Origin of the sequence: Candidatus Pristimantibacillus lignocellulolyticus (assembly GCA_023639215.1) — a bacterium.
Taxonomy (GTDB): Bacteria; Bacillota; Bacilli; order Paenibacillales; family Paenibacillaceae; genus Pristimantibacillus; species Pristimantibacillus lignocellulolyticus.
Window position 1 is genome coordinate 4,121,102 of the sequence record CP097899.1, and the last position, 57,671, is coordinate 4,178,772.

Annotated in this window: 54 protein-coding genes and 2 pseudogenes (2 of these 56 running past the window's edge); 9 read left to right on the top strand and 47 right to left on the bottom strand. The window is 37.8% G+C overall.

Annotation, left to right across the window (positions count from 1 at the left end):
• Together NAG76_17605 and NAG76_17610 are read left to right on the top strand one after the other, a co-directional pair.
• Window positions 1-66, top strand: the 3' end of a protein-coding gene (locus NAG76_17605) for a PepSY domain-containing protein (protein URN93629.1). Its footprint begins 1,350 nt before the window's first position; only the last 66 of its 1,416 coding nucleotides appear in the window; the start codon falls outside the window, past its left edge; the stop codon is at window positions 64-66.
• Window positions 67-79: 13 nt separating this feature from the next.
• Window positions 80-568, top strand: a complete 489-nt coding sequence (locus NAG76_17610; GenBank protein URN93630.1) for a FixH family protein — start codon at window positions 80-82, stop codon at window positions 566-568.
• Between the two features lie 61 nt (window positions 569-629).
• Here the strand turns inward: NAG76_17610 and NAG76_17615 are convergent, their stop codons facing one another.
• On the bottom strand, window positions 630-1,382 hold the full coding sequence (locus tag NAG76_17615) for an SDR family oxidoreductase (GenBank protein URN93631.1): 753 nt from the start codon (window positions 1,380-1,382) through the stop codon (window positions 630-632).
• A gap of 160 nt (window positions 1,383-1,542) precedes the next feature.
• Here NAG76_17615 and NAG76_17620 point away from each other — a divergent pair, with 160 nt between their 5' ends.
• A complete protein-coding gene (locus tag NAG76_17620) occupies window positions 1,543-2,082 on the top strand; it encodes a TetR/AcrR family transcriptional regulator (protein ID URN93632.1) in 540 nt (179 codons plus the stop codon).
• Between the two features lie 160 nt (window positions 2,083-2,242).
• On the opposite strand, the gene NAG76_17625 is transcribed toward NAG76_17620, so the two are convergent.
• From NAG76_17625 to NAG76_17660, 8 genes are all read right to left on the bottom strand, one after another.
• Complete coding sequence (locus tag NAG76_17625) at window positions 2,243-7,756, bottom strand: amino acid adenylation domain-containing protein (GenBank protein URN93633.1); 5,514 nt, start codon at window positions 7,754-7,756, stop codon at window positions 2,243-2,245.
• 4 nt (window positions 7,757-7,760) lie between these two features.
• Window positions 7,761-9,002, bottom strand: a complete 1,242-nt coding sequence (locus NAG76_17630; protein URN96871.1) for a glycosyltransferase family 4 protein — start codon at window positions 9,000-9,002, stop codon at window positions 7,761-7,763.
• A 71-nt stretch (window positions 9,003-9,073) separates the two neighbouring features.
• Window positions 9,074-10,909, bottom strand: coding sequence for a non-ribosomal peptide synthetase (locus NAG76_17635; protein URN93634.1), 1,836 nt, complete (start codon window positions 10,907-10,909; stop codon window positions 9,074-9,076).
• A gap of 791 nt (window positions 10,910-11,700) precedes the next feature.
• Window positions 11,701-12,693 carry an LCP family protein gene (locus NAG76_17640; protein ID URN93635.1) on the bottom strand — a complete coding sequence of 331 codons (993 nt, stop codon included), beginning with the start codon at window positions 12,691-12,693 and terminating at the stop codon, window positions 11,701-11,703.
• A 58-nt stretch (window positions 12,694-12,751) separates the two neighbouring features.
• Entirely contained in the window at window positions 12,752-13,705 is a 954-nt protein-coding gene (locus tag NAG76_17645; protein URN93636.1) for a D-alanyl-D-alanine carboxypeptidase family protein, read from the bottom strand.
• Between the two features lie 273 nt (window positions 13,706-13,978).
• Complete coding sequence (locus tag NAG76_17650) at window positions 13,979-14,668, bottom strand: pseudouridine synthase (protein URN93637.1); 690 nt, start codon at window positions 14,666-14,668, stop codon at window positions 13,979-13,981.
• Between the two features lie 32 nt (window positions 14,669-14,700).
• Window positions 14,701-15,936: an MFS transporter gene (locus NAG76_17655; protein URN93638.1), complete on the bottom strand. Its 1,236-nt coding sequence runs from the start codon at window positions 15,934-15,936 to the stop codon at window positions 14,701-14,703.
• 332 nt (window positions 15,937-16,268) lie between these two features.
• The gene (locus NAG76_17660; GenBank protein URN93639.1) at window positions 16,269-16,634 is read right to left on the bottom strand and encodes a hypothetical protein; all 366 of its coding nucleotides are present in this window, start codon (window positions 16,632-16,634) and stop codon (window positions 16,269-16,271) included.
• Between the two features lie 277 nt (window positions 16,635-16,911).
• Here NAG76_17660 and NAG76_17665 point away from each other — a divergent pair, with 277 nt between their 5' ends.
• Entirely contained in the window at window positions 16,912-17,307 is a 396-nt protein-coding gene (locus tag NAG76_17665) for an extradiol dioxygenase (protein ID URN93640.1), read from the top strand.
• 105 nt (window positions 17,308-17,412) lie between these two features.
• Here the strand turns inward: NAG76_17665 and NAG76_17670 are convergent, their stop codons facing one another.
• From NAG76_17670 to NAG76_17735, 14 genes and pseudogenes are all read right to left on the bottom strand, one after another.
• Window positions 17,413-18,534, bottom strand: a complete 1,122-nt coding sequence (locus NAG76_17670; protein ID URN93641.1) for a DUF2515 domain-containing protein — start codon at window positions 18,532-18,534, stop codon at window positions 17,413-17,415.
• 259 nt (window positions 18,535-18,793) lie between these two features.
• The gene (fabI, locus tag NAG76_17675; GenBank protein ID URN96872.1) at window positions 18,794-19,567 is read right to left on the bottom strand and encodes an enoyl-ACP reductase FabI; all 774 of its coding nucleotides are present in this window, start codon (window positions 19,565-19,567) and stop codon (window positions 18,794-18,796) included.
• Between the two features lie 50 nt (window positions 19,568-19,617).
• Window positions 19,618-20,064: a GNAT family N-acetyltransferase gene (locus tag NAG76_17680; GenBank protein URN93642.1), complete on the bottom strand. Its 447-nt coding sequence runs from the start codon at window positions 20,062-20,064 to the stop codon at window positions 19,618-19,620.
• 107 nt (window positions 20,065-20,171) lie between these two features.
• Window positions 20,172-20,633, bottom strand: coding sequence for a GNAT family N-acetyltransferase (locus NAG76_17685; protein URN93643.1), 462 nt, complete (start codon window positions 20,631-20,633; stop codon window positions 20,172-20,174).
• A gap of 206 nt (window positions 20,634-20,839) precedes the next feature.
• Window positions 20,840-21,442 (bottom strand): sugar O-acetyltransferase, encoded by a 603-nt coding sequence (locus NAG76_17690; protein URN93644.1) that lies wholly within the window; start codon window positions 21,440-21,442, stop codon window positions 20,840-20,842.
• Window positions 21,443-21,457: 15 nt separating this feature from the next.
• Window positions 21,458-21,640, bottom strand: a pseudogene (lacA, locus tag NAG76_17695) (galactoside O-acetyltransferase).
• A 116-nt stretch (window positions 21,641-21,756) separates the two neighbouring features.
• Window positions 21,757-22,326 carry a dihydrofolate reductase family protein gene (locus NAG76_17700; protein ID URN93645.1) on the bottom strand — a complete coding sequence of 190 codons (570 nt, stop codon included), beginning with the start codon at window positions 22,324-22,326 and terminating at the stop codon, window positions 21,757-21,759.
• A 23-nt stretch (window positions 22,327-22,349) separates the two neighbouring features.
• Window positions 22,350-22,721 (bottom strand): DUF4180 domain-containing protein, encoded by a 372-nt coding sequence (locus NAG76_17705; protein URN93646.1) that lies wholly within the window; start codon window positions 22,719-22,721, stop codon window positions 22,350-22,352.
• 142 nt (window positions 22,722-22,863) lie between these two features.
• Entirely contained in the window at window positions 22,864-24,033 is a 1,170-nt protein-coding gene (locus tag NAG76_17710; GenBank protein ID URN93647.1) for a Ger(x)C family spore germination protein, read from the bottom strand.
• A gap of 5 nt (window positions 24,034-24,038) precedes the next feature.
• A complete protein-coding gene (locus NAG76_17715) occupies window positions 24,039-25,517 on the bottom strand; it encodes a spore germination protein (GenBank protein ID URN93648.1) in 1,479 nt (492 codons plus the stop codon).
• A complete protein-coding gene (locus tag NAG76_17720) occupies window positions 25,517-26,599 on the bottom strand; it encodes an endospore germination permease (GenBank protein ID URN93649.1) in 1,083 nt (360 codons plus the stop codon). The genes NAG76_17715 and NAG76_17720 overlap by 1 nt, the downstream gene beginning before the upstream one ends.
• A 185-nt stretch (window positions 26,600-26,784) precedes the next feature.
• Window positions 26,785-27,612 carry a polysaccharide deacetylase family protein gene (locus tag NAG76_17725; GenBank protein ID URN93650.1) on the bottom strand — a complete coding sequence of 276 codons (828 nt, stop codon included), beginning with the start codon at window positions 27,610-27,612 and terminating at the stop codon, window positions 26,785-26,787.
• Between the two features lie 252 nt (window positions 27,613-27,864).
• On the bottom strand, window positions 27,865-28,731 hold the full coding sequence (locus NAG76_17730) for a pentapeptide repeat-containing protein (GenBank protein URN93651.1): 867 nt from the start codon (window positions 28,729-28,731) through the stop codon (window positions 27,865-27,867).
• Between the two features lie 14 nt (window positions 28,732-28,745).
• Window positions 28,746-29,075 carry a PadR family transcriptional regulator gene (locus NAG76_17735; protein ID URN93652.1) on the bottom strand — a complete coding sequence of 110 codons (330 nt, stop codon included), beginning with the start codon at window positions 29,073-29,075 and terminating at the stop codon, window positions 28,746-28,748.
• A gap of 240 nt (window positions 29,076-29,315) precedes the next feature.
• Here NAG76_17735 and NAG76_17740 point away from each other — a divergent pair, with 240 nt between their 5' ends.
• Window positions 29,316-30,731 carry a catalase gene (locus tag NAG76_17740; protein URN93653.1) on the top strand — a complete coding sequence of 472 codons (1,416 nt, stop codon included), beginning with the start codon at window positions 29,316-29,318 and terminating at the stop codon, window positions 30,729-30,731.
• A gap of 52 nt (window positions 30,732-30,783) precedes the next feature.
• Here NAG76_17740 and NAG76_17745 read toward each other — a convergent pair whose 3' ends face one another.
• Window positions 30,784-32,094 carry an MFS transporter gene (locus NAG76_17745; GenBank protein URN93654.1) on the bottom strand — a complete coding sequence of 437 codons (1,311 nt, stop codon included), beginning with the start codon at window positions 32,092-32,094 and terminating at the stop codon, window positions 30,784-30,786.
• A gap of 123 nt (window positions 32,095-32,217) precedes the next feature.
• Window positions 32,218-33,054 (bottom strand): radical SAM protein, encoded by an 837-nt coding sequence (locus NAG76_17750; GenBank protein URN96873.1) that lies wholly within the window; start codon window positions 33,052-33,054, stop codon window positions 32,218-32,220.
• A 293-nt stretch (window positions 33,055-33,347) separates the two neighbouring features.
• On the opposite strand from NAG76_17750, the gene NAG76_17755 reads away from it, so the two are divergent.
• The gene (locus NAG76_17755; GenBank protein ID URN96874.1) at window positions 33,348-33,530 is read left to right on the top strand and encodes a winged helix-turn-helix transcriptional regulator; all 183 of its coding nucleotides are present in this window, start codon (window positions 33,348-33,350) and stop codon (window positions 33,528-33,530) included.
• 52 nt (window positions 33,531-33,582) lie between these two features.
• On the opposite strand, the gene NAG76_17760 is transcribed toward NAG76_17755, so the two are convergent.
• Window positions 33,583-35,175 carry an alkaline phosphatase family protein gene (locus tag NAG76_17760; GenBank protein URN93655.1) on the bottom strand — a complete coding sequence of 531 codons (1,593 nt, stop codon included), beginning with the start codon at window positions 35,173-35,175 and terminating at the stop codon, window positions 33,583-33,585.
• A 144-nt stretch (window positions 35,176-35,319) separates the two neighbouring features.
• Window positions 35,320-35,988: a hypothetical protein gene (locus NAG76_17765; GenBank protein URN93656.1), complete on the bottom strand. Its 669-nt coding sequence runs from the start codon at window positions 35,986-35,988 to the stop codon at window positions 35,320-35,322.
• Window positions 35,989-36,202: 214 nt separating this feature from the next.
• Between NAG76_17765 and NAG76_17770 the strand changes: the two genes are divergently transcribed.
• Window positions 36,203-36,796 (top strand): TetR/AcrR family transcriptional regulator, encoded by a 594-nt coding sequence (locus NAG76_17770; GenBank protein URN93657.1) that lies wholly within the window; start codon window positions 36,203-36,205, stop codon window positions 36,794-36,796.
• Window positions 36,797-36,883: 87 nt separating this feature from the next.
• On the opposite strand, the pseudogene NAG76_17775 reads toward NAG76_17770, so the two are convergent.
• The 5 genes and pseudogenes from NAG76_17775 to NAG76_17795 all read right to left on the bottom strand — a co-directional run bounded on the left by NAG76_17775 (window position 36,884) and on the right by NAG76_17795 (window position 42,911).
• Window positions 36,884-38,095: pseudogene (locus NAG76_17775) on the bottom strand (MFS transporter).
• 399 nt (window positions 38,096-38,494) lie between these two features.
• Entirely contained in the window at window positions 38,495-39,808 is a 1,314-nt protein-coding gene (locus NAG76_17780) for a Spo0B domain-containing protein (protein ID URN93658.1), read from the bottom strand.
• 181 nt (window positions 39,809-39,989) lie between these two features.
• Window positions 39,990-40,424 carry a hypothetical protein gene (locus NAG76_17785; GenBank protein URN93659.1) on the bottom strand — a complete coding sequence of 145 codons (435 nt, stop codon included), beginning with the start codon at window positions 40,422-40,424 and terminating at the stop codon, window positions 39,990-39,992.
• A 274-nt stretch (window positions 40,425-40,698) separates the two neighbouring features.
• A complete protein-coding gene (locus NAG76_17790; GenBank protein ID URN93660.1) occupies window positions 40,699-41,502 on the bottom strand; it encodes an alpha/beta hydrolase in 804 nt (267 codons plus the stop codon).
• Between the two features lie 224 nt (window positions 41,503-41,726).
• Window positions 41,727-42,911, bottom strand: coding sequence for a cation:proton antiporter (locus NAG76_17795; protein URN93661.1), 1,185 nt, complete (start codon window positions 42,909-42,911; stop codon window positions 41,727-41,729).
• 382 nt (window positions 42,912-43,293) lie between these two features.
• Here NAG76_17795 and NAG76_17800 point away from each other — a divergent pair, with 382 nt between their 5' ends.
• Window positions 43,294-43,650 (top strand): GIY-YIG nuclease family protein, encoded by a 357-nt coding sequence (locus NAG76_17800; protein URN93662.1) that lies wholly within the window; start codon window positions 43,294-43,296, stop codon window positions 43,648-43,650.
• Between the two features lie 168 nt (window positions 43,651-43,818).
• On the opposite strand, the gene NAG76_17805 is transcribed toward NAG76_17800, so the two are convergent.
• The 13 genes from NAG76_17805 to NAG76_17865 form a co-directional block, all read right to left on the bottom strand.
• A complete protein-coding gene (locus NAG76_17805; protein URN93663.1) occupies window positions 43,819-46,074 on the bottom strand; it encodes an excinuclease ABC subunit UvrA in 2,256 nt (751 codons plus the stop codon).
• Window positions 46,075-46,132: 58 nt separating this feature from the next.
• Entirely contained in the window at window positions 46,133-46,528 is a 396-nt protein-coding gene (locus NAG76_17810; protein URN93664.1) for an SRPBCC domain-containing protein, read from the bottom strand.
• Window positions 46,525-46,854 (bottom strand): metalloregulator ArsR/SmtB family transcription factor, encoded by a 330-nt coding sequence (locus NAG76_17815; protein ID URN93665.1) that lies wholly within the window; start codon window positions 46,852-46,854, stop codon window positions 46,525-46,527. The genes NAG76_17810 and NAG76_17815 overlap by 4 nt, the downstream gene beginning before the upstream one ends.
• 131 nt (window positions 46,855-46,985) lie before the next feature.
• On the bottom strand, window positions 46,986-47,774 hold the full coding sequence (locus NAG76_17820) for a HAMP domain-containing histidine kinase (protein ID URN93666.1): 789 nt from the start codon (window positions 47,772-47,774) through the stop codon (window positions 46,986-46,988).
• Window positions 47,775-47,860: 86 nt separating this feature from the next.
• The gene (locus NAG76_17825) at window positions 47,861-48,358 is read right to left on the bottom strand and encodes a rhodanese-like domain-containing protein (GenBank protein ID URN93667.1); all 498 of its coding nucleotides are present in this window, start codon (window positions 48,356-48,358) and stop codon (window positions 47,861-47,863) included.
• Window positions 48,359-48,557: 199 nt separating this feature from the next.
• Window positions 48,558-49,376 carry an ammonia-dependent NAD(+) synthetase gene (gene nadE, locus NAG76_17830; GenBank protein URN93668.1) on the bottom strand — a complete coding sequence of 273 codons (819 nt, stop codon included), beginning with the start codon at window positions 49,374-49,376 and terminating at the stop codon, window positions 48,558-48,560.
• Window positions 49,377-49,405: 29 nt separating this feature from the next.
• Complete coding sequence (gene nadD, locus NAG76_17835) at window positions 49,406-50,017, bottom strand: nicotinate (nicotinamide) nucleotide adenylyltransferase (GenBank protein ID URN93669.1); 612 nt, start codon at window positions 50,015-50,017, stop codon at window positions 49,406-49,408.
• A 1-nt stretch (window position 50,018) separates the two neighbouring features.
• Complete coding sequence (locus tag NAG76_17840; GenBank protein ID URN93670.1) at window positions 50,019-51,473, bottom strand: nicotinate phosphoribosyltransferase; 1,455 nt, start codon at window positions 51,471-51,473, stop codon at window positions 50,019-50,021.
• Window positions 51,474-51,503: 30 nt separating this feature from the next.
• On the bottom strand, window positions 51,504-52,052 hold the full coding sequence (locus NAG76_17845; GenBank protein URN93671.1) for a cysteine hydrolase: 549 nt from the start codon (window positions 52,050-52,052) through the stop codon (window positions 51,504-51,506).
• A gap of 124 nt (window positions 52,053-52,176) precedes the next feature.
• Window positions 52,177-52,959, bottom strand: coding sequence for an NUDIX hydrolase (locus NAG76_17850; protein ID URN93672.1), 783 nt, complete (start codon window positions 52,957-52,959; stop codon window positions 52,177-52,179).
• A gap of 138 nt (window positions 52,960-53,097) precedes the next feature.
• The gene (locus NAG76_17855) at window positions 53,098-53,556 is read right to left on the bottom strand and encodes a hypothetical protein (protein URN93673.1); all 459 of its coding nucleotides are present in this window, start codon (window positions 53,554-53,556) and stop codon (window positions 53,098-53,100) included.
• Window positions 53,557-53,618: 62 nt separating this feature from the next.
• Window positions 53,619-53,882, bottom strand: coding sequence for an aldo/keto reductase (locus NAG76_17860; GenBank protein ID URN93674.1), 264 nt, complete (start codon window positions 53,880-53,882; stop codon window positions 53,619-53,621).
• 140 nt (window positions 53,883-54,022) lie between these two features.
• A complete protein-coding gene (locus NAG76_17865) occupies window positions 54,023-54,550 on the bottom strand; it encodes a hypothetical protein (protein ID URN93675.1) in 528 nt (175 codons plus the stop codon).
• Window positions 54,551-54,855: 305 nt separating this feature from the next.
• On the opposite strand from NAG76_17865, the gene NAG76_17870 reads away from it, so the two are divergent.
• Window positions 54,856-56,286: a PLP-dependent aminotransferase family protein gene (locus tag NAG76_17870; GenBank protein URN93676.1), complete on the top strand. Its 1,431-nt coding sequence runs from the start codon at window positions 54,856-54,858 to the stop codon at window positions 56,284-56,286.
• A gap of 97 nt (window positions 56,287-56,383) precedes the next feature.
• Here the strand turns inward: NAG76_17870 and NAG76_17875 are convergent, their stop codons facing one another.
• Together NAG76_17875 and NAG76_17880 are read right to left on the bottom strand one after the other, a co-directional pair.
• Entirely contained in the window at window positions 56,384-57,118 is a 735-nt protein-coding gene (locus NAG76_17875; GenBank protein ID URN93677.1) for a YggS family pyridoxal phosphate-dependent enzyme, read from the bottom strand.
• 204 nt (window positions 57,119-57,322) lie between these two features.
• Window positions 57,323-57,671, bottom strand: partial view of a pyridoxamine 5'-phosphate oxidase family protein gene (locus NAG76_17880; protein ID URN93678.1) — the 3' portion only. 182 nt of this gene lie beyond the right edge of the window; the window shows 349 of its 531 coding nt (coding positions 183-531); its start codon lies beyond the right edge, outside the window; it ends in the stop codon at window positions 57,323-57,325.

Genomic DNA, 57,671 nt, shown 5'->3' on the forward strand with positions numbered 1-57,671 from the left:
GTTTTGTTACTTGACTTATTAATTATTCGTAGAATCAATCCGCTAAGGAATTGGTTTTCTTCGTAGAAAAGGTGAAATTATGAATCATTTGTTTAATCGTCGGTCATCCTTGTCAATGCTGCTTTTATTGGTTTTTATATTAAGTGCATGTACAGCTAATGTAGATAACACAGATGAGAATGGATTAATTCCTCATTTGACTGTTGATCTCCAATTACCTTCAGATATAGAACTGAATAAAGTTACGACTCTATCGGTAACCGTACAAAATAATAATCAACCGTTTGATCAGGCAGAAGAAGCATCATTCAAGATATGGCAGGAGGAATCACCCGATAAGGCTATTACACTGCAAGCTACTCAGCAGACATCTGGTGTTTATGAAGTCGATCACGAATTCACCTCCGAAGGTCTTTATGTTATACAGGTCCATGTATTATCTTCTGATATGGAAGTTATGCCTTCTAAAAGATTAGCGATTGGTTCAGAAGCTTTGGAGCAATTAGCCCAGCTTGAACAGCAACAAACTGATATTCCAGTAATCTCTGAAGGGCATAGCCATCACTAAAAACTAAAGTAATGCAAATGACACTCTCACGGTATTATCGCGGGAGTGTCATTTCGTTTAATCATGCAAGGCCGCCATTTGAGAATATAACCTGTCCATTAATCCAACGTCCTGAAGTTGCTAAATATATTACTGTGTCGGCAATGTCTTCTGGTGTACCTAGACGTTCTAGTGGTGATGCTTTAGAAAGATTATCGATTGTTTGTTTATCTTTTCCATCTAAAAATAATGGTGTCGCAGTTGGACCTGGAGCCACAGTATTAACTGTGATATCTTTTCCACGCAATTCGCGAGCCAATATCATTGTCATTGATTCAACCGCAGATTTACTAGCAACATAAGCACCATATTTCGGGAAATTCGTGCGAGTAACAGAAGTAGAAAAATTGATGATTGCTCCACCCTTGCGAACACGTCGCGCCGCTTGTTGGGATATGATAAAAGAACCACGTATATTTGTGCGGTACATTTTATCTAAATCATCTAAGTTCATCTCTGCAATAGAGCTAAGTAGCATAATACCTGCTGTATTTATTACGACATCGATACCACCAAATTTATCTTCTATTATATCAAAAGCTTCATTCATAACATGCTCATCTGCAACATCTCCACCTATACTAATTGCTTTTCCACCTTGCTGTACAATTTCATCCACTAAGGTATCTGCCTTTAACTTATTTCCAGAATAATGCACAGCAACAGCAAATCCATTTTCGGCTAATTTTTTTACTATGGCTTGTCCAATACCTCCAGAACCTCCTGTAACAAGTGCAACTCGCAAATCATCTGTTTCAGATAATATATTTGTCATGATATCTCTCCTTTGTTATTAAAAAGTGCAAATAGTTACAAAAATCAAAAAATGTAACTTCACAAAACTATTATTGCACCACTAAGTTACAAAGTCAATATTTTGTAACTTAGTGGTGCATCCTGTATAATGAAAATTAGAAAAATTAGGGGGTAACACAATGGCAATACTTACAAAAGAAAATATCTTTTCTACTACAGAAGAAATTATTATGAAAAAAGGAGTACAAAAAACTACTCTTTCTGATATTGCAAAAGAACTTGGAGTTACACATGCCGCATTTTATAAACATTACAAAAATAAAGAAGACTTATTGCAGCAACTTGCACTTCGGTGGTTAGAAATTACTTCTAAACATTTATTAGAATGGGAAGCCCCATTAAATATAAGTTCAACAGTAGCACTTCACGATTGGCTCTGGCTTCTCGCTACAACAAAGAAAAAACTTTATCATGAGAACAAAAGTATGTTTCGGTTATATACGGATTATTTAGAAAGTACACAAATCCTCGTCAAAGATCATCTAAAGAAATTAGCGCAAAAAGCAGAATCCATTAGTGGATTAAAAAAATCAGGACCTGCTATTATTACAGCATTTGTATATTTCCATAATCCATACTTTGCAGACCGTTGGGATAACGAGTTTTATAAGGAGACGTTTGAAGATGTATGGGAGCTAATTGCTAACAAAATACCTTAGGTTAATATTAGATGGCTATTATGCAAAATGAGTTCAGTCAATACTAGACTGAACTCATTTTGTATTGGTTTTACGTCCTTCTACATTAATTCTTCAAAAAGAATCGGAGAAACTAATATGAGCATCAATGAATACAACAAAATAGTAATATCCGCTTTCATTAAACAGAACTTTGACGAACACTGCTACTTGAGATAACTTTTTTCTTAACATGCTTATCAAGTCTTTCTTGTAAGGAATCTATATCCCCCATGATTGAATCTGGAATAGCATCATCTAAGTGGTCCTCCATATAACGTAGTGGCTTGAAATTAAATCCGATGATCGACCAGATCATAACAAGAACACCTACGCAGATAATCAGTACGCCAATACCCCTGCCGGGTCCCACACCTAGAATGGGTCCAAGGGTACTAGCAAGCGCACCTCCTTGATTCATCGCTGTACCGAATACCGAATCAGCGAGTAGCCCAGCTATTAAATAGCCAATCGGCATACTAGACATAGCAATCATCTGATTGGTTGCTAATACCCTTCCTTGAAGTTCTAATCCAACTTTGGACTGGATGAGGGATTGCCAGTGCGTATTTACAAGTGTAACGGAGAACCAGATGCCGAAAATCCCTATGGCAGTAAGGAAGACATCGGGGCGTAGTCCGGCAATAATCATAGACAAACCTTCTATAATAACAAAACCAACCATGCCTGTAGCCATACGTTTTGTACCACCCCAGACACTCATCAAGAGCCCGCCTACCATAGCTCCGATGGCACCTATCATCGTAACCGTTGCAAGATCTGTCGCTGATCCGAATGAAAGTATAAGGGGTTGAATGAGTACAGTTGCCAAACCAAATAGAACATTTCCTACAAAGAAAAATGCAATCATATATAGCATACCTGGTCTTCTAATTATAAATTTCCAGCCCATTAACACTTCCTTAGTGAATGACTCCACTCTTCGATAGAATAACGTATTGGGAAATCTTACGATAGCCAGTGTAGATATAGCGATCAGAAAACTAAAGAAATCGAGTATAAATATGTTAGTCATACCGATCATGCTATACAGCGCTACACCTGCAAGGGGGGCAATCATCTCACTCGTCGAAGTAGCTAGCTGAACAAGACCATTTGCATGACCCAAATATTGCTTCGGAATAATTTGAGCAATAGCTGCCATGAATGCTGGTCTGTGGAAAGAACGAGCGATGGAACCCACAGCTGATGTTACGTAAATATGCCATACTTCTAGAGAATTTGTAGCCATGAGAATCGCAAGCACAATAATAGGTATTGCCATCATCACATCACTGTATAACATGACGAGTCGCCGATTATATCGGTCAACGATAGCACCAGCGATAGGCAAAATAAGTATACCTGGAATTAAAGATGCAGATGAGATCGCTGCAAAATCCGCCACAGATCCCGTTTGTGAAAATACCCATACTCCAATAGCAATACCTGTTAGTCCAGATCCTAAGATCGACATTAATTGGCCTACTATAACGATAAAGAAAATTTTCAAGTTCGGAACTGCTACTCGTTTCTGCGGCGGTGTCAACTCCTCTATGCAATTATCCGAACGATCTGTTACTTTAAGCCGATCACTGATCCAAGCACTCAATTGATCTGCCTGATGCTTAATAAAGTAATGTCCCGATCGAGGGATGACGACAAGGTCAACCCGTTCACTGAAATACTCCCATTCCTGGTACCGTTCCTCATAAAGCTCGGTTGCTTTGTCTTTCTCGCCAATGATGCATGTAATAGGACAACTTAATTTCTTCAATTGTTGATCAGCATAAGCAGACGTATAGTAATTCTCGCTCTCTCTCGCATCATGTCGCAAGCAACGTATCATGAAATCTCTCTCTTCCTGATCTTCTACTTCCGTAAATCCACCTAACGCCTTCAGGAATGCATGATAAGATTTATTGGACATGCTGCGGTCAGATGGGAATAGCTTGGAATAGAAATCGAAGAAACGACCAGGAATTCGGGCGATCGGGAAAGTCCCCCCCAGAAATACGTTTTTCAACGGATAATTCTCGTTATCCAACTGTCTAGCGATCTCAATCGTTAACGCCCCTCCCACACAGTGTCCGTATAGAGCGATCGGTCCTTTAATCACTTGTTTAATCTGTTCCACACACAAACGTGCGACCTCCACGATCGGAAGTAAAGCGTCATCCTTACGACTGTAATCATGACCAGGCAGATCCATCGCATACAATTCAATATGGTTGGGCATTTGTGCGGCGAGAGGTTGATAAGTAATCGCACTTCCCCCGGCGTAGGGTATACACACCAAGGACAATACCCGTACATGCTGAGCTTGATGTGTTGTTAATTTATGGAGTAAATGATGATCAGAAGCTCTCCCCTGATCGATGTATTCCGCCAAGGAACGAATTGTTGGTTGTTTGAAAAAGTCCATAATACTAATCCAATCACCTAATCGCCTTACAACCTTCAGCGCTTTGAATGACTCTCCGCCCAATTCGAAGAAATTGTCATCGACTCCGATCGTTTCGACGCCCAATATGTCTTTCCATACTTCCCAAATTCTTATTTCAGTTGCCGTTTCAGGCTTTGCTGCATTAGGATCTGCTACCTTCATTTCGATGTCCATCGATGCAAGTAGGTTCACATCTACCTTACCATTCGAATTTAACGGAAGAGAATCCATCGGGATGATATGGGCTGGGATCATATACTCTGGCAATTTATCTTTAAGCTTCTTCTTCAGCTCAACGTGCGGACTGTCGATCTGTTCTGCTAGATCGAACACAGCATAAGCAACGATTTTCTTCTCCTCATTACCTACTTCCTTCAATAAAACGATAGCATCTGTTACGAATGGGAATGAAGTAATGACAGATTCAATCTCCCCAAGCTCAATTCGATAACCTCGTATCTTAATCTGACGATCCATACGTCCTATGATGTCAACCGCACCATTAGGCATATAGCGAACACGATCTCCGGTTCTATACAACCGCACATCTTCTTCCTCTACAAAAGGGTTCGGAACGAATCTTGTATCGGTAAGTTCTTGATTACCGATATAGCCCCTAGCTACACCAGCCCCACCAATAAATAATTCACCTGGCACACCCATAGGAACAGGTTGTAAGCGAGTATCCAGAATATAACGTTGTACATTCCCAAAAGGAAACCCTATCGGCACTGTGTTGTAGGGGTGTGCATATAAATCTCCCTTAATCGGATAAGCGAATGCCGATACGGTCGTTTCCGTGGGTCCGTAATGATTCTCTATCCTCACATCTGGACGTAGTCTGTTAATTTTCCGAACAGTTTCCCAACTTAAGCCTTCACCTGCAAGCATTAATATTTTATCCGGAATCACATATTCAGGTTGAGCGGCTTCCATCAGCACTTCAAAATGACTGGGCACAACCTTCATTACATCAATTCGGTTTACCCTGAAATACTCAGCAACACCATCAGGATCACAGGACAGATCATAGGATAAGACATGTAATGTGCCCCCAGTACATAAAGCTCCGAATACATTGGTTGTACCGAGATCTGCCGCAAAAGTTGATGCCATAGCATAACTTAATGACGCCTGAATATTTAGATGCTTAATCAGTCCTTGAATATAATTGTGGAAATGTTGAAGTTCAACCGCGACCCCTTTGGGAGTGCCAGTCGTACCGGAGGTGAACACAATATACATGAGATTCGCAGATTCCGTAACCATCACTGGATTATCATCACTAAGCTGTTCTAACAGTTGTCTCTGTGTAGTCTGATCAAGTTCGAACAAAGCAATATCTAATTGTTCAAGCTGGAGGTCCCCTGATAGCTTGCTCTGCGTTAGAAGAATCTTCATACCCGACTGTTTAATCATGTACGTCAAACGTTCCTTAGGATAGGCAGGATCGAGAGGAACAAACGCACCCCCGGCTTTCAATACAGCTAGCATAGCGATAACAAAATCAGCAGACCGTTCAATAAAAATACCAACGACCTGTTCAGGTCCGATCCCTTGTGACCGTAAATAATGAGCGAGACGGTTGGCACGCTGATTCATATCCTCGTAAGTGTAGATCATATCTTCAAATACTAAGGCAGGATGATGAGGTAACTTTGCGGCTTGAGCCTCTATACGTTGTACTAGATGAAAGTCACTGTCATAATGTACATCCATCTTATTCTCATCGATAATTAATTGCTGGGTCTCTTCTACTGACATGAGGTTAATAAAGGAGATACCCTGATCAGGATCGGCACATGCACGATCTAGCAAATTGAAGTAATGCTCCAGCATCCTCCTTATCGTAGCTTCATGAAATAAATCAGTACTGTACTCTACTTCTACATTATGTGCGTTAACGGAGAAGGTCATATCGAATTTAGAGCTGTTTGTATGAGTAGAATTGTCGAAAAGTAATGGGAACTCTTCCGAATCATCACTCCATCCCACGTGCATGTTCTGTAATATAAACATGACCTGAAACAGTGGGCTATGACTCAAATCCCTTTCAATCGGAAGTAGTTCAATTAACTTATCTAAAGGGAAATCTTGATGCTCTTGCGCTTCTAGGGAAATGTGTTTGATTTGCTTAACGGTTTCCCTAAACGTTGATGTCTCGGTTAGATGAACTCGAATCGGAAGCGTGTTTACAAAAAAACCAACATTTTGCTCGATTTCTTCCCTACCTCGATTAGCAACGGGAGATCCGATAATGATATCGGTCTGGCCAGTATAGCGATACAGCAATACAGCATAGGTAGCGAGCGTCAATGTATAAATGGTCACTTCTTCCTCTTTGCACCATTGTTGTAGTCGATGATAGAACCCGTCGGGCAAGGGTTGTATCATATGTGATCCGTTAGAGCTCTTCACGGGTGGCCGAGGCTTATCGACAGGTAGCTCGAGTACTGGGAGCTCCCCTTGAAATTTATTGAGCCAATAGCTCTGATGGTAGTTCAACACCTCATCCACCATGAAGCTTTTTTGCCAAGAAGCATAGTCGGCATATTGAACGGGTATCGGTGGCAGTTCTAAGGGTAGATTACGACTAAGTGCCTTATAAGACTGTTGTATTTCATTCATGATGATCCCGATTGACCAGCCGTCACAAGCAATATGATGAATATTTAGGAATAAATAGTGTTCTTGTGTATTCAGGGTCAGTAAATACGCCTTAATTGGGAGTTCACTCTCAAGCTTAAACGGTATCATAGATTTCTGTTTAATATAGGTCTGCATCTGACTCTTCTTATCTTTCTCAGACAGACTACTAAGATCGGATACCTTCATGTGTATAGGTGAGAACGGATGAATAACCTGAACGGTCTCTTCTTCCTGTACTATTTTATAAGTCGTACGTAAAATTTCATGTCTCTGCAGGAGTACATTGACGGATTGTTCTAACAAGGGAACATTTAATTTTACCGGAATTTCGAATACACAAGGGATATTGTACGATGGGCTATCAGGCTCCCATTGATACATAAACCAAAGTCGTTGTTGGGAGAACGATAACGGAAATTCATTGGTATGACTTTCTCGTGCTAACGGCGAAATCGTACGATTCGGCAATTGATTCTGAGCGGTCTTATCTTTGATTTTATCAAGCAATTGCTGACGCTTCTCTGCGGGGAGCTTGCTAATTCGATCTAATAGTTTACTCAAAGACTTACCTTCTTTCCTGGAGAACTGCTAATAACTGCTGACGTTTCTCGGGAGAAAGCGTATTGATCCGCTTTAATACGTTATTCTTATCGCGGCCTGAGGTTTGGGTGCTAGGGTCAGTAGGTAGATCGTCTAGAGGTTGGGTCGTTGTATTGATTACATGTTGTAAGTAGGTCTCGAAGGAAGCAATACTTAAAGTAGCGTGAAACGTAGCAGATTTATGGTAGGAGTCTTGCGATAGTCTGTAATAATGCTCTTCATCCGAGGTCAATTGGTTCAAGGCTTCGATCCAAGTCTCCAAATTCTGCTCTGGAATGACGGGGATAGGAATGGAACTGGTGAGTACTTTTTCTTGGATATATTGTTTAATAGGATTGACAGGCAGGATATGATCCAAATGTAGCTTAGCCTCAGGTATACCGCCTACATGGCTTGCAATGACCGGTATACCACGGAGCATAGCTTCAAAAATGACTTGTCCGAATGATTCCCCCCACAATGAAGGCATGAGAAACACTTTGGTCTGCTTATAGATATCGTTAATATTCTCAGCAGGCTTAATGATTGTAATATTGGATACACTTCTCATCTCCTCAATCTCTTCATCCATTGTAGCCCAGGTGGGAACGGCCGCAAATTGCAGGTGAGGCATTTGCCGAGCCAATCCGATGAAAATCGAGAGTCCCTTTATAGCCGAAGGATTAATAACCGTTATATATTTGTTGTCGAAATCGGCCAAATAAGGAAATGGTCCGGGACCATAGGAAGGAAAGTAAATGACCGTAGAATCTAGACCTGCATGGGTGAGAAAATAACCCTTTAAATATTCACTGACCGAGATGATACCATTTAGTTTCTTATATAACGAAATCTTGGATCGGTCTTCATGAAAGCATTCCGGACCAAACGGTATTGTTGCTTGGCTATGAGCGAAGAAAACCGTTCTGGATTCGGTTTCCAATACCGTCTCAAGTAGCAAGTGCGTATTATCCTCAGATACAATAGTAATATCCGGCTTAAACGCATCAATACTTCTCTTAATAAACGGAAATACTTGAAACATCTTCTTAACTGTGTAAGCTGTAACCCCTTTCCTACGGATTACGAACAACTCATCTGGTATGTCCTCGAGTACCTCAAAGTCATTGTCTCTAATTTTTGTTGCCAGAAACTCCTCATAACCAACAATGCCTAACGATGGCGTAATCACCCTACACTCATGCCCTCTTTCGGCCAGTCCCTCCATCAATATTCGATTTGCTTTATGTGCACCACCCCACGGATAGAGATATTCCATGGACTGTACCAGAAGTATTTTCATACGAGCTCCTCCTCGTTCTCTAACTCGGCTAACAACAACTCAAGTTCCATTGAATCCATCCTTTCTAGCTGATATTCTTCTAGCGTTATTGCAGTTTGCTCTATCGTTGGCTTGGCACTAAAAATAATATGCAACGGTACTTCCATACCGAGAACCGATCGGATACGTGAAACGATCTGTGTAGCCATTAACGATTGTCCGCCTAATTCGAAAAAATTATCATGAATTCCTACCTTATCGAGCTTTAAGACCTCAGCCCATATTTGCGAAAGTTCTTTCTCCATAAAAGTACTTGGTGCTACATATGCAATATCAATATCTGGTCTGACATCCTCCAGAGGTGGGAGGTTATTGCGATCAATTTTACCACTAGTTAGCAGTGCAAACTCGTCAACGAATAGGAAACGGGTCGGAACCATATACGTGGGGAACTTGGTTAGCAGATAGTTTCGAATTTGACTAATGTTGGGCTTAATCGAAGTGGCCGATCTCAAATAAGCGCCAATCGTATTCTGCTCAAAATCATAAGTAACTACTGCTTCCTGAATATCTACGTATTCACGTAACGCATATTCTAGCTCACCTAATTCAATGCGAATTCCGGATACCTTAACTTGCTGATCGTTTCTACCGATCCATTCGATTACGCCATCTGCTACCTGTAGACAGATATCTCCCGTGCGATACAGTTTATCGCTAATACCCTCATTGAAGGGGTTATCTATAAAATGACTCGCACTCAATTCTGCTTCGTTGAAGTATCCCCGTGCAACTCCCATACTTGAGATGTAGAGCATACCTGACTCACCAATTGCTACAGGTTGCAACTGGTTATTTAGGAGATAGACAGCAGTTCCTGCAATAGGAGCACCTAACGAAATTATTTCATCTGCTGCATCACATGCATGTATCGTGGCGCAGACCGTCGTTTCGGTTGGACCATAAGCATTCAAGAAATTCAGCTTTGGCGCCCAATAATGAATTAATTTCTTCGTACAAGCTTCACCTGCAGTCACCAATGTCTTTAGATGAGGAAGCTCTTCATGCGGCAAACCATTCAAGACAGAAGGTACTAAAGTGACTACGGAAATCCGTTGCTCCTTTAGAATTTGGTGAAGTCCTGCGCCAATAGATAAGCCATCCTCAGGTACTAGAACGAGTGTTGCCCCCGCAACAAGCGTTGTAAAGATTTCAGAGACAGAAGCATCGAAGGAAATAGAAGCATATTGAAGTACTCTGTCATTTTCGTTTAATTGAAATTTTTCGATTTGCTCCAGAACCAGATTAGGAATTCCTCTATGCTCGATCATGACACCTTTAGGCTTCCCTGTAGAACCTGAAGTGTATATCATATAAGCAAGGTCGTTAGGAGAATTGAGACTAGGTATATTTTCCTTAGACTCTATCTCAACGTGCGACCACTCATTGTGGAGATCCAGTAATTTTACTGATGACATTGGATTTATTTCCATTATCGTTGTTATTTTCTGAAGGTAAGAAGAGGCAGTTAGAATCATCTTGAAGTTCGCTTCATTCACAATGTTCGCGATTCGTTCATCAGGATAGGTGGTTGAGATCGGCACATATGCAGCTCCCGACTTCAATACAGCAAGAATTGAAATAATAAGCTGCGGTGAACGCTCTTGAAAGATACCTATCAGTGTTTCTGCACCTGCCCCATTTCTCTTTAAATAACGGGCAAGCTGGTTTGCACTTTCATTGATTTCTCTATAAGTAAAAACTATTTCTCCGTATTCGAGACATCTTGAATCAGGGCTTTGAATGACCCTATCTTGAAACCATTCGTAGATCGGTTTAAAATTTGTATTCATTATTTCCCCACCTTCCCAAAGTGAATTGCCGATAAATCTGATTTCCTTAGAAATAACCAAAAAAGCAAAAAAAAGTTGTTATTTGTGCAAACGTTAGCGCAAACGACCATATGTTACCAAGCCTACTTAAGTCCAATTAAAGTCTAATCAATAACCTTTATTCTATAGTTGACGATTTTCTATACATGAGATTTTATGGTGATGTGTTTAAGTGCAATCGTTTGCTCATAATTCCCCGAAAATATTTCACCTCCTATAAAATTGGGTAGTATCCATGTGTATGCGTTGAAGATGCGGATTACAACTCCGAATAAGAAAAAAAGTCATGATGAGAATTAATCCACTCCCCAAGTTTATCAAATCTAATTTATCCATTTAGAAAGAATCTGCTGAAAGGTAGATTCCCTCAAATATAAGGGCATTGTTGGAATACGTTTATGGCGGGCACAAACAGAACACTTGTTTTCATGTTCTAATAAATATGTCTGAAAAAAGACGTGATTAGACGATTGTCCACCTTCTAGAAGACGGTATTTCCCTTTATTAAAATTTTTTGAACAAGTATGATAGGAACATAATATCTTTGCCGTTTTTGACTAGAACCTGATGTCATTCAATTGAAAAGATCGTGAATGACTTTAATTAAGACTAATCTTCTGATTTACTAAAAAAACGAACACTCATATTGGTGTCCGTTCTTAGATAAAATACTTATTCACTAAATTGTTTTGATAATTGTCCTTTACAAGGGAGACTTTCGTCTTCGCGCAGGGCTACTTGTTCAAAGTAACTTACTCTGCTTTATGCTGATCTTCTGGCATCAGTAACTGATCTGTTGGAATGGTGTTGTCCATCCAATTATCAATTAGATCTTGAGCAAATTTAAGATCTTCTTCATTCACACGGTTATAGGAAATACCGTTCAATCGCATGCTCTCACCCATAACCGTGTAACTTTTAATTTGAACTTTGCTGCTGGTTAGTAATTGTTTGCTCAGATCAATGATGAACTTAGGTTGCATGTCCGTCTGTAGGTTTGATCCCATTATATCAAGTAATTGTGGAATCTTAACGATTTGCTTTAGATTCATCATCTTTTTAGCTACCTGATTTAAGAAGACCTGTTGTCTCTTCGTACGATTGAAATCACTATCCTCACGATATCTCACATAATTTAAAGCATCTGTACCGTTATAAATAGACTGATTTGCTTTAATCGTGAATTTCTCATGGTCTCTGCCTTTATTGACGATATCTTTCTCAATCGGAAGTTCCACACCTCCGAGCTCATCCACTGCATCCCTTAATCCTACAAAATTAATCGAAGCATAGTAGTCTAACGTATGGTCGAGAAGAGCCTCCATGGTATCTTTCGCCATCCGTTGTCCGCCAAAAGCGAAGGCATGATTGATCTTATCCTTCTTGCCTTTTCCTATAATTTCTGTATAGGTATCTCGTGGAATTGAAACTAATAATACCTTCGATTCTTTAGGTCTTATCACCGCATAAATCATGGTATCTGAACGCGCTGTTTCATTTTTACGTTGATCTGTACCTAATAGTAATACAGAAAAAGGGCTCATCGTTTCTGCTTTCGTATATGTTACATCGCCCTCCCCTTCCAGCGGTTTATATGACATCTCTTCCAACGTGTTCACGACCCGATCTGATAGAAATATATTAAAAGCAAGCACAGCCAAAGGTTTACGGAATGCAATAGCTCCTGATGCTATCAAGACTAGCACTATCGCTACTATGGAAATTTTTTTAACTCTCTTATTCATTATTCTAGTTCCTTCCTAATATTTGGAGTACATAATAGCGTGATTGTAAATTTTTTAGTTACTTCGAAACCGGAATGGCACCATAATACTCCTCAAGTGTAATTCCTTGATCCGCGATCTCTTGCGCGATCTCCTTTCCTACATAACGAATATGCCATGGTTCATATTTATAGCCTGTTATCGCATCTTGTCCCTTTGGATAACGAATAATGTATCCATATTCCGGAGCATGCTTCTCCAACCACACGGCTTCATCTGTATCTCCGAAGCAATCCTCAGCCGCACATTTACCATCACTACCAGAGACATCAATTGAGAGACCTGTTTCATGCTCACTCGTACCTGGATATGCACTATAAGTTCTTGCCTTTTCTAAGCCATCTTTTTTGACATAACGTTCAAACAATGCGGTCTGAGTGGCATGGGACCTGTAGGCAGATACACCCGCCAGATGAATACTATCTTTCTTAGCTGCGGCAAACATCTCTTCTAACGCGCCAGCTGCTTCCTTGCGCATCTTACGTTTGTCGATTTTTTCATTGAATATAAATGCAACATCCGGATATACCAAATCAGCAGGATTATAATCATCAGGCAGCTTATTCTGCTTGTTTACCAATACTCCAATACTGGATGGCTTAGCAATCACTGCAATCTCAGATGAATCAGGACTAGGCTTTGGAGTTGCCTCAGGTTTTGCTGTGGGCTTAGGTTTTGCTGTCGCCTCAGGTTTTGCCGTTACTTCAGGTTTATTCGATTGAACAGGTGATTCCGTAACTGGAATATCTGTTGTAGGTGGTTCTGTGTTCGGCACTTCCGTTGTCGGCAATTCTGTAGGTTGAACAGAAGGAACAGGTCTTTCTTCAGGCGCTTGAACAATTGAATTATCATATCGAATTAACAAAAAACTCGCTATAGCAACCACGCACACGACAGAGAAGAATACTGTTCTTTTTCTACGTTTCCTCATCTGTTTCAGTTGACTCATCTGTTGATTTACTCGTGTATTCATACATTACTCCCTACCCATTATTTATAGTAGATGCACAATGAGACGATCTTCTACTATTATATAGACGATTCAGTGTCTTAAAATGTTGTATACTGTCACTGTTTTCGTTAATTTACACTAAATTACATATTTTTCTATATACCACAATAATGGGCAAGTGCTTAGATAAGTTTCAATAAAGAAAAATTACTCACTCTTAATGTTTATTAAGATCAAAAAAAAACGGCTACTTCAGCAGCCGTTTATTGTCAGTCAATATTTAACTAATAGCGTTTATTGTAATAGAGCGAAGAGTGCAATTAATTCATCGTCTGCTAATTCTCTCCACTTCCCTCTATCTAATCCTTCAATCGTAATATTCATAATCCGAACTCGCTCGAGTCTCTCCACTCTATATCCTAGCGCTTTGCACATTCTCCTTATTTGAAGATTTAGACCTTGTGTCAAAATAATTCGGAACTCATAGTCATTTATTCGAAAAACATCACAGGGCTTAGTCGTCACTCCCAAAATATGTACACCTCTTGACATCTCATCTATAAATGATTGAGTGATTGGCTTGTCCACTGTCACAATATATTCTTTTTCATGACCATTCTCTGAACGCATCATTTTATTGACAATATCTCCATCGTTCGTTAATAGAATTAGACCCTCTGATGCTTTATCCAATCTGCCGATAGCAAAAATCCGAGTAGGATAATTTACAAAGTCGATAATGTTTCCTTCCACTTCTTTTGATGCCGTGCAAGTAATCCCAATTGGTTTATTGAGTGCAAGATAGACTGGCTCCGCCTTACTAGGTATCGGAGCTCCATCAATAAGTACAATATCACTCGGCTCTACATCAGCCCCTGCCTCACATGTAACACCATTTATCGTAATTCTTTTAGCTGCAATTAATCGATCAGTTTGTCGCCTTGAACAATATCCAGTTTCACTTATGTATTTATTGATTCTCATTCTTAGCCTGCTTTCCTACTATGTGAAGACAACTAAGCTATATCTTCTGCAGCGTCTCTATCAGGGTCGATACCCTTTGTTTCTTTGCCGAAAAACAGCACAGTTAGTGCTCCGATTACGATTGTAATAAAAAACATCATAAACAAAGTGGTAATTGCTACTTCTCGCGAAACTAACATACCAACCAGAAATGGACCGATAACGCCACCAATTCTTCCAAAAGATGCAGCAAGTCCAACACCAGTTGCTCGTACTGTCGAAGGATAAAGCTCTGGCGAGTAAGCATACATGCCACCCCATGCCCCTAGGTTGAAGAAGGATAGACAGATTCCAGACGCGATTAATATTCCTTCCGTCTCCGCATTTCCAAACCATACCGCACTTAAGGCAGTTAGCAGCAAATAAACAACAAGAACGAATTTACGACCGAATTTCTCAATAAAGTATGCCGCGGTAAAATAACCTGGAATTTGTGCCAGTGTCATGATCAATATATACTGGAAGCTTGTAACGAGATCAAAACCTTTTAGTAGCATAATAGATGGCAGCCACAGGAACATACCATAATACGAAAATACTACCGTAAACCATAAGATCCACAATGTAATGGTCGACTTACGATGTTTTACGGACCAGACAGAGGCCACTCTAGCTTTAAAAGTAATCTTTTGACTATGCTGTTTATTAAAGGTTGGTGAATCTTGAATGGCTCTCCTTAGATATATCGCATAGAAAGCTGGTAATGTACCGATTACAAAAGCCATACGCCATCCATATTCAGGAATAACAAAATAAGCGACCAGTGCAGCAGCAATCCAACCAAACGCCCAAAAACTTTCAAGTAGAACGACCGCGCGTCCTCTATCTTTTATAGGTACTGACTCTGATACAAGCGTAGTAGCGACGGGCAACTCACCGCCAAGGCCGAATCCAGCTATGAAACGTAGTACACATAGTACGACAAAACTCGTTGCCAATGCTGATAATCCACTTGCAATGGAGAAAATAAGCAATGTCCAAATTAGAATCGATCTTCGTCCAAACCGATCAGCAAGTAACCCTGATATCGCAGCTCCCACCGCCATACCGATCGAATTAATAGCCATGACTAGTCCTACCTGCTGTGCACCCAAATGCCATTCAACAGCTAGTGCAGTAACGATGAAGGAAATCATCCCAACCTCCATAGCGTCAAACAGCCAGCTTAGCCCCGCGCTAAACAACAATTTACGTTGTTTGGGTTCGCGTAATAAAGCTGATATCTTCATATTCTCTGCTCCTCGTGTTCTATATATTTACTCGCTTGACATGATCAATTCGATTTTATCTAATCCAAAAAAAGATATAATATCGACTATTATAAGTATGATCGTATCTTAGCGAACTAAATCATATAATACCATGGGAACACATCGCTTTAATATGGATGCAAAAATATAGAGTAAACATTTATACAGAATTTCATAATTTATTACGTAAAACAACGTTCTCCCTTAGTTCAAAGTTCTTTGACTATATACTTTGATTGTTAGTTTTTGTCAGGAAGTTCCTCTTCTAAAAAAGCATCATGATAGAAATTTCCGAAGGTTAGAAAGATTCATTAAAAATAGATTAATCCAATTAGATGTAACATCCCCAATAAGCCCATTGGATAAATAATTAATCTTGAGAATAAATTCTTGAAATTATTATTTTGATGCTTCTCAAAGAAAAAATGAGCGATTGAGTGAATTATTAAAAACACATCTATAATTACGAAAGCTATAAGTTGATGACTAACAAATGAATATAATAATAAAGTATAGAGTGGCAAATGAAGAATAGTAAATATTTTGAATGCACGCTCATCTTCCATATCTTTTAGGATTACGAACATTTTCCATTCTTTAGCTCTTATCGCATCCATTTCATGCAAAAGTAGGAGAGCAAAATTAATTGAGAAAATCATGAGTAAAATTGATGACAAAGTTTTCGCCTCATTTATAAAATTTATTCTAAATTAATAACATCTCATATCACGCTTGGGGTTATTAATACTACGATTAAGAAACAATTATGTTTCCAAACATGGAAAGTTATGCTAAACTGCCAGTTAGATGAAAAGGCTGCCAGCCCATTGCTTTGGAAGCCTTCTCCTATTGACTATTTAATGTCTCTTGATAGGAATTCTCGATTTCTTTTATTAGATTCACTTCTGGTGTATAGTAGGATTAGTTGGAAATATATTTCAGGAGGCAACAGCCATGTCACAGGAGATTTGGATTAACCTGCCGGTCAAAGATGTTGAGAGATCTACTTCCTTTTTCAATGAGATTGGATTCTATGCGGAGAGCGTTGGTAACGAGAGAGCAAAGCTTGTCATAGGTCAAACAATGATTCTGCTATTCCCGGATGCGGTGTTTGAGAAATTTACAGGATCAAAAACCGCAGATACTTCCCATAGCGCAGAAGTAATATTTTCCATTGGAGCTGATAGCAGAGAAGAAGTAGACGCCTTTGTTCAAAAAGTAGAGTTTGCTGGAGGAAGCATCTTTGGCAAGCCGAGTGAAATTGACGGCTGGATGTACGGCGCAGGATTTGCCGACCTGGACGGTCACCGATGGAACCTGCTGTACATGGATGAGAGCAAAATGCCTTAACAATAATATGAAAATGCCAGTCACCTAATTAAGGTCACCGGCATTTTTTTTCACCATATATAATCTCATATCTGTTATTCAAATTAAAATAATCAGTTATCTTTGTTAAAAAGAGTTAATCGTGTTTTTTGCTAGTGCGGCAACCTCAAGTAGCTCCAATGTTTTACAGTAGTCTTTCTTAATATCTCCGTCCATCGTATCTAGATCATCTTCTAAATAATCAACCACGCTTATATCTTGAAACCAATCCCCCGCTTCAGCTTCCGGATGGTTAACATTTTTCCAACAATATTCAAGTTTTGGACTGTAAATTCTTCTTGCTCCTTTACGAAGTTGACACGATTTTAACCTTAATGGAAAAGTATTTCCTGGTACACTTTCATTTACATCATTGAATAAGTGCGGCCAATAATCTTTCCTTGAGCCAGTATGTGGATGATATTTTGCCCAATCTAGAGCATGTCTGTGAAAATCCGAATTTTTAAATAAAACGGAATACAACTTTTTACCAAGTAATATTCGCTCATGTAGAGATTGAAATTTTTGAAGAGTCTGTCCCTTTAAATTATTTCCTTCATAAGGGATAATAATTTGATTAATTGGCAACCAGCTCTGAAGTTGAAATCCAATTTTGTTGAATATTTCTTTTTGATTATTAGGATTTTGAACGACCCTTTGTTCCAGATAACTTTGCTCATTAATGACTAACGCTATACAAAGAATATAGGAATCTCGAACTCTCCAAAAATAGTTCCAAACAGTTTCCATAAACATTGAAACATTTAGTTGAGGGAGTAGATAAAACAGGGGTCTATTTTGAGCTAAACTCTCACCGTAAAGCAGAAACTGTGGGTATATATCTTGAAAAACCAGCCAGTTTCCGCGTTCTAAAAAATGAAAAAACGATTCCCGCTCCTTGCGAGAGAGTAGTTTAGTTAGAAACTCTCCCCTGAGATCGGTCATATTCCATCCGCCGTTCCGTGATACCATATGACCTAAAAATGCCCAGTGGATTTCAGGATGGCGAAGATAAAACTCGAGATAGGCCTTCGTTCGGGTTACATTATTTAGGTTATGCGCTTGGGTCTTACGTTGAATTTGATTCAAAAGCTCTTGCTCTGAAGAAGTTAGCTTTTTTGAAACAGAAGTGGAGTGTTTCATTTTTTTCTTTAATTCCTTGCGAATCGTTTGGAGTGGTGTAATTTGGCGTTTTCTAATAGAAAACATATTAACTCCCTCCCTTATGAAAACCAATGTCTAGATGATTATTCTATTAAGAACTTTAGAAGTTGATGACAAGGAATTAATCAAATTACAATTTCCAAACTAATGGTCGTTACATAAAATAATGCATCATTAGAAATATGAAATACCCCCACCCATGATCTTTTTTATCTTAGGTGGGGGTATTTTGTTGGTGTATATGTATCTTTATTAATACTTCTTCCAACTAGGGCGTAGCCGTAGCCGTAGCGTTATTACAGTATTACATTCCTAATATATGATATCCAGCATCGACATGTAATACTTCACCTGTAATACCTCTTGAAAGGTTACTAATGAGAAACATCGTTGCATCCCCTACTTCGTCTTGGTCAATATTTCGTCTGAGCGGAGCTCTATCTTCTATCGTGGACATGATGTCATTAAAACTAGAAACACCTTTTGCTGATAATGTGCGAATTGGACCTGCAGAAACTGCATTGACTCTGATCCCATATTTACCCAAATCTTCTGCTAAGTATCTAACACTTGCTTCTAATGCAGCTTTTGCTACACCCATAACGTTATAGTTTTTTACGACACGTTCAGCTCCAATATAGGACTGAGTCACAATGCTTCCGCCCTCAAGCATAAGTCTTTTGGATTCTCTTGCTACAGCAACTAGCGAATATGAACTTGAACTTTGTGCTAACATATATCCATCTCTAGTTGTATCAACATACTCCCCTTGTAATTCATCTTTTTCTGCAAAAGCGACAGAATGTACAACTCCATGTATTTGCCCAGCAACATTTTCGATTTCCATAAAAGCAGATCTTATACTGTTATCATCAAGAACATCGCAGGATACAGTATACAAAGGTGAAATATTATTATCACTTAGAAGCTTTTCAAGTCTTTCTAGAGATCGCTCTTTGCGGTATGTAAATATTAATTCTGCTCCTTGTTGATGAAGGGATTTTGCAATGCCCCATGCAATACTTCTCTCATTCGCTACACCCATAATAACAATCTTTTTTTCTTTCAATAACATTATTAATCCTCCTATGTGGTTGGTGCCTACTCTATTGTAAGCACACTCTTATTTTAGTCGTTTGCATAACAATGTCTGATTTTCCCTCCATACATCGGACGTGTAAACTGAAGAGTAAACCCAGCAGATTCTAAGTTTTTAACGCTGGCATGGTTCTCAGGATGCACAGTTGAATACAAGTAATTACAACCACTTTCTTTAGCACGTTCTTCCCTAATCTCATGAAACATTCTTTGCAAGCCTTGTCCACGAACAGATTCATGGACAACAGTTGAATCGAGAACTGCAACAAATGCTAAATCTTGATCTGGTATTGCTAAGTCAATTCCGAGATTACTCTTGCTCTTTCCGGGAAATGCCAATACGGAATATGCGACTAATTGTTCATGATTAAAAGCACCGTAAATCTCTCCCTTTCCATTTATAATTTCTAAGAAATAATTCTCTTCATCCATAGCAAATTGATCCTGGAAAGGTAAACGTGAAATGACGTCCTTCATTAAAACTAGCACCTCAGGTATTTCTTGATGATACAGCCGACGTAATTTTAAATCCTCTCTTATATGCAAATTAATAACCCCTTACTATGAGAACGACTAATTAGATCCTAGTTTGTAATTTCTTTTGTCATAAATACACTGTTGGGATCTTCATGGTAATCCCCAAAAGGATTACAATATTCAAAGTCGAATTGCTCGTATAACTTTCTGGCCGCTGTGAATCCTTCTATAGAACCCGTTTCTAAGCTCAAGCGGCGATATCCTAGTTGGCTTGCTTCCTCGATGATATGAGCAAGTAATTTAGATGCGACTCCCTTTCTAAGATGTTTTGTAGATGTACGCATTGATTTGAGTTCACCATGATAGTTACCAAGATCTTTAAGAGCGCCACATCCTAAGAGTTCTCCGTTTTCCCAAGCACTCCAGAAAGTAATATCTGGTGACTTTAATTGATCCAAGCCTAAAGCGTGTACACTCTCCGGCGGGGATTGTTCGAACATGCTATGTAAGTGCTCACTGACCAATTCAATTATTTTATTTCCGGTCAAATCATCGATTTTGATTTCCATTAATTCCACTCTCCGATATTTGAAAAATCTCTTCTCTTTGTTGATCTAGCTAACTGATCTTCACTTTATCCTGTGCTTCCTATTTTTCATCTAGAATTCTAATTAGTATAACACGATAAGGAGAAATGACTAGGTACGACTTAGTTCGATTTAAAAAGAAAAGTAGCTACATAAAGTAGCTACTTTTCTTTTTCTAAAATAATTAATTAAAGGTTGATTTCTCGATTCTTAAAATAATACTTTTTATCATGCTCATTTATCTCTCGAAGCACCTTACATGGATTACCAACTGCTACTACATTGGATGGAATATCTTTTGTAACTACGCTCCCTGCTCCTATCACTGTATTATCACCGATAGTAACACCTGGGAGTAATATTGCACCAGCTCCAATCCAGCAGTTTCTCCCAATAGATACAGGTGCGTTATATTGATAAGCTTGTTCACGAAGTTCAGGCAAGATTGGATGCCCTGCTGTAGCTACAGTCACATTTGGACCAAACATTGTGTAATCACCAACGTAGATGTGTGTATCATCTACCAATGTCAAATTGAAATTAGCATATATGTTTTTACCAAAGTGAACATGCTTGCCACCCCAATTTGAATGAAGTGGTGGCTCTATATAACATCCCTCTCCAATATCAGCGAACATATCTTTAAGTAGAATTGTTCTTTTGTCATATTCCATTGGCCGTGTCTTGTTAAAGTCATAAAGCTTTTCTAAACATTTAGTTTGCTCTTTAGCCAATTGCTCATCTCCAGGCAGGTATAAACTGCCATTGTGAAGTTGTGCTTTGATATCCATTTGAATATACCCCTCTCACCATTGAACCTGATCGATTCGCATGTCTTTATAATAATATTGTCTGTCGTGCTCTAATGGGTTTCCTACAGCAATTACGTTTGCAGGTATATCCTTAGTTACAATACTTCCAACTCCGATAACGCTGCCTTTTCCAATTGTAACACCAGGGAGTACTATTACACCACTTCCAATCCAAACATCATCCTCGATTACAACCGGTAGAGCAAAGATGCCACCTTCTCTTCGCACATTCGTTCTCTAATATTTACGTGTTATTCCTCCTGATTAAAATGATTTTTATAAGTTTTGTTTAACTAACTTACTTCATTATTATAGATTAGTTGGACAACGCCAGATGAGAATAATCTTTTATTAACCAATTTCAAATTCAACCTCTGCTTTATATTAATAAACATCGGTTTTCCTTCTCCCAAAATAACGGGGTGTATAGATAATCTAAATTCATCAACTAGACCTAAATTAATAAAAGTTGTAATGAGACTTGCTCCGCCATACAGCCAGATGTCTTTACCAGGCGTATTCTTCAACATATTTACTTCTTCAACAATATTCTTATTAATAACGATTGCTCCAGTATCAGTCCCTACATGTGTTTTGGAAATCACATATTTCTCTTTACTATGTACCATTTCCCATATTTCTTTGTCGCTATCAGAGTCTTCAGCATTCGGGACATATTTTCCCCATAAATCGTAACTTTTTCTACCATAAAATATAGTATCAATTTGATTCAAGAAATTAGTGAAATCCATTTCTGGTTCCATTATGCACCAATCAACTTCTCCATTTTTCCCTTCAATCAAACCATCTAAAGTAACAGCTAAATCTAAAATTATTCTTCTCTGTTTTACGTTGTTTGACATAACTCTTCCCCTTATAATAGAAATTAATTGATACTGTGAAGAGCATAAAGTGCATCCTGTTTATCTTTTAAGAAGAATACTTGCTTCCCATTGTTACACTCATAAATAAAATCCTTCAAACTCTTGCTGTTATACTCATCAAAATCTCCAATAATAGCGAGCTTAACATTGTAATTCGCATATTTTTGAAGTACATCACCTGCAATTCTTGTTTTTAGATCGAAGAAATCCTCAGTTATGTTCGATTTGTATATCATAATTTTATTGCATCCATTGTTGTTGTAACTAATAGAAGCCATTAAATCCAATGCATCTTGAACAACGTGTATTATGATGTCAGTGCTATCTACCATTGCGACTTTAGAGTTACCAATTTGGTCGATTATTATATTCATTTCGTTTTCACCTTTCGTTGTTAAGATGCTTTAATCTAATAATTTTATCATACAATTCACATTATCGGATAAGCGTATAACTTTTAGAATAATCTACCCGTTAGCAAGGAAAAGGCAGCTGTTAAATCAGCTGCCTTTTCCTTTAGTTACTTCTCCCCATACGACTATTTTTCATACTACTAGAATGCGTGATATTTAAGTCAATTTTGATATCATTGATCGTATTTTCGGTAAGTAAAGTTTCTTCTACAGGGGACATGGCCTTCCATTTTTTATTGTCAGTTCTGTATAAAGTGTATTCAAGGTTCAAAATATCTGTCTGCTCTGATAAACCTATTTGGTATACTTCCCTTATCTCTTTTTCGATTGCAGATTTTGTTTCGTTGGTTAATTGTTGTAACCCCGTTAGATTATTATTTGTTCGACTTATAATAGATCCAGTTGCCTTCATTAGAATATTATATTGCGGTTTGTTCCCTTCTTGGACCAATTTCAGTTTTGTTTTCGGTTTATCAACAACCATTTGAACATCTTCATCCTCTTTACTCGGAATGGCGATTGATGCTCTTATCGTACCAGGCTGAATCCAACGAAGTCCATTTAGCTTTTCCAAGGGGATATAGCTACGGAATTCTTCGTTTTTAAGAAAAAATGCCCCGTCAATCATTAATTTAGGTTCTGCTTTATTTGTTTCAACCCATTGATTGTTGTTTACGACAAGCGTAGGTATACAAGAAGTGAATCCGGACTCATTAATCTGACTAATTAATCTATGAAGCCTAACTGATTTTATTAAAGAATTTTGAGAGTAGACTCCTTGTGGTTCATGAAGAATAGTAGCAAGCGGTGACTGTTGGTAAAATCCGGATGTGGAAAAAATGTCTTTTACCGATTCCCTTGTACCATACACCCAAGGTGTTAAACGAAATTCATAATAACGGACAAAACTATCGTAAATTTTCCCAATCCCTTGCTTAAATGCTGATTCACTTATCACGATTGCTGTCATATGTCCCCAATATATTTTTTCTTGCGACGTTCGATAAAGATCAAAGAGTGAATCTTCAAAAGACAAGCCAATCCCTTCTCCTATCCATATATTAGAAGGGGCTTGCTGCTTATTATCTGTCTTAGCTACAGTAAGAAACTCTAATAACTGTATATAACTATGGTACTCGCCATCAACATAATCTACACCTATGGATGACACATAATTCAATTTTTCTATACTTTTGACGTCAGTACTACTACAACCTGATACTAATAAAGACTCAAAGAGCAGAACAAGTACAACTATTGATTTACGTAACAACTACCTCACCTTTTCTGTTTATTGATCATCGATGACGAAACACGAGATCTCCTGAATGGGTCCATCAAAAATGCAGATAACCAATCCTTTATTTGCAAAGAAGATATCGGCTCTAAATAAGCCATCCCAAAGGACTCCAGTCGGCAAAGGTAGATTAAAATAGCGAACATGCTAAGAAAGAAACCATATATGCCTAGGTAAGAGGATACCAATAAAATACCTAACCTTAGTAAGCTAACCGTACCCGACAAAGATTGATTTACCAAACAAAACGAGGCTACTGCTGAAATAGCTATGACTACTAGTAAGGTTGGAGATGCAAGACCAGCACGAATAAGCGATTCTCCGATAATAAGTCCGCCAACAATCCCCACCGTCTGTCCAACAGCTTTCGGTAGCCGAACACCTGCTTCTCGGAGTAGCTCAAATTGAAATAACAATAACAGCGCTTCAAGAAATGATGGCATTGGAACACCAGAACGCGAAACGACTACCGTAGACAATAGCTCAAATGGAATTTGGTCCAGATTCACGGAAGCAATTGCGATCCAAAAGCCCGGCAAGAAAATACTAAGTAATAAACCTAAAATTCGAAGTAACCGTTGAAACATAACAATAAAATAAGGGAAATGGACATCTTCAGGAGTTTTCAATAATTCTAAATAGTTGCTTGGGCCGATAAGTACCATGGGGGAACCATCTACAACTATTGCGAATCTCCCACGAAGTAACGTTTCTGCAACAAAATCAGGTCGTCCTATATAATCAATCAACGGAAACAGGGAGAACGTCCGATCAGACAACCATTGCTCCAATTGCCCACTACTTATAACGCTCTCTGCATGGAAATTTTCTAATCTTTTTCTAGCTTCAATAATCATATCCGGATTTGCTTTATGAGTTAAATAGATCAATGAGACATTCGTCTTACTTAAGCTTCCTAAAACGAACAGTTCACTGAACAATAAACCCGTTTGCATTCGTTTTCTTATAAGAGATATATTTGTGAATATATCTTCTGTGAAAGCATCTTTTGGACCTTTTATCGAAATTTCAGTATTAGATTCTTGCAGAGATCGTTGTGGAACGTCAGATATACTTGCTAACCAGAAATTAGTGGAGCCCTCATGGTAAAGAATCAAGTTACCTGTAAACAGACCTGTAATCATATCTCCGATAGAATTTTTTGTTTCAATTAGAGGTAATTCTTCAGAATAACCCTTACCTTCTATCGTATAGGAAACTTTGTTGTTAATATACTTGCATATTCTAGTTAGGTATTCATTTAACTGGCTTTTATCGACCATTCCTTCACAGTAACATGCCGTTAATTTCTCTGACGTTTCAAATTGTGCAAGTGATGGAAACTTAATATCTGCATATAACAAAAAGGATTGCTTCAATTGGTCAACAAGTAAACTTCCGTTTCGAAGATCTATGTCCAATTGTGCAAAAAGAGTAGATTCCTCAGAAGATTGATTCATCATGTTGTACTCCCTTTCCTTTGTCGAAAATAGGTTGCTGCAAAAAGAGCAACTGTTAATGCTACTCCGAACCAGATTGAATACTTGTAGAAATAGTTATGGATAATATCTTGCATCTTTATGTCGCTCACCCTAAAAATCGCGGGCATGGACATAATGGCTGTGCAGCTAATCGTAATCGTTTGTTGATAATTTGGAAATTGCTTTCCAAGTAAATCTGATAAAATATATATCAAAAGGGAAGTTCTAACGATGCTTCCCGCCATCAACTGAAAGACAGCTAAAAAATCTACATGACTAATATGACTCCCAATCATAATAAGTCTCCATTGTTCAAATGCAGGAAATCTCATATATGCTGCCTGGGACGGACCGAAAACAGAGATCGCTCCCATAGTAGGTCCAAAAATTAAGCCTACTAGTAACGTAAGTAGCAAAAAAATACTTAAATAGTTCATGGGCTTAGTCAATTTATGTTGCAGGAATAATAAAACTAGCAAATCAATACTACCGCCAAACACAACTGCTCCACCACGTAGACTAGGATTCATTCCCTCTGTGAAGACAGGATGTAACAAACCATAGTCTTTGCTGCCAATGGTTGATATAGATACGAAAATTCCTAATAACCATACGATTGGCAATAATACGGTTGACATATATACAATCGTTTTTAGTCCCGATCTTGCCGCGCAATAAGATATTGTAATAAAGCTTAAAATTACAATTAAGCTTGGTGTATTTGGAAGGAAATATATGCTTACGTTTGTTGTTGTATCAAAAATAATCATTATTCCAGCTGCAAGGAGATATAAAGTAATTGCACTGCAAATGATCCAAAAAACAAAAATCCCCATTCGAGATATTAGCCATTGATTAAACGATATAGAACGAATAGATTTTAGTATTAAATATAATATAATGCTCCATCCCACCAATAACAGATAGGCGGCCAAAATACTAATCCAAGAATCTCGTCCTGCTTCCTTAAGAAGATGTGGGATTACAAGGACATGATTTGATATGCCAAGTGAAAGTAACAACAAAAATATTATCTGAAGTCTAGAAAAGGATACATCCATAACTTCCCTCCAAGTGAGTGATATATCAACATTTTGTATATTCCCCCTCACCTGGTGTTATTATACATAATTGAGGTTTTAATTAAGCTTCATGTTATCCTTGCATGGAACTCATCTTAAGTGCGTTTGTAGACATGAGGAAAAGCCATCGGTTGGGTTGAATCAAACGATGGCTTTTTTGTGTTCTATTTTTGATAAAATTCTTCAATTTTTCTTACAAGTGCTTCTCCATCTAACGAAGACAAGCCGGCATTAATACGATAATATAAGCCATTCCCACCACGATCGTTAATCCCAGGTCTGATTAAAAATGCATGTTCAATGCCGATCTCATCCATTACCTCTAACAGTTCTTCACTGTAAGCTCCATATGGAAAAGCTAAGATGTTAGCCTGTTCGCCAAGCTCCTTTACCAGCAACTCATGTGCGTGTTCTAAATCCTCACGAACTCGTGTTTTATACTCCTCTGATGTTTCACCATCTTGATAATTAGCTAATAATGGATACTTATCTTTCACTTCATTAATTTTTATATGTGAATCATACGTATGGCTATATATGCTCATTCCATTAGCTTTCAGCTCTCTCATTTGATCCCAGGTCATATGAGGAAAATATTCCGGATTCGGCTCGTCTGATGATTTCACGACTACAAAATTAGTCGCAGGAAAGTGATGTTGCTGTAAAATTGGATAAGCGATCTCATAAAAATCTTCATAACCATCATCAAATGTAATCAAAACTGATTTTTTAGGAAGCTCAATCTCCCCTTCCATATAATCTATATATTGCTCCATAGAGATTACATTAAATTCATGTTCAGAAAGTGAATTCATCTGATCAGCAAAAACTTCTTTATTAATAGTAGCTGGATTACCTCTATAACCAAAGTCATGATACATTAGGACTGCTATCCCATTTGTCTTATTCACGGTCATGGAAAATATTGCTATTAAACTAATAGCTAACGTTACAATAAAACTAAGTACGATGATAAACGATTTACGGTACAATTGCCCCACTCCAATATCTACTATTCGCCATCTGCAATTTGCTATTTAATAATATAAAAAATAATTATAAAATATTTAGTAGAATCCTGCAATTGAATAATTTAGTAAATCTACCTATCAATACATCCTTTAGATCAGCATTAAAGTTAGTAAGTGGACATGCTTTGTCTGAGATCCATAGTTGATGTGGATCATTTATATGCAGATTATACTTATTTAGCTGCTCGTCATGTGATTACCACTTAAAATACTTTATATAACCGTAACTTTAGATAAATCGGCTCCCATGCCCTTAAGTGATGCATAGGTTAGCTTATCCATGATTGCGTCGTCAAAGCAGATTGTTTGGATGGAACGGTAATACTTATTAGTCAATGAAAAATACGCCTGAAAAGACACATTCTTTAGAGTAGCCCCCCTAAACGAAACTTCGTTTACTGCCGACTTGTCAAACTTAACGCCGATAAAAGTTTGCCCGTCAAGTCGCAACCCGCTGAGGTCGCAATATTTGAAGTCTACTCCGTCAAAGACACAACTTTCAAAGTTCGTATTTCTCAGATCGATCATGTTTAGCGTGACTTCTGTCATATTGACCCCCTTGAATGTAACACCGACTAGATCTGACTTGCTAATGTTGGTTCGTACAAGGATTGATTGTTTGAAGCTTGCATTCGCAAGCGTAGTGACAGTAAAGTTACAATCCGTCAGATTAGCTCTGTCAAAATTAGCTGCGCTTACGTCGCTCGCCTTAAATGAACTGCCCGTCAAATCTGCACCCTCGAAGTTGGAACCTATCAACCCGCTAGTATTAAATTGTCCCTTATGTGCAATTACACCAGCAAAGTCACTTTGCGTTAGGTTGCTCGCGCTAAAATTTGTCAGTAATTGCCGCTCCAGCGAGCGAGACAGATTAGCTACTTCTAGAATCGTTGCCTCGATGTCACCTATGCTTTCAATGGTCATATTAAACGCTGTTTCATCGTCTTTACCCTCTTCTTTAAGTTCATGATACCTCTCTTGTAAATCAGAGAGTAGGTCAGATTTTAATTCGGTAACACTTTTTACCCCATCGTAAGGCGTAAAAATACCGTTCAAATAATTGGTCAATTTCTGACTCATATGATCAAATCCCCTTATAATAAATTTTCAAGCACACGCTTAGCGTATTCCCAATTGTTTTTGTTACGGGAATGAGTTTCCCTCCCCTTTTCGGTTATTCTGAAATATTTGCGCCGGCCGCCTTGTGATTCGTCACCCCAATACCACTCGATATCCCCGTCTGCCTCAAGTCGTCGAACACTGGAATACATAGTAGCTTCTTTTAGTTCGTACTCACCGCCTGAACGCTCAGCAATTAACTTGACAATCTCGTACCCGTAGCGGTCAGCTTCGGATAATAACCGTAAAATCATCGTATCTGTATGTCCGCGCAGTAGGTCGGATGTAATTTTGTTCTCACTCACATAATCACCTCATATTTGAATAATACGAAATACTACCATGACTGTCAAGGTAATATTATTGATTGATTACTTTTTCTATAATATAATGCCTTTCAATAAATTATCGATATAAATGCGGCCCCCTCAACTTCAACAGAGCGAATTACCGCTCTTGATCTTATTAGAGGACTTCTTTGTCATATTTGGATATATGTAAGCATAGTAAATAATTGAACAAAAATCGAGACAGGAGGTTGATTTATGGATTCAAATGATGAGTCTTTATATAGATTTCCAGAACAATCAACACAGCCAACTGGACCAGACAGTGATCAGCAAGCTTTACCTTGGCAGCAAGATGTACCAGCAGCTTTGCATTCACAAACCGTTGGATCTAGAGGCCCAATACTAGAGCAGGATAGCAAATTACATGAGACAATGGAGCTATTTATACATACTAAAATTATTGATCGTCCTGTGCATGTCAAAGGCTATGGCGCTTTAGGTTATTTTGAAACAATAAACTCCATGGAAGCACATACCAAGCTGAATTTTTTACAAAATCCAGGTGATCAGGTTCCAGTTGCAGTAAGGTTTTCCTTAGCCGTCAGCAACCAGGGCACTCCTGATACGTCTCGTAATGTTCGTGGATTTTCAACTAAGTTTTATACGGATCAAGGTGTTTTCGATTTATTGTGCAATCATATTCCTGTTTTTTCAGTTCGAGATCCAATACGCTTCCCAGAATCAATTAATGCCTTCCTTCCATCTCCAACAAATAATTTAATAGACCCCGAAAGGTTCTGGAGTTTTATTGCTAGAGCACCAGAAGCAACAAACTTTCTTGTGTGGCTTTACTCAGATTACGGTACGGTTAAAAGCCTCCGCCATATTCGAGGTCACAGTGTTAACACCTATGTGTGGAGAAATGCTGAAGGCATTGTAACCTATGTAAAATACCACTGGCTTCCTATTGCTGGATTAGAATATATTGATCGACAAGAAGCAGCAAAGCTAGCTGGGGAGAATCCAGATTACTCAGGTAAAGATCTATACGACACACTTGCTGCAGGTGAAATCGTAGAATATGGACTTTATGTGCAACTCATGGATCCTCGTGATGAGGCAATATTACCATTTGATCCACTTGATGATACGAAGGTATGGAACGAACAACAATATCCTTTGCACGCTGTCGGTCGATTAGTGCTTAATCAAAATATGAAAAACTTTATGGAAGAAGTTGAAAAAATAGCATTTTCACCATCTAATCTTCTGGAAGGCGCTGAATTATCAGAAGATAAAATGTTACAGGGACGAACCAATATTTACTCAGATTCACAGCGTAGACGTATAGGACCTGATTTTCGAAAGCTTCCTATTAATCAGCAGCAGAATTGGACTCCAGAATCCCTTATAACGAGTGGTAGTGGAAAATATATAGCGGGGCAACTCATTCGTTCTGAAATACCGAAAACAGATGATTTCACGCAAGCGGGGCAATTTTATGAAGATCTTACCCCTGAAGATCAAGAGCATTTAGTCGAGAATCTAGCGATTGATCTTGCTGCAATCGCTGATGATATTGCGCAAATTGTGTTAGGCTATCTCCACCAGTCATCTTCACAATTAGGAGAACGTGTTGCTGAACATATTCATATGCTTCAACAAAATTAATTAAATGATAGAAAAAAAGGGACCCTAGGGCCCCTTTTTACTTTCTTCTAAATTAGTTGAACGGAATATTTTGCGAAGCAGTTACATTTCGTTTACTTATTGACCATATGATAACTGGGATTAGTAACAAAGCAAGTCCGCCACCAGCAAGTGAAAGCGTTGCATAACTTGAATGTGATACAACCATGCCAGATAGTGCTCCACCTGATGCCCCTGCTAGTGCAATTAAAACATCAATAGTTCCTTGAGTTTTTGCACGAGTTGTTGGATCAGTTGCATCTACAATGATTGCTGTACCGCTGATTAAGCCGAAATTCCAACCAATACCTAGTAATGCAAGAGCAACGATAAGTATTGCCATCGAATCCGGGGGAGCAATAGCCGCCACAATACCTGCAAGCAATAGAACCACCCCTGAAGCAATTGACATCGTAGTACGACCAAACTTATCGACTAATACTCCTGTTATTAGTGAGGGTAAATACATCGCTCCGATATGAATACCAATAACTAATCCTATGTCCCCTAGACTATGACCATGATGTTTCATATGAATCGGAGTCATTGTCATAATCGCAACCATGACGATTTGCGTCAATACCATTACTGTTGCCCCTACAACCAGTCCTCTGTTGTTACTAATGCGAGTTTTCTTATGGTCGACTGCAGGTGGAATATGTGCGTTATCCTTGGCTAGATCTCTTGCGACAAGCAATGGATCGGGGCGAAGAAAGAGCAATAGAACTAATCCTGCCAAGATAAATGCAGTAGCAGCTAGAATAAAAGGACCCGTTAGGGCTGGTAAACCTATTGAAGTAGCAAAACTGCCCGTAACTTCAACCGTATTTGGACCGGCAACAGCTCCGAAAGTAGTCGAAACCATTGCAATACTAATCGCCTTCGCACGCTGGTTCGGCTTAGCCAAATCTGTTCCTGCATAACGTGCTTGTAAGTTCGCTGCCGTTCCTGCTCCATAGATAAGCAGCGATATGAATAACAGCACCACACTATTCACTTGGGCGGCTACAATGACACCGATTGCTCCAAGTCCTCCAGTTAAAAATCCTCCGGCAAGCCCCAACCTGCGCCCATGCCGTTGTGAGAGTCGTCCTACTAGCAATGAAGCCACAGCAGAACCAAGCGTAAGCAATGCTGTAGGGATACCTGCATAACTTTCTGAGCCTAACATATCCTGCGCAAGTAGCGCACCTACCGTAACACCAGCAGCAAGTCCCGCTCCACCAAAAATTTGAGAAAGAACAATGATGAATAAGGATCTTTTATACAGCTTACGTTGCATATCTGTGGAATCGACGTAATTATGGTTACTACTATTCGTTCTACTCTGGGGTTCATGCGTCATCGCTTAGAACCACCTTTCTAGTTTTTATTAAGAGCATTCCATTTAAGTTCTTGATTCATTATACAGCATATTAATAAGGTTATCGAAAAAAAACCACCGAATGATGCACGGAGGTTTGTTTTTCTAATTCATTGGAAAAGCATCATTTCGTGATACGTGAATCATATCGGGAGGAAAAGTTTTACGAAAGTACTTTTCAACGCGAACATGTATATTTCCCTTGTACCAATCTGATTGGCCGTTGTCTGTAAACAACTTTGGCATTCCGAGTCGCTCCGATCGTTTCCCCATAGCACCATCTCCAATTAGAAGCGTATCAATCCAAATTCGATCTACAATACCTTCAAGCAATTTTGGGAAGTCCGGGGTAAAAGGCAAAACAGGCGAAATGGAAGCTTGCGTAGTTATCCCTGCTTCATGCAATTCTTTTAATGCTTTTAGTCGCAACTTGATCCCAGGAGCGAGCGGTGCAAATATTTGTTTAATATCATCCCGATCCGTTTCGATTGTCATAGAAACTAGAACTTCACTAATGTTCTTTAGCTTCACTAATAAATCAAGGTCTCTTACAATGAGTGGGCTTCGTGTCTGAATTTGAATCAAATCAGGAGGATATTCAATCATCGCTTCTAAAATTCGCCTTGTAATTTCTGCCTTACGTTCAATTGGCTGATATGGATCTGTGGCAGATGACATAAAAATATTTACTGGTTTGTTCTTTCTGCGAAGTTTGATAACTTCATCTAGGTAATTCTCTGCGGCATTTGTTTTAATGTCCAGCCATTCTCCCCATGGAATGTCTTTGAACTTTTGAATGGGCATTTCTCTAACATAACAATAACTACAAGAAAAGGCACAGCCGCTATAGGGATTCAACGTATGGGTAAATCCAACATCTAAATATCCTTTAGCTTCGCTTAAAATTTTCTTAGACATTATATTTCTGATTTCAATGCTCATCTGAATCAATATCACTCTCGTTAGAGTTGAAAACTTGTAAGTATTGCGAATAATCATCAGAACTAAAGACATTAAGTGCTACCTTCGCTCCATTTATGTGTAATTGGTAGTTTTCTATCATATTTTACACTCCTTTACGGACATGAATGAAAATATTGTTTCAATAGTTCTATTATTAATACTTTTGCATTACAAATGTCTACCATTATAATAAAAGAATTGCAGTATATTTGAAAGTAGGCACCTTTTTATCGTATAGGTGTCAGAAAGTATTGACTCAGAATCTGCGGTCAATGGAAGAAGACAGGATTGTGATTCGTGAAGTCTTTGCTGAGGTTCCACTAACAGTAGAATATCAACTGTGTGAATTTGGCGATTCGTTACGTCCTATAAGCTGCCTCTTAGATACTAATGAGGCAGCTTATTTATTAACTACTGATTCAAAGCTCCCCCGCTTTGTTCTAGTATCTTTTTAGCCTTCATCGTTAGATGAGTTTCCATTCGATTTTCAATTAGACGTTACAGTGATTACTCAGCTAGCAACTTTAATATATATGACTTTAAATCGACAATCCGTAAGTGTTGTGGTTTTTGATCTGACCCACAAATGATAAGTGGAACAAGCGAGACTTCTTCATCAAGAGAGCCGTGACCTCCCCCTCCTATATGTAACGGTGAACTATTGCCAGAGAATTCATAGCCTGATTTTGCGGTAACTACTAGAAAGTTTCCATGATGTGAGTTTAATGCACCAGATAATCTTTGCAATCCATCAGGATATTTACCATATGTGATCGACTGTTTATTATTATTTATTTTCAGATCTAATAGGTCAGTGTCCCCTTCAACCTTCCATTTTTGCTGGTAAGAATCGATTAACTTACCGTTAGTTTGATATTTTAGCTCTTTAGTTAAGTCTCCTCCTTGAATAACGTGTATCCAATCGTTTTCTTTCCATGATATAACATCGACACGAGGATCAGTTCTTAATAAATTAGCTATGTCGCTTAACTTATCCATTTGTAATGAGTAAACATATGCCATGGTCTCATTGATTGCTAACGCTATTTGAGTACTATCCGTTACTGCTTCGTCTGGTTTTAAGACATGATAATCGTTGAAAAAGGAAGTTAGTTCTATTGAAGGATTATCTTCAGCAGATTTAATCTGACTCATTCCACTATCTCCAGTGATAATCAATGTGGCTTTTTTCAATGCTTCTTCCGCTGAACCAAAACTTTGTAATACAGAGGCGATTTGACTATCAAGTTCTTTAAGTCCATCTAGATCACTTGGGCCATTTCTATGAAGTTTTTGATCTAAATCAGGTAAATAAACAAAAGAGAAATCCGGTAATTTATTTTCTCTTATTAAGAACTTGATATTTTGTATAGAAAAATTGTTGTTTAATCCTAAACGTTCAATTAAACCATCCGATAGTGTTTCTATGTCTTTGAGTGGATCGGAAAACGCACCTAATGATAAGTAATCTGGTCCTTTTACAGTGATTTTTCTTGGTAATGAAGTAGGTACTTCGATGAATGGTGGAATAGTTAGATTATGTTCAATTGTACCTCGATAGATGATACCGTTAATGCTACTTGATTTTAAGCCTAATGTATGTAAATCCTCATGAATGGTTGGCAGTTGAGGGTTTAAGTGACCACCGTTTAAATTTATGAGAGTGTTTACTAAAACGGAGTCTACTCCAAGTCTCATAACTTCAACTGGTCCTGTCCCGTAATTGATAAGTTTCTTTTCAACCTTAGAATACCATGTCAAACCAGGAACGCGATGACCATCAGGATATGCTCCTGTAAAAAGTGAACTATCGATTGTAACAGACATGGTTGGGAATGAACTGACCATATTCTTATAATATTGTCCGTGCTCAATCAGATATTTCATTGTGGGTAGTATATCTTGCTGAATTCCTCGATCGATGGATTGAGCCATTAATGAGTCAACAAGTAGATAGATAACTTTTTTCTTCTGTTCGCTCTTAGTTGATTTGACTTGCAGTAAATCTTGTTCTTTATCTTGATTAGGTTGAGCTGAACATCCTATTGTCATTATCAATAAAAAGATTGTTAGTATGAACATCATTGTTTTTTTTCTCATAGTTAAAATATCCTCCTAATAGATACTAATGCGTTTGTTAGTTTTTCCATACTAGTGTCTATTTATGCCCATTATTTTCAATGACTTCGCGATCCTTGAACGACAAAAAGACGGCATTTCTGCCGTCTACAATTAATATGTGTACTAAGTAAGACTTAAGTTTAATTTTTTCGCAAAGTACTTCATCGATTTGTCAGTACAGTTTCTTGATAATTGTTCTACCAGTTCTGATTTTGCTTCCTCTACTGATAGGTAATTGTATTCCCCGATGACCGTTCGCAGCCAACCGTTAGAGGAAATGAAACACATACTATTCCAGCCTGCATCATTTTCGCTAGATTTTGCAGAGCCAGTAATGACTATGTCTCCATTATTTTGTAGTTCAACAAGTGCCTTGTCATACTCCTTTTTATCTTCTTTAGCATGCAAACCAGATAACTTTCTTAATTCCCTTGAATCAATGTTTTCATGTTCACTAATAACTTTATATAGTTGAAGAGCTGTACCTGAAATGAGCCCATCATAATATCTTTCTCCAACCGTTTTGTTATTTGTAAGTACAGTTTGTACTGCAGGGAATAGTTTTTTATCAATAAAGCATGCTTTATCTCCGAAGAATTTCCCGTAAGCAGCTATACCATCCTGAACAATCTTAATTCGCCAGCTCCATGGATCATTATCGGAATCAGTGTGCCATTCGTTATGAACTGCCGAAGCTGATAGTGAGGGATATTCTGGAATAAAGCTTGAAAAGGGAAAAATCTTATATTTTCCTACCAAATCTATAAAATCTCTGTATTGTAATACGTCCATCGCTATGTACACCTTCATTTCATATATTTTTTGAAACAATTAATGTTATCTTCGATGTATGCTTAATTATCTCATATTTCACTGTAATGGTAAAATTTACAGGTGACGTGTACAACTCCCTCTCACATAATGCATAATGATGTTACTTCATGTATAATTAGCACTAGTTATAGAAGATACGGACAGTTCTTTAGTAAAGTGTTGGAGTGATATGATGAATAAGAAGCAGCAACAATCAAATCAAACAAAAAAACGAATATTAGATGCATCTAAAGAACTCTTTACTAAAAAGGGCTATGCAGCCACTTCCATTGAAGAAATATCTGATATTACTGGATTCAGTAAAGGAAATATCTATTATCACTTCAAAAGTAAAGAAGGATTATTTCTAGATATGCTAGATGAATGGGAAGTTGATTGGGCAGATAAGTGGGAAATTAAAAAGCAAAAGTATACAACTTCTATTGAAAAGTTATATGGTTTGGCAGAGCACCTAGTCGAAGATGATTTTAATCACCCTTTAACGAATGTTGCAGATGAATTTTATACCACTGAAAAATCAAATAGTGAAGTACATGAACGACTTCAGAAGAGTTTTAATGAGCGTATACAATTTTGTCAGCAATTATTGTTAGATGGTATGAATTCCGATGAGTTTAAGCAGCATGATAGTTTAATTATGGCAAAAATATTAGATGGAATGGTCATTGGCCTAAGTTCTACATGCAGAGACTTGGAACTAAAAGAGACGTTAAGGCTCTACAAGCAAGCTATTGATGTATTTTTATACGGTATTGCTCAGAAATAGTTAACTATATTAAATACTTCCCTCTTATTATGTGAATAAACGAAAAGCCCGACTCCACCAGGAATCGGGCTTTTCGTTTATTTAGCTTTAATTTTTTGCTCCTGCTAGTTTGTTTTTACTTTTAGATTTTGCTTGTACTAACGATAGTATTACGTAGCAGCCTACCAATGTGAGACCAGCTACAATATAAGGTAGCATCAAATTTATGTCATACAGCATACCAGCTAAGCTGGAGCCCAAAATTGTACCTAGACTTGTATAAGCTGAGTTAAGACCGGCTACATATCCTTGGTCTTCACCTGCTAATTTGGACAAGAATGTTCCTGCTGCTGGTCGTAATAGATCACATGCTGCAAATATTACGATTGTAACTACTAGTAGTAACCAGAAACTCTTGACGAACAGGATGCTAAGAATACCTATACCGGCTACAACTAGACTGAGGTAGATAACCTTCATCTCCCCCATTTTTTTAACTAGAAGGTCTAATACTCCGATTTGAATAATTACACCCGCGATTGCCCCAACTGTCATAATCAATGCGATATCTTTAGGACCAGAATTATGTTGAACATCCAAAAATAGTCCAAATACTGTTTCAAAGTTGGAAAGCGCAAACCCAAGAACGAGTAATACAATAAGTGCTAAGAAATATGGTGCTTTCATCGAACTAATAAATTGCTCGGCTATACTTTGTTTAGTCGTGTTTGGTACTGAAGCGGGAGTGTTTTTAATACGTTCCGGCTCTGGTAATACAAGAAACGTAAGAATTGCTGCGAATGTAATAGCAATTGCTGCTGTATAGAAAGGAATTCGCGTTCCATATTCAGCAAGAAATCCTCCTATCCCAGGGCCAATAATAAAACCTGTCGACATTGCTGCCGATACAAACCCCATACCTTTCGCACGTTCATTCTCAGTTGTTATATCAGAGGTGAATGCCATAACCGCGGGCATTACCATAGCAACTCCAATACCGCCGAGTAGTCTCGATACTTATAACCAAATTACTGAGTTAGCGAATCCAAAGATCCCTTCAGAGGCTGCTAGTAATAGCAATCCTACGACAATCAATTTTTTCCTTCCAAGTAAATCAGAAAGTTTCCCTGCAAATGGTGAAAATATGAGCTGGGTTACTGCAAATGCAGCAGTTAGCAACCCTACAGTGGTTCCATCTAAACCAAGCATTGTAATAAAACTCGGCATTACAGGTACAACTAGGCCAAAAGCAGCCATAGACAAGAAAATATTAAGCATTAATAGGATCATTGCACCTTTATTTCTAAATAATAATTCCATTCTTTATCCTCCAAGTATCCTATTGAATATCTTTCTCTAACAGCATCAATAATGAATGTTTAATAACGTTTTATAAAAGGATGATATACAAATATTCAAGATATAGAACAAACATTCAGTATTATAAGCAAAAAAAAGTTTCTCCTCTCCACTTAATAAATAGCTGTCACTTCAATAATACCGTCGAGAGTAAGAGCTAAGTATATTTATTATAGAACAAACGTTCAGTGAAAATCAACATGAATACTTGATATGTTACTATGTATATCTTTCAACTGTTATCAAGTAAATACGTATAAATGTTCCATTATATTCAGAAATTTTGGTTAAATATTTTTTAACGCGAAAACGGACACATCTCAATATGATGTGTCCGTTGCTCAAATGGATTTAGTTTAATTAAATCGTAATTTGAATAGTAAACTTTTCTTGATCATAATGGGTATAGATATCCCCTTGATATTTCATGCTAACTCTTCTTATGATGTCTAAACCATTTCCTCTTAAACCATCAATATTCACTTTTGAAGTATAACCATTTTGAAATAGGCTCTTATACTCCTTGTTGGAAAGTAAAGTAGGATTTTCGACAGAGAAAATATATTTATCATCTATCGTTTTGCAAATCACTTTAATTATCTTTGGTTGTGCACCTGAATATACATCAACAGCTTCAATTGCGTTATCTAATAGATTTGAGAGTATTTTGACTACATCCATAGACTCAACTCGACAGAAATCACTTTGGTCTACTTCAAACTGAATATTAATATCTTTAGATTGCGCCAGCTCCCACTTACTTTGCAAGATGACCATTAACGCAGGGTTTTGTATCCGTAATGATACATCTAATGCTTTTGAATCAATAGTAAGCTGTTTTAGATATTCTCCTGCTTTTTCATATTGCTTCAAATAAATCAATCCATTAACAACTTGAATATGATTCATAAGATCGTGTCTGCTAGATTTAAGTGTACTTACGATTTTTCCTAATTCGGAGATATACATTTTTTCAGTTTCTTCGTGATCCTGTTGTAATTTGTGTTTATACCATTTGTGTAATAGGTACACAGAGGTGATCAGTACGATTGCAAATAAGATATCGATGAAGAATGTAATTTGATTACTCATTACGACTTGATGACTTACTTGTTTTAAGTCTTTTGCATCTATATCAATGCCAACAACACCTAAAATATCACCATATTCGTTGTAAAATGGAACTCCTACAGAGAAATATGATGTGTTATGTACATCATTTATTATAGTAGTGAAGTAATCCTGTCCGCTCTTAGCTTGTATAATCTGAGCTTCAGGGACAGTACATACTGCTCCAATGGAAAATTCAGGTAAACCAGCTGGCATTGCTGTAATCATAACTTTCGAAATATTGCTTTCATCTAACATCAAAATATAAGTGAATAGCGAGTTTATTTTCTTTTGATATAGTTCTAAATATTGCTTTATTTGCAGATAATTTTCGTCATCTATTTGAGGATTCTCTAGAAACTTTGCATATGATGTTTTATCTAATTCATTTGCAATATTATTTGCGATTTCAATATATTGTTTAGCTAATGTAATTCGTGCTGAATTTTCGGTTGTATAATAAGAAATAAGTAATTTTGAACCGGTAAGAATGCTAAATATAACAATAGAGATAAACATAAAAATAATGATTCTTTTACTAAAGTACTTTTTTCTAAGCTTCAATGTTCAGTTCCTATTCTGTCGAAATATAATGAGAGTACTATTTTATTATATAGATAGTCCAGAAATAAATGTAGTATTAATTTAATAACACTATGAAATTATATACTTTATTAAAACATTAGTGACTTTATTAGCATGTTAGTTACTATATTATTTTGAAAATATAAACTTAATAGTAGCACTATACACCTACAGAATCTATCATTGTCTCTTCTCCATTTTTGAATATCTGTATGTTATCGTAATCTTTTTCGTTCGGTAATTGAAATATTCTCGTTTTATTTAATCTATCATCATCGTATTTATCAGTACCCATTTCTTCTATGTTAATAATCAGAATACGATCAGCTATCTCAGCAGTAATATTACTAAGATATTTAGCTTCATCTCCCTGAACAACAGTGGAATACTTAACAATTAGAAACTGATCTTCGTTTATTAGTGAATATAAGAATAAACCATTTCTATCATTAATAGTTTGAACAAAAGTTTGAGCTTTTTTATTTAATTTTTGAATGTTTACTTCCTTAATCACATGATCGGGACTAGTAGTGCATCCACATAAGCAAACTATGATTAATAATAAAATTGAACATATAGTTTTTCTGAATTTCATTGAATCAACTCCTAATCAATGGTTTAGTTACTACTGTAACAACAAGTATCAATTTATTAATCTAGATCGTCCTGAGAATTTTGTGTTATGTAATAGTAACTTTGATTATTGTAACAATTTTTTCCTTTTCAGACCAATAGTTTAACTGCTTACATCCTACACGACCGTGATTAATCATGGCCTAAATAAATATAGATGGATTAATATGTAAATACTTAAAAACACATTCTTTCATTTGACTGATGAAAGAATGTGTTTTTTGAATGCATCGTATTCAATAATTTATAGCGAGAAATTTCTTAATATCATTATTAATTCTCTCCAAGTACTCTTCTGATGGGAAATGACCCATTTCATATTCAGTAATTACTGTTAAATTTGGAATAATTTCTTTAGCCTTTTTAATAACTTTTACTGAAGGAAAGAATATGTCTTTATTCCCCGCTATGACCATTGTAGGAGCTAAATATCTAAGTAACTCTTCACTCCCAGCAAGTTTTGGCATATCCTGCTCCAATTTTACGTGTTTGAAAATATCACCAATAATATGCTTATCGATTGATTTCATCGTATAATGTGACATTACATCAGCAATCTTTTGTAAATATTTTTGAGACGAGGTCATAATAAAAAATAACATAGGAATTAAGATATTTTGTATCATTTTCATTTTCGAACCTAACTGAATACCTGCTGGGGAAACAAGTACCGAACATATAATTTTCTCAGGCATAAAAGCTGCTAGTCTTAGTATAATTCCTGCACCGTAAGAAGGACCAATAAACGCACATTTATCTACATTGAAATAGTCCATTAGGTCTGAAATCCACAAAGCAAAGCTATCATCTTTTGCAGAAATTCTTGTTTCTGAACTATACCCTGGATGCCCAATTGTATCTGGTGCATATATTCGATATTCCTTAAATAATGAAGAAAACCAGGATAAGGTCATAGGGTTAATGCAGTTTCCTCCTTGGAATATGAAGATAGGCTTTCCATGTTCTGGCCCACTGATCAATGTATGTGTACTCCCAAAACGTGTGTCAACAAAAACTCTTTCAAATTGTTCATCTAACAATTTCAAGTATGCCTCGTAGTTGTCTAGAATTTTTTGCTTACCTTCTTGACTCTTAAATATTGTGTGAGCGTTAATAAAAATCACCTCTCGACTTATTTATATTCGATGCAAAAGCAAACAATACAGAAATAAAAGACCCCTGACAACATCGAATTTCTAATGAGAAAATACGCATGATGTCAGGGGCCCGCTATTTCATTTGCTTATTAGTTTTGAGTATCCATTTAGAGACTTTGTCCAATTTCATTTTTGTTTTTCTTATTAATTACATTAGTAGGCTCCTTGAAAACTAACTTCAGTATTGGTGGAGCAACAAGTGTAGTAACAATTACAACAAGGATGACGGATGTGAAATATTCAGGCAACAATAATCCAGCTTGTAAACCTGTCGATGCAATGATTAACGCAACTTCCCCACGTGAGATCATTCCTGCTCCGATAGCCATCGAAGATTTATTATTAAATCCAGTTAATCGAGCTCCTAATGCTCCGCCGATCATCTTCGTAACAATTGCGATTATTGTAAGGACTAGAACAAATCCAAGTTGAGAACCTACTCCTTCAAAGGAGACATTTAATCCTATGCTTACAAAAAATACTGGAACAAAAATGGAATATGCAATAGGTTCAACTTTCTTTTCTACTGCATGTTTGAAACTCGTTTGAGAAATAGCAATACCAGCAGCAAACGCACCAATAATTCCTGCCATACCCATTAGATCAGCGAAATATGAAAAAGCGAAACAAATGATTAGTGCAACTGTAATAATCGGTTCTGTTACTTTAAGTTTTGATAATAATTTCATGAATTTCGGAACGACTAACCAACCGACTACAAAAACGACACCGAAAAACAGTACTTTTTTACCTATAAGTAATCCTAATGAAATTTCTTCACCTGTTCCCATGAAACTCATCATAACAGCAAGTAATATAACTACTAAAACATCATCAACTACTGCTGCACCTAGAATAGTTGTTCCTTCCCGTGTATTCAATTTATCCATATCTTTCAGCACTTGAACTGTAATACTTACTGAAGTTGCACTAAACAATACCCCCATAAATAAGGCAGAAGTTTGTGATAATCCGAATAATTCAGCTACACCGTATGCCCCTATAAAAGGTAGTATAATTCCAGCGACTGCAACTGAAAATGCACCTTTCCAGTTTTGTTGTAATTGCTTCAAATCAGTCTCTAAACCAGCCATAAACATAAGCAGGAGTACACCTATTTCAGATATATAATGAATAAATTCAGTACTCTCCACCCAGCCTAATACAGCAGGTCCTAAAATAATTCCTACGATCAACTTACCTAAAACAGACGGTTGGCCTAGCCTTACTGATAAATCTCCTGCAATTTTCGTGGAAAAAAGAATCAATACTAGATATAAAATAAATTCCATCTAACTCTTCCCTTCTTGTGTAGTATAACTACGTAGTAAAATAAGCTATAGTAATTCCAATTTGATGCTGTTCCAAATTTTTCTGGTGGTAAGAACAAAAAAAGCCTGTCACCAACAGTCTACTTTGCAAAAAATCGCATAGTACACCCTTGGTGACAGGCTCCTCCAAATTGAATAATTATATAGTTTTAATAATTGTACAGTGAAATAATAAAGAGTTCAAGTGTAATGGTATTATTTACGTGCTGGAGGTCGTATTTTCCTGGCATCATGCCCGTTGAAATCGCTGTTGGAATACAGAAAGTTCTTTAAAATGATTAGATGTATTATTGTCCGATTTATGTTACGATTTTACTTATAACGAAAGAGGAAGTGAATTCACTTGATTCAGATTACTGTACCAACGCCAGATGTTACGATTACAAAACAAGAAAATCCCGAACTTAGCAATATTTATGGCTTTACTGATTTCCATCTTATTTCGCGCGAACTTGGCGGCATCTTCATGTTCTATAACGAGCAAGATGAGCTATTGTTCGTTGGCAAGGCGCGTAAGCTACGCCCTCGTATTAAGAAACATTTCGAAGATTCAGTATCCGTTATGAAAGCAAAACGCGACGAAGTGTTCAAAATCGAAGTTTGCATAGTCGAAGACGCTGTCGATCGGGAAATCTATGAGACATTCATTATCAATCGCCGCAGAGCGAGATACAATATGGATAAAGTATATTACAAGTAATGAATAATGCTGATGCATAGTCCAACTGAGTAGGTTATCTTCGCAAAAGGGTTATAAAATGCAAAAAAACGTATTCCAGAACGTTCATGGAATACGTTTTTTTATTGCAAATAATATTGAATTATTATAGCCTTAATAAGGCTATATATCTCTAAGTTGAATATTAATTTATTTCAAGTAGCTGCCTGTAATTGACTGCTTCACATGGATGATCTGCCCAGGTGTGCCTTCGAACACTACTTTGCCGCCTTTACTACCTCCGTCTGGACCCATATCGATGATCCAATCCGCTTGACTGATCACATCGAGATTGTGCTCTATGACGATCACTGTATTACCTGCATCCACAAGTCGATTCATGATTTCCAAAAGGTGACCAATATCTGACATATGAAGGCCGGTTGTCGGTTCGTCCATCACATAGATGCTGCCCTGCTTATGAAGCTCGCTTGCCAGTTTGATACGCTGACATTCCCCGCCTGAAAGTGTACTCAGCGGTTGGCCGAGTGTAATATAGTTCAGTCCAACATCACTCATTGCTTGGAGTTTGCGAACTACTTCTTTCAACTGGAAAAATTCCAATGCTTGTTCTACAGTCATCTCCAGCACTTCTGCAATCGATTTCCCGTTAAGCTTGTATTCAAGTACTTCTTCTTTGAAACGTTTACCACCACATACTTCACATGGTAACTTAACGCTTTCTAGAAATGCTAGGTCAGTATAGACAACTCCAAGTCCTTGGCAATTCTCGCAAGCCCCTTTGGAGTTGAAGCTGAATAAACCTTGGTTCACTTTATTCGCGGAAGCAAATGCTTTACGTACATCATCCATAATGCCTGTATAAGTAGCAGGATTCGAACGTGTTGACACTCCGATTGCTGATTGGTCGATAACGATTGCATCTTCATGCTGTCTTAGGAATACATCGTTAATTAGCGTACTCTTGCCTGATCCAGCTACACCGGTAACAACTGTTAGTATTCCAGTTGGAATATCAACGCTCACATTTTGTAAGTTATGAAGTGTAGCGTCTATGATAGACATCTTGCCTGATGGTTGCCTGCAATCATCTTTCAGTTCTAGTGGTCGTTTCATATGAGTACCAGTCAACGTACTTGTTTCTAGTAAGCCTTCGTAGCATCCTTCATACATGATCGTACCTCCACGGCTACCAGCGTGAGGACCAACATCGACAATATGATCCGCTACTTTAATAACATCGGGATCATGCTCGACAACTATTACGGTATTACCTTTGTCGCGCAACTTCTGAAGTAATGCATTTAACCGGTTTACATCACGAGGATGTAGGCCAACGCTAGGCTCATCGAAAATATAAGTAACATCCACGAGACTGCCACTCAAGTGTTTCACCATCTTGACGCGCTGTGATTCTCCTCCAGACAATGTATCAGTCTCACGGTCCAGTGTTAAGTAGTCAAGTCCGATATCTACCAGATGTTGCAGGCGCTCTGTTAGTGACTTGATGACAGGAGCTGCGGTCGCATCATCAATCTCACGAAGGACTTGATTTAGTTTTCCGACCTCCATCGAGGACATATCCGCAATGTTAAGTCCATTGATTCTACAGCTAAGTGCTGCTTGACTGAGTCTCGCACCATGGCAACTCGAACATGCACCCTCGGTAATGTACGGTGCAACAGCTTTTTGTGTACGCTCGGACTTCGTCTTCACGTCTTGTTTAATGTATTTATTACTAAACTTCTCAATGACGCCCTCGACTGTAATATTTGTTGCTTTACCAGCGAAATCCATCTTTACTTTCCGCGCCTTACCGTATAGTAATAGATCTAATTCTTCTTCTGAATAATCACATAACTTCTTATCAGGATCAAAGGAGCCTGATTGTAGGACAATGTTCCAATCCCAGCCATCCACTGTATAGTCGGGAAGCATTAATGCCCCTTCATTCAACGATTTTGACATATCGACTGCTTTTTTTATGTCTACGCCGAGCTTGCGTCCGATCCCGTTACATTCAAGGCACATTCCTTGCGGATCGTTAAATGAAAACATGTGAGCCTGACCAACATAAGGCTTACCTACTCTTGAGAAGAGAAGTCGTAGAATGGGAGAAATATCGGTAATCGTGCCCATTGTAGAATGGGAACCTCCGCCAAGTCGCTTCTGATCTACGATTACTGCCATACTTAGATTTTCAATCGCGTCAGCATCCGGCTGTGGATAGCGCGGTAGGAAATTACGCACGAACATGCTGAAATTCTCATTCAGCAAACGCGTGGATTCTGCAGCAATTGTATCGAAAACAATCGAAGACTTTCCGGATCCGGATACCCCTGTGAAAATTGTGATTTTCCGCTTAGGAATACGTAAAGATACGTTCTTCAAGTTGTTTTCTCTTGCAGCAGAGATTACGATATACTCCTGATTTGATTCGCTCATGACTAACATCCTTCCGATAGTGAATAGTATTTCTTAAAGTAAATACCGGATTCGGTTATTAATCCAAAGCCTTCTCAAGCTGGCCGCACCATGCACTCCAACCATACTTAGCTCCTTCGAGTCCTTGAGGATTTGAGAATCCTGTTTGATCAAGATGAAGATTAACTTTTCCATCCGCTAGAACCTGCAGAGTCCATGTTACTGTGTGTTGCTCACCTGCACTTGCCCATGTATAGGACAATAGGTTTGGTTCGTCAACGATAAGTACCTCACCTTCAATAAGGCCATCCCACCATTCGTTAGGCTCAGCTTGAAAATGAAAACGGTGTCCTACTAGCGGCTTAAAGTCATTCGCCAAAATCCACTTAGCCAACTTAACAGGATCTGTTAAAGCAGACCAAACCTTCTCAATCGATGCCGTGTACTGAAAATCTAATTCTAATTTTAAACTCATATTTCTTCCTCCTCTAATAATTGCTTCAAACGTAACATATTCGTATTCCAAAACTTACTGTAGAAAGCCACCCAATCTTGAATTTCTCTCAGTGGAGCGGCATTTAACCTAAATCGCGTTTCTCTACCTACTTTTCGGTCAATTACCAGTCCAGCCTCTTTAAGGATCGTCAAATGCTTCGAAACTGCAGTCCGACCCATCTCAAACTGTGCCGTTAACTCATGAAGTGGTATCTCTTCTGACTCTGCTAATAGTTGAATTAGTCGTCGCCTAGTTGGATCGGCAATCGCGTCAAACACATCCCGTAATTGGTTGTTCTCGCTCACAACACCCGCTCCTAAATTGTATTACCAAGGGACTGTCGTTAATTTCAAAAACTCCTTGTTGTATACAGTGCTTCAGACGAAGTGCCAAAAGGAGAGAATAAATAATAAGACACCATTTAGTGTCCTTTTCATTATAGGTCACCATTTGGTGTCATGTCAATATTATTATGTTTTGCTTCCTCTCCATCTGTAAGTATAACCGTAAAAGTCGTACCTTCATTAGGGACACTCGAAACAGATATTTTCCATTGATGTAAGTCTATAATTTTTTGAACAATAGACAATCCTAGCCCACTACCTTTTTTCTCAGGACTACGCGAGCGGTCACTTTTATAAAATCTTTCAAAGATCCTTATTTGCTCTTCTTCGGTCATCCCAATTCCGTTATCCTTAATGTTAACAACTGGCCCTCGTTGTGTAGTTGTTAATTCAATTTGAATTTGTCCATGGTTTGGGGCGAATTTAATTGCGTTATCAAGTAAGTTGATCCACACTTGATTTAACAATTCTTCATTGGCGGAGCATTGGACCTCTTGTAGTTTTACGGATAACTCAATATCTTTACGACTCCAATGGTATTCCATCGTTAGACTAACTTCTTTTATTTGCTGATCTAAACGAAATCTCTCCTTATTCAAATCCGAATTAATCTCTTCTAACCACGACAGCTTTTGCATATTTGTACTTAAGTTAGAAAGCCGATTACTTTCTTTTTCGTTAATGTCGAGATAATGATTTCTCTCAGCACTCGTAAGCGCAGGATTCCTCAATATATGAGAAAAGCCTTTAACATTGTTCTCCTCAAGATGAGCACGATCATATTCACCACTGCTAATTTGTTTCATACTGTTAACAATTTGCTGTAAGTAAAGATCTCGTTTAGGGCGAAGTATAATAAACAGCGTACTCATGACCATCATAGTTTTAAAAAAACCTAGTAGTCCGTTTATCGTTGCTGTTAACATTGCTGAAGGATTAAAGTCCCATAGTTCGAAAAGAAATGATGTTAGGACATATGGCAGATAGCCAACGAGATATAGTTCAAGACACCAAAGAGAGTTACACCTAAAGCTATCGATGATGAAAAGCCAATTCCCCACCAAGGACTAATAAATGATATTGGTAACGACAACAGCAATAATAAACCTAGCACTAAATTATTAATCCTCTCTGCGCTCCATTTACTACCGATGATCTCTGTCTCAATATCTCCTTGCCATTGTGCCATCCCACCTTTAAAGTTATACACCTTAGCATGGGACTCAGCTAGTCGCTCTGACGCCCTTGGACTTACCGTACCAACATAACAGATAATGACAACCGCTTCTTCTCTCGAAACCCTCGGTATTTTCGACCATAATGGATAAGGAATATTAATGGCTCCCTTTATATGACCACGATCAAAGCTTTTCGCTGTTCTAACATCAATAATCTTTACATTTTCTCTTTTACTTAACATTGATTGTAGTTCCTGATATGTTAAATCTGTAAACATAGTACCCATAATGCAGCCTCCTCATAATATACAAAGTATAAGAAAACAGCCTTTAATAAATATCATAAAGGCTTATCTTTTAACACTGTTTATGTTAGAGCATCTATTTAAACTCAGTTTAAACAATGTTGAATTTGTAACTTACAATACTCAAACACATTAACTCTTGTTTTTCATGATCGAAAAAAGGGAGCCCTCGGGGCTCCCTTTACTTCCACCATGTATCGAATATCGTTACAGGTAGTTCTCTTTTGTGTTGAGTTATCGAGTAACGCTCACGAATTTGTTGATCGTTCGTTCCAGAAATCTGCGGGTTAGTAAGGAATTGATCTATTGAGTCATAGCTTATTCCGAGCTCATCTTCATCTAATTGTTGTTGCTTTACGTCTAACAAATCTGCTGTAGCGGGCTTTTCATGAAGAATTTTTTCTGCACCTAATGATTGCAATAGCATTCTTACCTGAGATTTGACTAAGCCGCTCAAAGGGAGGATATCTGCACCACCATCGCCGAATTTCGTGTAAAAGCCTGTAACAGCCTCAGCAGCATGATCTGAGCCAATGACTAGCATATTGTTCTCCCCTGCGATAGCGTATTGTGCGATCATTCTAGCGCGAGCCTTAATATTGCCTTTATGAAAGTCTGAAATAGCGGTACCCATACTTTGCCCATACGTTTGTGTAAGTGCATTTACCCCTGAAGCAATATTAAACGTTACGTTTTCCGTTGGCTTGATAAAGGCAAGTGCTCTTTGCGCGTCTTCTTCATCTTTTTGCTCACCGTAAGGTAGACGAACTGCAATGAATTTTTTGTTGTATCCATGCTCGTTCATTTGATCTACTGCAAGCTGTGCGAGTTTTCCAGCAAGTGTTGAATCTGCCCCTCCGCTAATGCCTAGAACGAATCCGTTAGTGTTAGTTTTCACACTGTACTCTACCAGGAAATTTACTCGCTTATGAATTTCAGTTTGAATATCTATAGTTGGTCTCACATTCAGTTCGGCAACAATTTCCTCTTTAGTTTTCATATCTTCACTCCCCTATCTACAAACTCTAATTATCTATACAAATGGTGTTTTTTCATGTAGGTGTACACATTTTCAGGAATAAGATAACGCGCTTCGCCGCCTAACCTAAATTCCTCGCGAACATACGTTGAGCTAATTTCCATAGTTAGTCCCTTATCAACAAGATGAAAAGTTTGACCATCATCTACATGACGCAATATTGGGGAGCGACCAATGACGGAAAGCATATCGATATTATTTCTCGCCATCACAATAAATTTGTTTTCCTTCACTAGATCCTCTGCTTTTTGCCATTTGCCTTGCCCTATATCAACGAGTAAATCTGCTCCCATAATGAAATATATCTCATCCTCAGCGTATTTCTTTTTGAAGTGACGAAGGGTTTGGTAGGTTGCGATTTCCCAACCTAATTGTTGGAATTCATAATCATCAACTTCAAATTTATCATTATCAGCTATTGCAAGTTGTAACATTGCAACACGATGCTCATCTGTTGTTTGCATTTGCTTATCCTGTCGTTTGCTGGAACAAGGTAAGAATATGACCTTATCTAATTTACAACGATGTGCAATTGTACTTGCTGTCCATAAGTGGACATTGGTAACTGGATCAAAGGAAGAGCCATAGATTCCAATCTTCATCTTATCTCTCCTCACGTGTTGGATATAATGCTCTTTCTATGAGTTGTCGCTTGTTGTCCCAGCAAGCATCACTTAATGTAACTGGATAGATAGGCGGATTGAGTAAGCGACGATATTCCTCCCAGAAAAGGGCTAAACTCTCCTTTGCATATTTTCTATTATTGTCTAGAGTAGGAAGATCATACACTAATTCACCATTTACCATCACTTCTATCTGTAATTGAATGACTTCAAAACTTTTGATCGTTTTCATCATATGGCTATGCAGTGGATGAACTAATCGAATCGCATTCTTCGGTAAAACTTCATTGTGCAACGTGATATAATCTCCTTCTGCTATGCCGGTTTCCTTATTAATAATTCGCCACATTTGCTTATTACCAGGATTAGAAATCTTGTCAGGATTACTACTTATTTTAATTGTATCGACCATTTGTCCATCGTCTTCAATCTGCACAAGCTTATAAACTGCTCCAAGTGCAGGTTGTGTATAGGCTGTAATGAGCTTTGTACCAATTCCCCACACATCAATGCAAGCACCTTCACGCTTAAGAGATAAAATTGTCTCTTCATCCAGATCGTTAGACGCATAAATCTTAGTCTGCTTAAATCCTGCTTCATCAAGCATTTTACGTGCTTCTTTAGACAAATAAGCCAAGTCACCACTATCTAAGCGAATACCTACAAAATTGATGCTTTCCTTCATCTCATTGGCTACTTTAATCGCAGTAGGTACTCCTGATTTGAGAGTATCGTAGGTATCTACTAGGAAAACGCAATCTCGATGCGTCTTGGCATATTTCTTAAATGCAACATATTCATCACGATACACTTGAACCATAGAATGAGCATGAGTTCCGGCAATCGGAATACCAAAAAGCTTACCTGCTCTTACATTAGAAGTTGCATCAAAACCTGCAAGGTAAGCTGCACGAGTTCCCCATATCGCTGCATCCATTTCTTGCGCACGACGTGTCCCAAATTCCATTGCAGTCTGATTGCCGATAATATTTTTCAAGCGACTAGCCTTCGTCGCGATTAATGTTTGATAATTTACAATATTAAGAATGGCTGTTTCGATCAATTGAGCCTCCACTAATGATGCCTCAATAACCATTAACGGTTCATTCGCGAATACTACTTCACCTTCACGTACACTTCTCAGCTTTCCAGTAAAGCGAATCGTTGCCAGAAACGTAAGGAAATCATCTTGATAACCTTCTTCACGCAAGTATTGAATATCCGTTTGGCTAAATTTGAACTCCTGTAAATAGTGAACTACCCGTTCTAAACCTGCAAAAACTGCATAGCCATTGTCGAATGGGAGCTTGCGGAAATACACTTCAAAAATAGCTTGTTTTTGATGTTCATTCTCTCTCCAGTACACCTCAGCCATATTAATTTGGTATCGATCAGTGTGAAGTGTTAAACTATCGTCTTGTATGTTGTAGTTCATTTCATTTCCTCCTTTTTTGAATAACTTATATTAACTTATCGTTGCACCTAATGTATGCTCGAAATGCGCTAACGCCCATTCATGACCCGCTTGATTAAAAGAAGCTACGGCATCCTTCACGATAACAATACGATAACCTAGATTGTACAGATCTACAGCCGTATGCAGAACACAAATATCGGTACATACGCCAACTAGGTAAACCTCCTCAATTTCTCTGGCACGAAGCATCATATCGAGACTTGTTCCTGCAAAGGCACTGTAACGAGTTTTATCTAGCCAATGAACATTGGATTGGTTTTGATGTGTATCATATACCTCCTGTAATTGTCCATAGAGTAGTCTTCCATTAGTATTCCGTAAATTATGTGGAGGAAACAATTTCGTTTCAGGGTGGTATGCATCTCCGTCATCGTGTACGTCGATAGCAAATATAATATGTTCACCGTTATCAATAAATGTCTTGGTTGTAGCTACAACCGCAGTTTCAATGCTCTGACCTGCTTTTCCACAAGTTAATGCCCCATTTGTAGCAATAAAATCATTCGTGTAATCAATATTCAATAACGCTCTTTTCATAGTAAACGCCTCCCATTAATATCATTAAGCTCTCATTTGAGTTTGAAATCATTTTAATAATACATTTATTAATTAATAATTACCAAATTGTTAATTATTATATCTAAAAAGAAGAACCACTTGATTAGCTCATGTGGTATATCGAGTAATTAATGGATACTTCCTTAAAGCGGTACAATTGAGTTTTTCTTTTAGAAGTACGCGTAACCGTCTTTCCCTCTATTGCTTCAATAAACGGAAGTTGCTTCATCTTACGAATAAAGGATGGATTAGACATAATAACTGGATCATCTGTAACTGTCGCTAGCACAGCTTGTAATTCAGAATACGTAAATTCCTCTGGTAGGAACTCTTTAGCCGTTGTCGTTTGTAACAGCTTCTCTGTAATAACAGCAATAGAATCTTGAATAATTTGTTTGTGGTCAAAAGCTAAATCCAATGTTAGAACTTCCTTAACTGAAAACATACGAACATCGGAAGCATCATCCCCTGCTTTACGTTCAGCAAGCTTGTGAAAGGGTACGATTGCGAGAAAGGTGTTACTAATAATCCAACCACGCGGATCACGTCCTGGCTTATCATAGACACCGAAATGCTCAATATGCAGATCTTTTACACCAGTTTCCTCTTCCAGTTCTCGAAGTGCAGCCTTATAGCCCGTTTCTGATTCTTCGATAAATCCTCCTGCAATTGCCCATTTACCTGCTTCGATATTAGGTTTACCTTCGGAGTTATGCATACTACGCTGAATGAGCATCATTTGCAAATCCATGACGGGTGGAGAGAATGGCTTCTGCTCAATTGGAACGATTGTAAATACCGTAATATCTGCTGTATATCCATCAGGAGTGCGATAATCTTTCACATTGTATTGCTCGAGTGCGTCTTTATTTTGCGGGCTGCTCATCTCTACCCTCCTTGTTATTCTATTTACAATTAACAAATTGTTAATTAAAGTTCTTGGATTAATTAAACTACTCTTTTCAACGTTTGTCAATCCTTATTTTACTAAATGGTCAAGGGACCAAACTAACCAGCCCATTTCTTAATTCATTTTTCTATAATTTTTAGCTAAAATACGATAATACAAATAGACAATGCCATAAGCGATTAAATAAGAGACAAAGGTCCAGTAAATGTTCCAGCCATTACTATATGATGTCTTTCCTATTAGTAATGCAACATATTCAAGGATTGTCGTGAACAGAATTGTAACAAATAATATGACAAGATGGTTGGTTTGGGAGATTCTTATCCAGTGAACCATATAACAAGCGATTACCGGATATAATCCCAAATCCAAGGGTAAGGCTGAGATGGATTCCTCACCGTGGATTAAAGGAGTAAATGACCAAAATTTTAATTGGAATCCAAAAGTATTACTTAATATTGCGACTAAACTTGCAATCGGCAATGTAATAATTATAACGATCGAAGCTTTTCTCATTAAATATATGGCCAATATCCAAGGAACAACGAATCCAATAACGATATTTCCGAACAAAGCAAAACACATCCTTTCATCAATATGATTATCTGAAAGGATGTATATTATGAGTTCATCACTTATTTCAATTCATTCTTCCCGTATCCAGTTAAAAACTCGACAGTTTGAGCGTCATAGTGAGAGAAAAATTCACTTTCGCCTGTATCTAAAGCTTCTATTTTCTCCATTTCCTCGGGGGTTAATTCGAAGTCAAATACATTGATATTCTCTTCCATTCTAACTATATGTGTCGTTTTTGGAATAACGACTACACCTCTTTGAATTAGAAAGCGTAAAGCAACTTGTGCTGTAGATTTGTTGTGTGTGTCCCCTACTTCTTTCAATATGGCATTAGTGAAAAAATCGTTCCGTCCTTCTGAAAAAGGACCCCATGATTCGATTTGGTCAAGCGTTCTTTAAAACAAAAAAAGAATGTAAAAAACTCATTGTGTTGAGTTTTTCTACATTCTAAGCATCTAACTAATCAAAACGGATGGATAATATCTAAAGATTTGACTGCATCATTGAACTTTTGAACGAACGGTTTGGAGCCACTATATTCTTCAGGTAGATTTTCCAAAAAATCTTTTATTTCTTTTCTGTACTCTTTAAATTCCTCTGAACCAGCTTTATTATTATCCATAATCTGATCGAGCATGAATGAATAGTAATTAAATTTAAGCAAACCTAATTTGTTTTTAATATCAGGCAAATCTAGTTTTGAATACTTTCCTATATTATCCTCTAAATAAACAAGTCGATCATATACAATGTTTAATCTAATATTAGATTCATACATATCTTCTATAATCTGCATATCTTCCTTAGTATCATCGATTTGATCAAATGTCCTATCCAATGTGCTCACACTTTCATAGAAACTATTGTAATATGTAGAGATTTTATCTTTTGAACCAAAAACATTTGAATATTGACTAACAAAAAACACGATCAATATAACATTTAGGAGAATAGAGATAAACATAATCGTGTTAAAGTAACCTCTCTTCATGTAATTCACCTCAATTGAAACTATCCATATAATGGAATAATTATATATTGGACTCTTACTATGGAGCAACATACAATGCAAGCGCTGCTGTTGACATTAGTAATGTAATAAGTAATACATGCTATCACAAATATACAAATCTATCAAAATCCAATATATTCAATATCTGTATTCTCTAATTATAGTATTGCTTGGTTAAATAACACTATGATAGTATTTCATTTAATGGACTGTTAAATATTATCAATCCCCAACCTTAATCGCAATCCATATTAGTGAAGTGAATCCAATCGGAGGTGAAACGAATGTTAATAGTAAATCGTGATGACGAACGCCCCATATGGCAACAACTTCTTGATCAGGCTATTTCTAATATTACAACTGGAAAATGGCTTCCGGGTGAATTACTGTTACCTTCTCGCGAACTTGCATTATTGGTTGGTGTCTCACGCTCAACGATCCAGATCGTTTATGAAGAATTATTCAGTCGTGGCTACACGGTTACTTCAAGACGAGGTGGTACACGGATAAGTGACTGGACTTCAAAAGCTAGCTTTACAGAGGAAGTATCACCTCGAGGTCCAATCACCCCAGAGTTACCTCACTTAAATGATGCGGTCAGTCATTTGCAAAGCTGGTTCAGAGGCAAAGAGCACCGTGAAGTGGAGATCGATTTCACACCGCATGAGCCTTACTTGGATCAACATTTCCAAACAAATTGGAGGCATTCATTTTTACAAGCTTCTAAACATGCGGATCTAGCCAGTTGGGCTTATGGTAATGCCTATGGTTTTGTGCCACTACGGGAACAGATTCAACGTTATTTGTCACTTGAGCGCGGTATACACGTTCATATTGATCAAATTATATTAACTTCAGGAGCACAGCATAGCCTAGATTTAATCGCTCAAGCACTTTTAACTGAAGGCGAAACGGTTTCAATAGAAGACCCAGGTTTTCCTGCTGCATGGATGTCGATGAAATATCGTCGAATGAATGTTGCAGCTGTCCCAGTCGATGATTATGGACTACAAGTCGAACACATTCACCCTCAATCAAAGCTTGTCTATGTAACACCATCACATCAATGTGCGGTAGGGGTTATCATGTCGGAACCTCGCAAGCAACAGTTGCTACATATGGCAACCGAGCAACAATTTTGGATTGTTGAGGACGATTATGATAGTGAGTTTCGCTATCGAGGTGACCCACTTCCGACTTTGTACAGCCAACAACCGCAAAATACGTTATATATGATGAGTTTTTCCAAAATGATTGCACCTGGTATTCGTATATCAGCTATCGTTGGTCCAACGGAGGCTATTCGCCAACTGGCTCATGTCCATGAATTAACATATCGTCATCTTCCGATTATGGAGCAGTTAACACTTGCTCATTTTATCGAACACGGACATTTTATGCGTCATATGAGAAGAGTTAGAAATGTATATCGACGTAGACACGAAGCAATGACTAAAGCGATCATCGCATCTGGTCTGAGTGAACGTTTTATATTGAGTGGTGTAGAAACGGGATTGCACATGCTTCTTGAAGCTGAAACTTCATTTGATGAAGAAACGACAACAAACTTAGCACTAGAAAACGGAGTTCGTGTGTATCCACTTAGTACATATTGTTTGGAAAGTGATCGTAAAGGTTGGGTGCTAGGTTTCGCTAAAGTTGATGAGAAATCAATAGAAACAGGTATTAACCGTCTGGCGGAGATGCTGCTATAATGCATGCATCTCCATCCTTTGTTGCAGCAGTTGCTAAGAAAGTTATCAGTGCTGTTTCACGTCCCTTAGGTTCAGCTAATGCATTCTCCTATTCATTCTAATTAGCATTTTCGTTCCAGTAATATTCGTCAGGCAAATGTCGCTCACCAAATATACTGGTCCCTACTCTAATGATTGTTGCTCCTTCTTCGATAGCAACCTTGAAATCTCCGGACATACCCATCGAAAGAATCTCCATTTGTACACGTGGAAACTTCTTCTCCAAAATTTGTGTCTGAATTTGTTTTAGTAGTCTAAAGCACTGCCTAGTCTCTTCATTTGTAGCACCCAGTTTTCCTATGGTCATCAAGCCTTTAATGTTCAACTTATCGAATTGCGATAATTGTTCAACCAACTCCAGTACTGATTGTGGCGAGATGCCAAATTTACTTTCTTCATAAGACGTATTAACTTGCACTAAAATATCTATAGACTTATTTTCCCTAGTAAGCTGATATTGCAAAGCTTGCCCCAGTTTCAATCGGTCCACAGAATGAATGAGCGTGACATATTTTAATATGTCCTTCACTTTATTAGTTTGCAAATGTCCGATAAAATGCCACTCCACTTGGTCGTACTGCTGCATAAGCGGGAACTTATCTCGCAATTCTTGAACTTTATTTTCACCTAGCAATGTCTCACCTGCTTGTATAGCGCTTTGTAACTTTTTCAGCGGAACTGTTTTTGTCGCTAATAATAGTTTCACATCTTCTATATTGCGTCCTGAGGCTAGGCAAGCTAATTCCATCTGACCCCTTACGGATATTAAATTTTCTTTAACTAAATCGCCCATATTGCCCTTTCCTCCCTATCCCACAATGTACTTATGTTTTATTGCAAGTAATCTCTCGCTTATGGTTCTAACATTATTACAAAACCACAGTCCATATTAATTAGGACTGTGGCTTCCTTAGATCAGAAACTTGGATTAGTAACTTCGATCAAATACGAAAGGGACGAGTAGTCCATACAAAAATGTATACAGTTATCCATTTAACTATTTCTTTTCTTTATACATTTTTTCTTCTTCTATCGGATTTCCTTTCGCCGTAATATGATAGGGATCAACACGGTACACTTGAACAGGAGAATGGAATATAGATGACCGATATTTGTCTACATGCTGCTTGGATAACGGACGGTCATAATAACCAGGAACATATTTTTGGAACATTTCCTGCAACATATAGGTAGCTTCATCCAGATCAACAACCGGCTCAGCTTTTCCGAAAATGATAACACTCATATATGCAGTGTCCGTCTTAGCCGGTACAGGATCAGTAATCGTTCCATATTCTTCACATACCGTAAAACAGACCTCGTTATTCTCACTCATAACTTGATTA

Excerpts from the sequence above, each read along its gene's own strand:
- NAG76_17610 (URN93630.1), top strand. The coding sequence starts at position 80 with ATGAATCATTTGTTTAATCGTCGGTCATCCTTGTCAATGCTGCTTTTA.
- NAG76_17615 (URN93631.1), bottom strand. The coding sequence starts at position 1,382 with ATGACAAATATATTATCTGAAACAGATGATTTGCGAGTTGCACTTGTT.
- NAG76_17620 (URN93632.1), top strand. The coding sequence starts at position 1,543 with ATGGCAATACTTACAAAAGAAAATATCTTTTCTACTACAGAAGAAATT.
- NAG76_17630 (URN96871.1), bottom strand. The coding sequence starts at position 9,002 with ATGGAGGGACTGGCCGAAAGAGGGCATGAGTGTAGGGTGATTACGCCA.
- NAG76_17635 (URN93634.1), bottom strand. The coding sequence starts at position 10,909 with ATGAATACAAATTTTAAACCGATCTACGAATGGTTTCAAGATAGGGTC.
- NAG76_17640 (URN93635.1), bottom strand. The coding sequence starts at position 12,693 with ATGAATAAGAGAGTTAAAAAAATTTCCATAGTAGCGATAGTGCTAGTC.
- NAG76_17645 (URN93636.1), bottom strand. The coding sequence starts at position 13,705 with ATGAATACACGAGTAAATCAACAGATGAGTCAACTGAAACAGATGAGG.
- NAG76_17650 (URN93637.1), bottom strand. The coding sequence starts at position 14,668 with ATGAGAATCAATAAATACATAAGTGAAACTGGATATTGTTCAAGGCGA.
- NAG76_17655 (URN93638.1), bottom strand. The coding sequence starts at position 15,936 with ATGAAGATATCAGCTTTATTACGCGAACCCAAACAACGTAAATTGTTG.
- NAG76_17665 (URN93640.1), top strand. The coding sequence starts at position 16,912 with ATGTCACAGGAGATTTGGATTAACCTGCCGGTCAAAGATGTTGAGAGA.
- NAG76_17670 (URN93641.1), bottom strand. The coding sequence starts at position 18,534 with ATGTTTTCTATTAGAAAACGCCAAATTACACCACTCCAAACGATTCGC.
- NAG76_17680 (URN93642.1), bottom strand. The coding sequence starts at position 20,064 with ATGAAGGACGTCATTTCACGTTTACCTTTCCAGGATCAATTTGCTATG.
- NAG76_17685 (URN93643.1), bottom strand. The coding sequence starts at position 20,633 with ATGGAAATCAAAATCGATGATTTGACCGGAAATAAAATAATTGAATTG.
- NAG76_17690 (URN93644.1), bottom strand. The coding sequence starts at position 21,442 with ATGGATATCAAAGCACAACTTCACAATGGCAGTTTATACCTGCCTGGA.
- NAG76_17700 (URN93645.1), bottom strand. The coding sequence starts at position 22,326 with ATGTCAAACAACGTAAAACAGAGAAGAATAATTTTAGATTTAGCTGTT.
- NAG76_17705 (URN93646.1), bottom strand. The coding sequence starts at position 22,721 with ATGAATATAATAATCGACCAAATTGGTAACTCTAAAGTCGCAATGGTA.
- NAG76_17715 (URN93648.1), bottom strand. The coding sequence starts at position 25,517 with ATGAATCAATCTTCTGAGGAATCTACTCTTTTTGCACAATTGGACATA.
- NAG76_17720 (URN93649.1), bottom strand. The coding sequence starts at position 26,599 with ATGGATGTATCCTTTTCTAGACTTCAGATAATATTTTTGTTGTTACTT.
- NAG76_17730 (URN93651.1), bottom strand. The coding sequence starts at position 28,731 with ATGAGTCAGAAATTGACCAATTATTTGAACGGTATTTTTACGCCTTAC.
- NAG76_17740 (URN93653.1), top strand. The coding sequence starts at position 29,316 with ATGGATTCAAATGATGAGTCTTTATATAGATTTCCAGAACAATCAACA.
- NAG76_17745 (URN93654.1), bottom strand. The coding sequence starts at position 32,094 with ATGACGCATGAACCCCAGAGTAGAACGAATAGTAGTAACCATAATTAC.
- NAG76_17750 (URN96873.1), bottom strand. The coding sequence starts at position 33,054 with ATGAGCATTGAAATCAGAAATATAATGTCTAAGAAAATTTTAAGCGAA.
- NAG76_17755 (URN96874.1), top strand. The coding sequence starts at position 33,348 with ATGGAAGAAGACAGGATTGTGATTCGTGAAGTCTTTGCTGAGGTTCCA.
- NAG76_17760 (URN93655.1), bottom strand. The coding sequence starts at position 35,175 with ATGAGAAAAAAAACAATGATGTTCATACTAACAATCTTTTTATTGATA.
- NAG76_17765 (URN93656.1), bottom strand. The coding sequence starts at position 35,988 with ATGGACGTATTACAATACAGAGATTTTATAGATTTGGTAGGAAAATAT.
- NAG76_17770 (URN93657.1), top strand. The coding sequence starts at position 36,203 with ATGAATAAGAAGCAGCAACAATCAAATCAAACAAAAAAACGAATATTA.
- NAG76_17785 (URN93659.1), bottom strand. The coding sequence starts at position 40,424 with ATGAAATTCAGAAAAACTATATGTTCAATTTTATTATTAATCATAGTT.
- NAG76_17795 (URN93661.1), bottom strand. The coding sequence starts at position 42,911 with ATGGAATTTATTTTATATCTAGTATTGATTCTTTTTTCCACGAAAATT.
- NAG76_17805 (URN93663.1), bottom strand. The coding sequence starts at position 46,074 with ATGAGCGAATCAAATCAGGAGTATATCGTAATCTCTGCTGCAAGAGAA.
- NAG76_17810 (URN93664.1), bottom strand. The coding sequence starts at position 46,528 with ATGAGTTTAAAATTAGAATTAGATTTTCAGTACACGGCATCGATTGAG.
- NAG76_17820 (URN93666.1), bottom strand. The coding sequence starts at position 47,774 with ATGATGGTCATGAGTACGCTGTTTATTATACTTCGCCCTAAACGAGAT.
- NAG76_17825 (URN93667.1), bottom strand. The coding sequence starts at position 48,358 with ATGGGTACTATGTTTACAGATTTAACATATCAGGAACTACAATCAATG.
- nadE (URN93668.1), bottom strand. The coding sequence starts at position 49,376 with ATGAAAACTAAAGAGGAAATTGTTGCCGAACTGAATGTGAGACCAACT.
- nadD (URN93669.1), bottom strand. The coding sequence starts at position 50,017 with ATGAAGATTGGAATCTATGGCTCTTCCTTTGATCCAGTTACCAATGTC.
- NAG76_17840 (URN93670.1), bottom strand. The coding sequence starts at position 51,473 with ATGAACTACAACATACAAGACGATAGTTTAACACTTCACACTGATCGA.
- NAG76_17845 (URN93671.1), bottom strand. The coding sequence starts at position 52,052 with ATGAAAAGAGCGTTATTGAATATTGATTACACGAATGATTTTATTGCT.
- NAG76_17850 (URN93672.1), bottom strand. The coding sequence starts at position 52,959 with ATGAGCAGCCCGCAAAATAAAGACGCACTCGAGCAATACAATGTGAAA.
- NAG76_17865 (URN93675.1), bottom strand. The coding sequence starts at position 54,550 with ATGAAGAGAGGTTACTTTAACACGATTATGTTTATCTCTATTCTCCTA.
- NAG76_17870 (URN93676.1), top strand. The coding sequence starts at position 54,856 with ATGTTAATAGTAAATCGTGATGACGAACGCCCCATATGGCAACAACTT.
- NAG76_17875 (URN93677.1), bottom strand. The coding sequence starts at position 57,118 with ATGGGCGATTTAGTTAAAGAAAATTTAATATCCGTAAGGGGTCAGATG.